The 43,640-nt window shown below is 57.8% G+C and carries 23 protein-coding genes, 11 pseudogenes and 1 riboswitch; of the genes and pseudogenes, 16 read left to right on the forward strand and 18 right to left on the reverse strand.

Annotation, left to right across the window (positions count from 1 at the left end; genetic code table 11):
- The 3 genes and pseudogenes from AOQ71_RS34235 to metE all read right to left on the reverse strand — a co-directional run.
- Nucleotides 1–343: helix-turn-helix domain-containing protein (locus AOQ71_RS34235; protein WP_057742297.1), on the reverse strand; the 343-nt coding region annotated here is incomplete at its 3' end.
- A gap of 534 nt (nt 344–877) precedes the next feature.
- On the reverse strand, nt 878–1,369 hold the full coding sequence (locus AOQ71_RS34240) for an avidin/streptavidin family protein (protein WP_245317318.1): 492 nt from the start codon (nt 1,367–1,369) through the stop codon (nt 878–880).
- A gap of 360 nt (nt 1,370–1,729) precedes the next feature.
- Nucleotides 1,730–4,057, reverse strand: a pseudogene (gene metE / locus AOQ71_RS34245) (5-methyltetrahydropteroyltriglutamate--homocysteine S-methyltransferase); the annotation flags it as partial.
- A gap of 106 nt (nt 4,058–4,163) precedes the next feature.
- Nucleotides 4,164–4,388: riboswitch (cobalamin riboswitch) on the reverse strand.
- A gap of 727 nt (nt 4,389–5,115) precedes the next feature.
- On the opposite strand from metE, the gene AOQ71_RS34250 reads away from it, so the two are divergent.
- The 3 genes from AOQ71_RS34250 (at nt 5,116) to AOQ71_RS34270 (ending at nt 12,389) form a co-directional block, all read left to right on the forward strand.
- Nucleotides 5,116–6,045 carry a TauD/TfdA dioxygenase family protein gene (locus AOQ71_RS34250; protein WP_057756791.1) on the forward strand — a complete coding sequence of 310 codons (930 nt, stop codon included), beginning with the start codon at nt 5,116–5,118 and terminating at the stop codon, nt 6,043–6,045.
- Between the two features lie 811 nt (nt 6,046–6,856).
- Complete coding sequence (locus AOQ71_RS34255; RefSeq protein WP_245317319.1) at nt 6,857–8,362, forward strand: carbohydrate porin; 1,506 nt, start codon at nt 6,857–6,859, stop codon at nt 8,360–8,362.
- A gap of 3,310 nt (nt 8,363–11,672) precedes the next feature.
- A complete protein-coding gene (locus AOQ71_RS34270) occupies nt 11,673–12,389 on the forward strand; it encodes a sulfite exporter TauE/SafE family protein (protein ID WP_057756797.1) in 717 nt (238 codons plus the stop codon).
- Between the two features lie 1,451 nt (nt 12,390–13,840).
- Here the strand turns inward: AOQ71_RS34270 and AOQ71_RS34275 are convergent.
- Entirely contained in the window at nt 13,841–14,101 is a 261-nt protein-coding gene (locus AOQ71_RS34275) for a hypothetical protein (RefSeq protein ID WP_057756799.1), read from the reverse strand.
- A 54-nt stretch (nt 14,102–14,155) separates the two neighbouring features.
- Nucleotides 14,156–15,391, reverse strand: a complete 1,236-nt coding sequence (locus AOQ71_RS34280) for a glycoside hydrolase family 18 protein (protein WP_162268442.1) — start codon at nt 15,389–15,391, stop codon at nt 14,156–14,158.
- 2,279 nt (nt 15,392–17,670) lie between these two features.
- On the opposite strand from AOQ71_RS34280, the pseudogene AOQ71_RS34285 reads away from it, so the two are divergent.
- Nucleotides 17,671–19,080, forward strand: a pseudogene (locus AOQ71_RS34285) (ISNCY family transposase); the annotation flags it as partial.
- 289 nt (nt 19,081–19,369) lie between these two features.
- On the opposite strand, the gene hemN reads toward AOQ71_RS34285, so the two are convergent.
- On the reverse strand, nt 19,370–20,704 hold the full coding sequence (hemN, locus tag AOQ71_RS34290; RefSeq protein WP_057756803.1) for an oxygen-independent coproporphyrinogen III oxidase: 1,335 nt from the start codon (nt 20,702–20,704) through the stop codon (nt 19,370–19,372).
- A gap of 728 nt (nt 20,705–21,432) precedes the next feature.
- Here hemN and AOQ71_RS45630 point away from each other — a divergent pair.
- Entirely contained in the window at nt 21,433–21,669 is a 237-nt protein-coding gene (locus AOQ71_RS45630; RefSeq protein WP_157083757.1) for a hypothetical protein, read from the forward strand.
- Nucleotides 21,670–22,296: 627 nt separating this feature from the next.
- Here the strand turns inward: AOQ71_RS45630 and AOQ71_RS50460 are convergent.
- Both AOQ71_RS50460 and AOQ71_RS45635 read right to left on the reverse strand, forming a co-directional pair.
- Nucleotides 22,297–22,638 carry a hypothetical protein gene (locus AOQ71_RS50460; protein ID WP_430648671.1) on the reverse strand — a complete coding sequence of 114 codons (342 nt, stop codon included), beginning with the start codon at nt 22,636–22,638 and terminating at the stop codon, nt 22,297–22,299.
- Nucleotides 22,639–23,002: 364 nt separating this feature from the next.
- Nucleotides 23,003–23,242, reverse strand: coding sequence for a hypothetical protein (locus tag AOQ71_RS45635; protein WP_157083758.1), 240 nt, complete (start codon nt 23,240–23,242; stop codon nt 23,003–23,005).
- A 2,027-nt stretch (nt 23,243–25,269) separates the two neighbouring features.
- Between AOQ71_RS45635 and AOQ71_RS34295 the strand changes: the two genes are divergently transcribed.
- Entirely contained in the window at nt 25,270–26,115 is an 846-nt protein-coding gene (locus AOQ71_RS34295) for a P-loop NTPase family protein (RefSeq protein ID WP_057756806.1), read from the forward strand.
- Between the two features lie 6 nt (nt 26,116–26,121).
- Nucleotides 26,122–27,021 carry a P-loop NTPase family protein gene (locus AOQ71_RS34300; RefSeq protein ID WP_157083759.1) on the forward strand — a complete coding sequence of 300 codons (900 nt, stop codon included), beginning with the start codon at nt 26,122–26,124 and terminating at the stop codon, nt 27,019–27,021.
- Between the two features lie 794 nt (nt 27,022–27,815).
- Here the strand turns inward: AOQ71_RS34300 and AOQ71_RS44215 are convergent.
- The 3 genes and pseudogenes from AOQ71_RS44215 to AOQ71_RS34315 form a co-directional block, all read right to left on the reverse strand.
- Nucleotides 27,816–28,088, reverse strand: a pseudogene (locus AOQ71_RS44215) (transposase zinc-binding domain-containing protein); the annotation flags it as partial.
- 11 nt (nt 28,089–28,099) lie between these two features.
- Nucleotides 28,100–28,537 carry a site-specific integrase gene (locus tag AOQ71_RS34310; protein ID WP_245317321.1) on the reverse strand — a complete coding sequence of 146 codons (438 nt, stop codon included), beginning with the start codon at nt 28,535–28,537 and terminating at the stop codon, nt 28,100–28,102.
- Nucleotides 28,534–28,713 (reverse strand): site-specific integrase, encoded by a 180-nt coding sequence (locus AOQ71_RS34315; protein ID WP_057756812.1) that lies wholly within the window; start codon nt 28,711–28,713, stop codon nt 28,534–28,536. The genes AOQ71_RS34310 and AOQ71_RS34315 overlap by 4 nt, the downstream gene beginning before the upstream one ends.
- A gap of 1 nt (nt 28,714) precedes the next feature.
- Between AOQ71_RS34315 and AOQ71_RS44220 the strand changes: the two genes are divergently transcribed.
- The 3 genes and pseudogenes from AOQ71_RS44220 to AOQ71_RS50465 form a co-directional block, all read left to right on the forward strand.
- Nucleotides 28,715–28,969 (forward strand): hypothetical protein, encoded by a 255-nt coding sequence (locus tag AOQ71_RS44220; RefSeq protein WP_245317322.1) that lies wholly within the window; start codon nt 28,715–28,717, stop codon nt 28,967–28,969.
- A gap of 472 nt (nt 28,970–29,441) precedes the next feature.
- Nucleotides 29,442–31,004, forward strand: coding sequence for a carboxylesterase/lipase family protein (locus AOQ71_RS34325; RefSeq protein ID WP_057756816.1), 1,563 nt, complete (start codon nt 29,442–29,444; stop codon nt 31,002–31,004).
- A gap of 236 nt (nt 31,005–31,240) precedes the next feature.
- A pseudogene (locus AOQ71_RS50465) lies at nt 31,241–31,553 on the forward strand (IS110 family transposase); the annotation flags it as partial.
- A gap of 62 nt (nt 31,554–31,615) precedes the next feature.
- Here the strand turns inward: AOQ71_RS50465 and AOQ71_RS34330 are convergent.
- From AOQ71_RS34330 to AOQ71_RS49075, 4 genes and pseudogenes are all read right to left on the reverse strand, one after another.
- A pseudogene (locus tag AOQ71_RS34330) lies at nt 31,616–32,087 on the reverse strand (transposase); the annotation flags it as partial.
- A gap of 171 nt (nt 32,088–32,258) precedes the next feature.
- Nucleotides 32,259–32,540: a group II intron maturase-specific domain-containing protein gene (locus AOQ71_RS34335; RefSeq protein WP_057756818.1), complete on the reverse strand. Its 282-nt coding sequence runs from the start codon at nt 32,538–32,540 to the stop codon at nt 32,259–32,261.
- A 153-nt stretch (nt 32,541–32,693) separates the two neighbouring features.
- Nucleotides 32,694–33,154, reverse strand: a pseudogene (locus AOQ71_RS44230) (ATP-binding protein); the annotation flags it as partial.
- A 306-nt stretch (nt 33,155–33,460) separates the two neighbouring features.
- Nucleotides 33,461–33,998, reverse strand: a pseudogene (locus AOQ71_RS49075) (helix-turn-helix domain-containing protein); the annotation flags it as partial.
- 186 nt (nt 33,999–34,184) lie between these two features.
- Here AOQ71_RS49075 and AOQ71_RS50050 point away from each other — a divergent pair.
- The 5 genes and pseudogenes from AOQ71_RS50050 to AOQ71_RS34370 all read left to right on the forward strand — a co-directional run.
- Nucleotides 34,185–34,283, forward strand: a complete 99-nt coding sequence (locus AOQ71_RS50050; protein ID WP_347336725.1) for a hypothetical protein — start codon at nt 34,185–34,187, stop codon at nt 34,281–34,283.
- 1,276 nt (nt 34,284–35,559) lie between these two features.
- Nucleotides 35,560–35,958 carry a phasin family protein gene (locus AOQ71_RS44245; RefSeq protein WP_083514709.1) on the forward strand — a complete coding sequence of 133 codons (399 nt, stop codon included), beginning with the start codon at nt 35,560–35,562 and terminating at the stop codon, nt 35,956–35,958.
- Nucleotides 35,959–36,129: 171 nt separating this feature from the next.
- Nucleotides 36,130–36,960 carry a hypothetical protein gene (locus AOQ71_RS34350; RefSeq protein WP_057756822.1) on the forward strand — a complete coding sequence of 277 codons (831 nt, stop codon included), beginning with the start codon at nt 36,130–36,132 and terminating at the stop codon, nt 36,958–36,960.
- A 1,565-nt stretch (nt 36,961–38,525) separates the two neighbouring features.
- The gene (locus AOQ71_RS44250) at nt 38,526–38,696 is read left to right on the forward strand and encodes a hypothetical protein (RefSeq protein WP_157083761.1); all 171 of its coding nucleotides are present in this window, start codon (nt 38,526–38,528) and stop codon (nt 38,694–38,696) included.
- Nucleotides 38,686–39,528, forward strand: a pseudogene (locus AOQ71_RS34370) (recombinase family protein); the annotation flags it as partial. The gene AOQ71_RS44250 and the pseudogene AOQ71_RS34370, both read left to right, overlap by 11 nt.
- Before the next feature lie 26 nt (nt 39,529–39,554).
- Here the strand turns inward: AOQ71_RS34370 and AOQ71_RS44255 are convergent.
- Nucleotides 39,555–40,374: pseudogene (locus tag AOQ71_RS44255) on the reverse strand (IS3 family transposase); the annotation flags it as partial.
- A 245-nt stretch (nt 40,375–40,619) separates the two neighbouring features.
- Nucleotides 40,620–41,592 (reverse strand): annotated as a pseudogene (locus AOQ71_RS34380) (IS110 family RNA-guided transposase).
- A gap of 610 nt (nt 41,593–42,202) precedes the next feature.
- Here AOQ71_RS34380 and AOQ71_RS44260 point away from each other — a divergent pair.
- Nucleotides 42,203–42,442 carry a hypothetical protein gene (locus tag AOQ71_RS44260; protein ID WP_245317323.1) on the forward strand — a complete coding sequence of 80 codons (240 nt, stop codon included), beginning with the start codon at nt 42,203–42,205 and terminating at the stop codon, nt 42,440–42,442.
- A gap of 193 nt (nt 42,443–42,635) precedes the next feature.
- Here AOQ71_RS44260 and AOQ71_RS44265 read toward each other — a convergent pair.
- Nucleotides 42,636–43,443, reverse strand: a pseudogene (locus AOQ71_RS44265) (IS630 family transposase); the annotation flags it as partial.
- Nucleotides 43,444–43,640: the final 197 nt, after the last annotated feature.

The following is a 43,640-nucleotide window of genomic DNA, read 5'->3' on the forward strand; positions in this document are numbered from 1 at the left end:
TTTTTTTGAAGCTGAGCCCCTCGGCGTGAACAAAAGTCCACACCGCCCGCACGTCTGTCTTGATCCCCCGTGCGGCCAGCTCCTGCGTCAGCTTGCGCAAGGTGAATGGCCCCGAGCGAATGCGTTTGCGCAGCCAGTCGGCGTTGGCATCCGACAGAACCCGCTTCTTGTGGCCGCCGATCTGGCCGGGCGCCAGGCCTCCGGTATCACGCCTTAGGTTCTTCCACTTCGTCACACACGAGGGGCTGATCTGTAGCGCCTTCGCGATCGAACGAACCGTCTCGCCCGCGTCAGCGCGAGCCAAGGCACGTTCACGGATGTCTTCCGAATAGGGGCGCGTCATCCATGCTGGCCTCCGCACTCCAGCATGGAGCTTGAATCAGAAATCGCCCGCTCTGGGAACCCCGATTCCAGTCAAAAACATCATGCTCTAGGTAGATCTCCGGGTAAGTATTCGCAAGGCGGCGCCGCCGGTAAAGGACCTGCTGAGTGTGACCGCGCGGGAAACCTGGATCTTCTACATCAGTAGGTCATAGCAAGAGGTGGCGTGCCGGCCACAAGCCGAGATCGAGACGTGCGGGCAAAAGTTCAGTCTATTTGGTCGCCCCCATTTTTGCCATGGCCGTCAAGGCGCAACTCGATCCTAGCGATTTGCGCAAAACAGACCGATTTTGAAGCCCAGGCCAACGATATGGTCAGCTGGCCCCGCCTGCAACGAGTAATACCGAGCCTGAACAGGTCAGGCGTTCGGGCTCGGCAAGACTCGATCTTCGATACCAAATCCGCTTTTGGACCAAAGTGGGCGTCTGGGTAGATTAAGGCAGGGACGAAAGCTCAGCGTGATAACGTTCCTTCCTTTGCCATGTGGCTGGTCATGTCACTTGCGCAACTTGGTATTCGAGAGCTTTTCGCCTGCACCACCGCTCTTGGCCGCCTCGCCGCTAGCGGATGGTAGTTTCGATTTGTCGCCGCTTGCGAAAGTGAAGGTGTCCGCGCCGGCGCTAATGCCGTTCCACGCCACCGGTTCCGCGAGTGAAAGGAGCCAAAGTCCCTGAAATCCAGATGCAGCGTTCAGCTGCCCGGTCCACACGGTTGTCGATCCGCAGCCAACAAAATTCACCGAAAAGCTGATCGCCGTGCCACTATTGGTCTGCGCGAGCCAGCCCGTCATTGTCTGTGGGGCACCTGCATCGCAGCTATTGCTCGCATTGTTTGTGTAGATGCCGGAAATAGCGCCCGTGTTTGGATTATAATTGTCGACCGCCAGGGTTGAGCCGTATTGGTTGGTCCAGGTCCAAATCGGTTGCGCGGCTGCAGGCGCCGCCAGGATGAGTGGGCCGAGGCAAGCCGCGCCGATCCGCTTCGTCAATTTCCATCTCGCTTGAAACATTTCCGACTCCATGTCGCTCCATTAGTGGAGCAGCCCACTTATAAAACGGGGCATTGACAATTTAAACGAGTATGACGTCGTGATAGCGCTAGCACGTTGAGATGTGATTGACATCCAAATTTCAGCTCTTTTGCCAGCGTGGGTCCCCGTCATAAGGACACGAGCAGCCGACTCGTGACCGGGCCGGACATGCTTGAGCTATCGACAGCTCTGCGCCATACTGCGGCGACGGTGGGCCCAGCTACCTCAATGAGTCATTGGGCCGCGATCGCGGGCCCGGTGTACAAAGCCAGCCTCACCGACGAACACGGCTTTGACCACCAGATCACGCTCGCATGAGGAAGACTTGCGCAGTTCGCGAGCTGCGGCGACCATGTTGACGAGCGCCGGACGAACTTCTGTCCATTTGCGAGTCTTTAGACCGCAATCCGGATTGATCCAGAGCTGTGAGTCCGACAGTCGTTGGCGGGCCAGCGTGATGAGATCCGCTATCTCAGAGGGGTCGGGAACGCGGGGCGAGTGGATGTCATAGACGCCAGGGCCGATGTCGTTCGGGTACTTGAAGGCAGTGAACGCATCGAGCAGCTCCATCCTAGAGCGGGAGGTTTCGATCGAGATGACATCTGCGTCCATCGCGGCAATTGCGTGGATGATGGCATTGAACTCCGAATAGCACATGTGGGTATGGATCTGCGTTGCATCGGCAACACCGGACGAGCACAGGCGGAAGCTTTCAACAGCCCAGTCGAGATAAGATCTCCAATCGGATCGACGGAGCGGCAAACCTTCGCGTAGCGCGGCCTCATCGATTTGGATCATGGTTGCGCCGGCCTTTTCCAGGTCCGCGACCTCGTCACGGATAGCGAGCGCGATCTGACGGCAGGCCTCGCTGCGCGGAATGTCGTCACGGACAAACGACCAAGTGAGGATTGTCACCGGTCCCGTAATCATTGCCTTCATCGGCTTTGTGGTCAGCGACTGCGCGTAGCGCCACCATTCGATAGTCATCGGCTTCGGGCGGGAGACATCGCCGAACAGTATAGGCGGACGAACGTAACGGGAGCCGTAGGACTGCACCCAGCCATGCCTAGTGAAGGCGAATCCGGAGAGCTGCTCGGCGAAATACTGGACCATATCATTGCGCTCGAACTCGCCGTGGACTAGCACGTCGAGCCCGATGTCTTCCTGCCAGAGGACCGCGCTGGCCGTTTCCTTCTTCAAGAATTGTTCATATTTCGCCTTTGTCAAGTTTCCCTTGGCATGCTCGGCGCGGGCGTTGCGTATCTCGCTCGTTTGCGGGAACGACCCGATCGTGGTTGTGGGGAACAGCGGCAGGCCGAAACGCTTGCGCTGAACCTCCGCACGTGTCGCAAAAGCACTGTTTCGGCGGCGCATTGCCTCGTGAATCGCCGCCGTTCGCCGGGCGACGGCCTTGTCATGGATTTTCGGCGATGCCTGGCGTGCCCTCGCTGCAAGGTCTGATTCGGAAAGTGCGGCAATGACATTTCCGTCGCCCGCAAGCGCCTTCGCCAAGGTCGTGAGCTCCTCGATCTTCTGGACCGAGAAGGCAAGCCATCTCTTCACGTCCCGATCGAGATCGGTTTCGAGCGCAAGGTCGATTGGCACATGCAAAAGCGAGCAGGAAGGCGCGAGCTGCACGCGCTCCTTGCCGAACTTTGCAATGACGGGCTTGTACTGCTCAAGCAGTGCCGACAGGTTGGAACGCCATACGTTGCGGCCGTCGATGACGCCGAGTGAAATTACGAGATCCGCGCGGGCGCCGTATTCAATCTGCCTCAATTGCTCCGGAGCGCGAACAAGATCGACGTGCAGTCCGGCCAACGGCAGCTTCAGAGCGGTCGCCAAATTGTCGCCGATTGCTCCGAAGTAAGTTGCAAGCATGACCTTGATGCCAGGCACCTCCTCGGCGAGACGCCCGTAGGCGCGCTGGAGTCCATTCCGCGTGGTTTCGTCCAGATCAAGCACCAGATAGGGCTCATCAAGCTGGACCCACTCGGCTCCACGTTTCGCCAGTTCTTTAAGAACTTCGACATAGACGGGCACGAGGCTATCGAGCAGCGAAATCGGATCAAACGCTGGATCGACGCTCTTGCCTAGTTTCAAGAAGGTGACTGGTCCCACCAAGACAGGACGCGTCTGATAGCCGAGGGCTTTCGCCTCCTCATATTCCTCGATCGGCTTGCGGGAAGAGAGCTTGAAGGTCTGTCCTTTATGGAATTCTGGCACCATGTAGTGGTAATTGGTATCGAACCACTTAGTCATCTCCTGCGCAGAGGCGCCAAGGCCTTGACCGGTGTGAGCCCAGCTCGCCTCTCGGTCCTGGTCTTGCGAGCCCCGCGCCATGGTGAAATAGGTCTTCAGCGAGACGGGACCACTCTCCCAGCCATACGCCTCAGGAATGGCGCCGACCGTGACGCTCGTGTCGAGAATCTGGTCATACAGTGAAAAGTCATTAGACGGGATGATAGTGACGCCCAACAGATTCTGACGTGCCCAATTGGCGACACGAAGACCGGCTGCAGCTTCAAGGAGCTGCTGGTCGCTGATCTTGCCAGCCCAGTAGCCTTCGAGCGCCAGCTTGAGCTCACGGCGTGGCCCAATACGCGGCATGCCGAGGGTCGCGACAGGAAGTGAGAGAAGAGACATAGCTTTATCCCCATTGTGTGGGGGCAAAGGCCATGGCGGAACGCAGGCAGGAAGGCCGCCAAAGCGAGGCCTGCTGCTAGGCGTACCACCGGACACCCCGCCCGTGGACGATTATGTTGTCGGGGCAGGTCTCCTGGCTCGCGGGTCATCGCCTGCATCCGGCCTTCCCGAAGCGTTTGCTTCAGTGACGCGTTTGGATACGGGCTCGCCGCTTACAGTTGCGGGGGCAGCGCCGGCATTGCTTTGATCCTGAACGAATCGAAAGCGCACCGGCTTCCCTCTTAGCTCCAGATCAAGCTAGATCTAGAGAACCTCGACGCCTGCGATTATCTGCAACGCAAGCGGTTCGTCAACCCGGAGATGCCAATAGACGCGTCGAGCTCCCCGGAGCAATCGTAGTATCAGGCTCGGGGCGCTTGCATGTGATCGACGAGGTTGGCCGTAATACCAACGCTTGCAATCGCGCTGTTGTTGGTCACACGACGCTCGTATCGGCTAGTGATTATCGAGTAGCCCGGGCCTGGGAAACGCCGCTGCTGTGAAACCACGCCACACAAAACGCACAACTCGACAAAGGGTTAAGAACCTTGACCAGCGTTTCCTTATCGCCGACCTTTTCTAGACATTGCGCATGGAGAGCAATGGAGTGCTTTTTGGTTAGTTCCGCTTCGGTGTCACCGCTGCGACTCTTTAGCGCGGCAATCTGGATCGCTTAGACCGCCCCTCTAAGTCGATCACAAAGCCGCTCTCATTGCCTTTTTCAAATTCACTCGGTAGTGGAGGAAATATCAATCCCTCAGCGAACTGCGGAGCTCTCACCTCGGTCAACTACCAATGCTGGCAATTGATCGAACTGACGTAATGGTCAATTTTAAATCAAGACCTTCGCGAACGCCGAACTAACCTACCCGAGATCGCGTGAAGAGCTCAAGCAAGGGCTCGCCGCTGCATCACGGGCTATGAAGGATCCCGCCATGCAGCCCCATTTGGCGTTCGTCGCTCTTTCGAGTTGAATAATGTGATCCCGTGGCAACCGCAAAATTGGAGGCGCCGGAGCCATGACTGCAACGGTCTTGTCGAACAATGTCATTCCTTGCGCGGATATCATCAAACGGGCAGCACGCATCGGCGCGGAAATCCGAAATATTAAGCTGTCGGGCGATTTGCCGGAGCAGACGATCGCCTCGATCAATGAGCTACTGTTGGAGCACAAGGTTATCTTCTTTCGCCAACAGGAGCACCTTGATGATGCGGAGCAGGAGCGCTTTGCCGTTCGTTTCGGAAAGCTGGCACGTCATCCGACGCTCGGTGCGATTAACGGAACGGCGTCGATCATCGAGCTTGATTCAGCTCGCGCCGGTAGCCGGGCCGACCTCTGGCACACTGATGGAACCTTCATCGATGCCTACCCCAAGATTGCGGTGCTGCGAGGCATTGTGATGCCACCATTCGGTGGCGATACGGTTTGGTCAAATACCGTCACGGCCTACCTCGACCTGGCTCCGCCTCTCCAACGGCTTGCAGACAGGCTCTGGGCCCTTCACAGTAACGCCTTCGATTACGCGATACTGGCCCGCGCCAGCGAGCTCGACAAAAGGCACTTAGACGAAGTTTTCACTAAAACAATCTATCAGACTGAGCATCCCGTTGTGCGCGTACACCCGGAGACCGGGGAACGCACGCTGGTGCTCGGTGCTCTAGTGCAAAACTTCATTGGTGTCCCGAAATACGACGGCCAGAAGCTTTTTGATTTGTTTCAGTCTCATATCACGGCGCTTGAAAACACCGTGCGCTGGAACTGGAAGGAAGGCGATGTAGCGATCTGGGACAATCGCGCCACACAACATTACGCCGTGAATGACTACGGCGACCAACACCGCCTCGTTCATCGTGCAACCATCGCCGGCGAAGTACCCGTTAGCATCGATGGTCGGAGCAGCGTGACACACGTAACGTCCCCCAAGCAGCCCGCGGCTGAGGTCGCTTAGACGGATCACAAGATTGGCCGCGACCCGGACCCGGACAACGGAAGCTATCGCACTCAACTATGAATCTGATGCTCGAGCTCGCAAATCGAAAAGCAGTAATTGTTCTTGAGAGGACAAATTGGATTCAGCAGCTACTTGGTAGCGGTACTATGATCGCGTGCTCATAAACCGGGTGTCGGGTCAGGTACCCCTGATGTTCGCTCGTCCGCCAATAGCGGCGGAATTGCAGACGTCGCCAGAGGTCGCAGAAGGGCCAAAAAGGAGATATCATTCGATCGCTTTGTGGATGCCTAGCAGAAGCTTACGGGCGCCAGGTGGTCGTGAGCAACGAGGCCATTTGAGCGCGATGGTTCCTGCCCGTTGCCGATAGCGTTCCGAACTAGGCAAAATGGCATGCTCGATGGCTTGCCGGATCTCCGGCGTCTGCGCGTCAATCAGCATGGGCGTTCGTACCGTACCTCGCGGCCCTGCGGCTGATATCACCTACCAACCTTAGCAATTGATGCAATGGTGACCACATGGCAATCGGACGGCAGCTAAGGTCTTGCCTCTCACGCTAAGGAAGTCGGGATGCAATATGGGTCTGCCTACGCCAGCAAGCGTGATGGATCTGCCGTCTCGTTAGCGTCAGCTGTGAGGTCTACAGCGATCGTATTCGTTTCATGCAAACCGCTCGCAAACTTTCTCGCGCGATCATCGAGGATCCGGCCCTCAAAGGTTTTAGTGCTCCGTAGCCCTCGATTGCTTCGTCTCGTGGGCGTTGCGAACGAAAATTCATGAAACAAACGCGCAGAGTTGGATTACTATCGCAGTGTTCCTCGCGGCGAATCTCATCGTGGATGCGGCGTTGGCTCAAGCTGCCACCGTGCCTAGCTCACAAAGTGACACTCCTGGTGAGGTCGCCGACGGAGGAATTAAAAAGAAGAACCGCCTGGCGACGTCCTACCGAAGGTATCGGTCGCAACAAGCTGCGCATCTCACCGGTAGCGCGGCGCTTGAACAGACCGAAAACGCGTTTGCAGCAAAGCGCGAAGCTGCGGGTGTGGTTGCAAAGAATAAAATTCCGGAGAATGCCGGCCCATTTGCAAAGTACGAGGACCTGCGCGAAAAAGGTATGTGGCTCAATATTCCCGGTCCGGCCGATACAGTAGATCAGGATTACGGCGGCGTTAGATCTGCGCTGGGAGAAGTCGGAATCGGCTATGTTGGCGGGACAGTAAACACCTTCGTGGACAATCAGCTGCCGAATGCAGCGAAGAGCGCCATTCGTGATCAGCTATATGCAGGTCAGAACCCGACATTCAATACCCTAAATTTCATGATCGTGACCTATGATCTCAGCCGATTTGGGATTCCCGATGGTCAGATCATCGTAGGAGCCCAGCAGCAGTACTGGACATGGAAGCCCGGCGGGCCAGATAGAGTTGGGATCAATACGATCGGCTACTATCAAACGTTTTTTGACGGGAAACTCGAACTCAAAATGGGCTATCTCAGGAACATAAATGAGTTCGTAGGCACGGTGGTCGGAGGAAACGCAGCAGTAAACGTTTTTGGAGCGTCATCCCACATTTTGTACCAAGCAGGCATGAGCAACAATGCCGCGCCGACGCCAGCGTTCAATCTAAAGTACAATTTTGATGATCGGTTCTACAACAGGATTTCAGTACAGCGTTCACTCAGTCCAGACGGTCAATTTGCGCAAATTCGCGAAAATCCGACTGGCTTAAACTGGAGCACGACGAACGCGGGCGTTCTCTTGCTCGACGAAGCCGGCTACAAGAACAAAGCTGCTCCAGGTTTACCTGAGACTTGGTTGCGGGCAGGTGCCGGTTTCAACAATAGTAGCTACACCGACTTGCAGGATCCGAAGCAACCGAGGGCCGACGGGAACAGCATCTATTACGCGGCAGCGGACAGGCAACTCTGGCAGTCGGATGTCCTAGGCTCACCAACTCGCGGCATCTATGCAGGATTTTCCGTGATGTACGCGCCGCCCGACTCAAACAGGGTGAGTAAGTATTTCGAGCTCCGTCTCTACGCGAAAGGGTTGTTTGACAGCCGTCCAAGTGACCAGATTGCGATTGTTGCCACCAACACTGCGTGGAGCAACGTTGCAGTAGAAGCTGCCGTGGCCAAGGGCCATCTTGTGCATCGCGACAGTACGGCGCTTTCCGCAACCTACACGGCACATCTGTCGTCCGGGGTATATTCAAGCTTAGGACTGACATACGTCAATAACCCTACGAGCATCACTTACACGCCGCGAACGGGACATGCGTTGAACGTGTTAGTGTCTACGTCGATATTCTTCTAAGCCTTCAAAGATAGGGAGAAATTCACAAGCACGCCAATGCGGATATTGGTATCCGCGATGCTTGGCGAGGGGCACGAAGCTGTCGACACACAGCGGCCACGCAGCGTGATGCCCGCCACATTGATGGCCATTGGATTGGCCAGCTAACGCGGCTTCTTGGATCTATGCAGTTCAGCGCCTCTCGCGAATTGTGCCAGAGGGGAGGGGCATTTGCCCCGAACTGTTCTATCTTCCTCTACCGTCTATAGGAAAGCCGAATAAGCGATGTATCGGCAAAGCTCGCAGCATCTCGCACCTCGACAGTCGCCCGCTCAGGTAAGGGGGAAGTCAGAACGGTGCTCACCAGGACAGCTGCATGATCTGACCTTGTCAGATCGCGGCCGCACTTTGCAGGAGATAATCTCTCGCTAGAGGAGATCTGCTTTGGAGAAGTCCAGTCGGGATATCGATGGGTCACCCTAGAATTGCAAGAATACAATGTTAAGGGCGAAATGCGAACCGCAGAAGACGTTCTTGGGGAGAGGCAAGACGCGCTCTACGGTATCAACACTCTCCGGGCTTTGGAGAATTTTTCACTCACGCGCCGCACAAATCGGGATGCCGTCATTGTGAGCAACCATGTCGTCGATCCTCTCCGATCCCAATTGTGAAGGCTTGGAATCAACGACTACCTCAGCGAGGTGATTGCTTTTGAAAGCCGCGCCACACAGTTCAAATCGATGAGCAAGGGGGAGCGGCTTCGTCTGTACATGCAGAAAAACGCCCCGAAACCGCCGGCGACCTTCATTATCGGCGATATACCCAGAATATTGCACGCGACCTGGGGGCTTATGAGTGTCTCGATGACCGGCGGATTTGTTTCCAATTCGCGATTGCAGGCAACAGAACCGGACTACATCTTCCGCGGCCATCATGAGCTATTGCCGATCTTGCAGAGGCACGGCTTATTCCGGGACGCATAAAATCATCGTCGAAGAATAATGACCCGATGTCGCCCTATAGCGACAAAAGCCACCCTCATGCGTATCCGTGCCGCCCGCAGTAAGGAGCTGACGTTGCCTCAATCGGCGTACCCGTGGACCCTTCCGCTTATTGTGGCGGCCGTGAAAAGTATCTGATTCTTCTGCCCTTTTTTTCGCTGAGCGGCAGAGGCCCGTGTTCGCGTCCGTGGACCATTCGGGCTGAAGATACCAGGTGTCGTTTTGCAAACGGATCGTTAGGCTGACGATCCGGCATCGGCACGGCTAGAGTGTGTTTTAGGGTTAGGGATGCAGGACATAATTCTCGACTCATTCTCAGATTGCTCAAATCCGATCGAACCTGGTCTTGATAAGCCGCTTGTGGCGCAAGAAGGGCGGCTAAGCCTCCGCGCTGCTGCGGCCTCTGTAAGATGGGGGCGCGTGGTTCTCGGGCCAAAGAGCCCACAAAAACGCTTTTTGGAGAAGTTCGTATCCGCGTGGTGATGTCGAAGTGAACCTCCAGTCTAGGTTATGATCGCGAATCCAGCGCGAGAACGGTGAATATAGCGTTCAACCTCCGTCGCTAGACGGGCATAACCGCATCGCACCTCTACCGCCGAGTGCTACCGTTGTGCTTCATACGCTACTATCTTGCGATCGCTCTTCCAAAGCTCAATCGCGTAATCATTTGCAACGCGCCGTACCCGCTCCTTTGCTACGTCCTCATCAGAACAGATAAATTCGACGAAACTCACAGCATGTCCATCTGGCCCGACTAGGTAGGCCGTGTACCGCTCCATCGAAGCTACCTCTAGCCGACGGCTCGTGACCATAGCGGCCCCGGTCGCTGCACTGACCGAAAACGCGCAACCCGGATTACGGCGCAAACCTGCGCGGAGTAAAGTCCCAAGATTGTTCTTCAACGATTCACTCCGTGATTGGAGTGCGGCTCCCCGACCAGATCGTGTACGTGAAGTCCGCGCCTTCCCGGTGATCGAACAGCCTTGCGTGCTTGCTGGTGACCTTTACGGAAAAGAAAGATGAAGTGTCGTGATCAAAGCCGCTGTACGCTCCCAGGGGGCGCGGCCTCAGCCGCCAACGTGATCTCACGCCCTGGTGAAACATATACGGCAGTGAGCCGCCGACTTTGCACTGATTGTCGGAGTCGTATCCGCTCGCCCAATTTGCGTTTACCCACACCCTGATCCTATTGTATCCACGGGTTTCGTGTTCGTACAAGCTGAGGACCTCGCGGCGGAGCGCGTGAGCAAAGGCGACCGCAGCCACAGCCGCCCGCATATGCTGTTTCATGGCACCTCACCGCAAATCGGTCGGGGCGGACACAACACGCCGTGACACGTCCGGTCCGCCCCTGCATCACCCAGCCGGGAGGCGAGACGGTGATGGTGTGCTGGGCGAAGCAAGCTGCGTGCCGAAGGCGAAATTACGAAGTCTACAGGCGCCTTGCGATGGTGTGCACAGCGTCAGCCTAGGAAAATCGGCTCAAACCCGACAAGCTCGCAGAGCTCTTGTCCGATTGCTCGCAAAGGCTGTGGTGCGGAGCCTCGGCTTTGCTGGATTTGCCTTGACGGCCACCGGCACGCCGCCATTTGCCAGAGGTGCGGCTATGCCGACACCTGGCGCTTCCTCGCTTCCTCCTCCGCCGATCCATCGCGAAGGATCAGTTCGCATCAAACTCCAGGAGCAATGAGCTGGAGCCGCGATGCTCGCCAGCAGTCCACGGAAGCCTCACTTGTCCCATCTCTTCGGGCGATACGCGCTGGCCGTTCAAGCGAAAAGCGCGCGGTTAACAGCATACCTTTTCAATTCTGCCTTGTCGGCCAGCACATCGGCCGATGCCTTTAGACGCGTAGCTAGTGCAAGTATACATCGGCCGCCTCGGTGACAGCTTCAAGGTTATGCAGACCGTTGTTCAGAGCCTGGTGATACGGTCAACTACTAACATTGGCAATTGATGAAGATGACGCACACGTGGCAATCCTACTCAATCAAGCCAGAAGAAAATCAGGATGAATATAGACGTGGCCACCCGATGAACCTGAATGATATGCTGCTCGCTCGTTGCCTACGGCCGCACTCTCGATCTCGGAAGCCGATGTACGAGCTGAGACGCAATCGGCCCGGCGTCGCCGAAGTCCATGAACTTCACGTCCGTCAGCATGACGGAGCCTATCGGGTGCGACCTACTTGCCGGTTGTCGTGACGGAGGCCTGCCTGATCATGCGCCCGGAGTACGCAGCAAAGGTGCAGAGGCAGTCTCTTGCCTCGCGATGCAGTCGTTGACCGATTAATCCTGCGAAGGCGGAAGAGTTCGCCAAAGTCGGTGCAGCATGTTTCCTCTGGGTTTAGCCGTCATCTCAATGCTCTACGCGACGGTCGGGCAGGCGGGCGGGACCGCGTTTCTCGGGCTGATGGTGTTCGCCGCTCTTCCGCCAACAGAGATGCGCCCGACAGCGCTCGCTCTCAACGTCGCTGTCGCGACTTATTCAACCTGGGTCCTTAATCGCAACAGAGTCGTTGACTGGACAATGCTGCGTCCGCTTTTGTTTTCATCAACGCCAATGGCACTCGGCGGCGGCCTTATCGTGCTTAGGGATTACATTTACAGGCCAATGACTGGCAGCCTCCTTCTGCTGGCAGGCGCCGTGATGGCCTTACGGCGCGATCGCGCCACCGATCACGATCGCCAAATGCCGCTCTGGGGTACCGCAAGTGTTGGAGCGATCGTCGGCCTGGTTTCTGGCCTGACCGGTGTTGGCGGCGGAGTGTTCTTGGCTCCGACGCTCATTGCATTGAATTGGGCGTCTCCTAAGCAGGCCACTGCGCTGTCGAGCCCATTCATCCTGGTGAACTCCGCAGTCGGGTTAGCCGGAGTTCTTCTCGCCGGCCAAGTGCCGTCTTTGCATTTCGGGTCGTATGCTATCGCCGCGCTGGGAGGCTCCATCACAGGAACGGCAATCGGCCTCAAATGGCTGGGTCAAACAGCCACCAGGGTCATACTCGCAGGAGTTTTGTTCGCCGCCGGGATCCAAATGGTTCTTGTGTGAAGGCTGAGGTCGCTGGAGCGGCGCTCGGGTGATCGTCGCGAGCCGGATAATGAGCGAGTAAACATTCGGCTCGCGCCTCTCAATGGGGGCGAGGTGGATATCGGATGCACGTCTAAGCGGGATGAGCAATATACTGATCCAAGCTCGGTCGTGGACGATGCGTTCAACCGAGTACGGAGCCACCTGCAGTAGCACGAGCATCTGATTGGCAGCGGTCGGTCAGCGTCCGAAGTAGGGACGGTTGGCACCGTGGTGCGGACCAGGCTGCCAGTTCGGTTTTCTCAAGGGACCCCTAATTGGGAGATTTACTTCAGTTGCATCGGTGTTCTGGAAGCTGGCGCGGAGATCGGTGTCGGAGCGCGCGTGAGCTCGGTCGAGGAACTCGGCGAAGACGGTCTGCAATCCATCGCAGTCAAAGCTTTGGGCAAGTGCGCCTAAGCTTGTCGTCGCACCCGACAATACATAGCGATGCGAGCTGTAATGGCCGCGCCAGATCTGCGCGGCGGAGCAGCTAAGTCATTGAGAGAGGCTCTCGCGTCGTCTGATGAGAGAGCCTCCGTCCTTCTACCGGCGTGTCGCCGCTTCCCGCAGACGCGATAGATGATCGCATGTTCTCTGGGAGGGTGGCTCCGGTTCCGACGGCGCTATATCGGCGACCCGGAGGGGTTTTTCGCGTTGGCGAACCGAGTCTGAGCCAGCTTATCATGTCCGGGCGATGCCAGCGCGCCGAGTTTCTATTTATACATCACCAAATGCGTATAGATCATGCAACCACCCAGCCGCGAGATTGATGGGGGGCGAGTTCACCCTTCTCGTGGTTCCTCCGCTCTGGTAGACGACGTAGAAAATCTTACTCGTGGGGCCCGGTCCGGGCGGCGTTTATTCCGCCCGGCATGTTTTCACCTCTGAAGGGGGCCGGTATCGATCAGCGTGCCCCATGCCGCTCTCACCCGACGGCGGTGTGCCTTTCTTGCGAGAATGTCGGCACCAGTTCTGTGCATGTCGGCCGAGTCGATCTCCAGGAGGGCTCTGCCAGATTTCCTCAGCGATGCCCGGGTGCTAATAAGCTCATGTTGCCTCTATTCAGTAGCCGTTTGCCTTTTGAACGCGTCTGCGGGCGCTTTTCCAGAGAACTGAGAGTCTTAGGAGACGACTACATGAAGTCCGTGCGGATCACGCCTGAGGAATAATTTGCAAGACGGCCAAGTAATCACTTTCCTACTGCTATCGGCGCTAAGCGGAAACTGTGCCAACTTCAGACGACATTCAGGACTCCCGACCAGGCTTCCAGCTATCTTCACAAGCACCGAAAAGAGTTGGAGCATGCAACCCGCGAAAGATTCGCCCGTGGCGAGTTGGAAGACGGGGTGTCGTCAAACCGACAACGCTTTCAGAGTTAGCATCCGCTTTAAATTGCTGACGGCAGTCCAGGGATGAGAGCAAAAGCCCGTCTATTTGAGCGGGTATTTGATCTTTGGCAGCTGCCCGGTTAGCGAATGAAGGAATGCGACAATATCATCCACCTCCTTTTTGGCTGGCTTGGCGCCGAGCTGCGCTTCGCTCATCACGCCCACCGCCTGCTTGAGACTCAAGACCTGCCCCGAATGGAAGATCGATGCCCGTAAGGCGACGTTGCCCAGCGGCGCGGATAAATATCCATCGTTTGCGATCTTGGCAACCGCAAAGCCGCCCCCTTGTCGGCGACTGGTCAAACAACAGTGCTGCCCGACTTCTCGATTACGCCGAGCAGGACAGTAGCTACGCTCCTATTCGGACCTTCGTACAGGTGGGGGGCGGAGTGCTGCGAGCAGCGAACCGTCATCGGCGAATAAGTCCCAGACCACGACTCCGGCGAGCGCATGGGTGCGAGCGTACGTCGCCTTGCATGCGATGGAGAGTGGGTCGTCGTAGCTGATCCACAAGCGCCGTTCGGCGCTGTAGAGCCACGGCACCTGGGCCTCGTCGCTCCAATAACGGCGAAACCCCTGCTCCTCCGGTCGCCGGGCAACGAGATCTCGATAATCGATGCCGTCGCTTCCTCCCCACTCCTCGCTCGCTGTAGCCCCCGGTTGGAAAAGCCCGCCCTTTTCTTGCGGCACGCCCGCAACGGCTCGGCTATAGAAGGCCATCCCGAGCGTCACCTTGGCTGGCGGCACGCCGGAACGGATCAAGGCGGTCACGCTCGCATCGACATTCAGGTCGGGATTTGGATCTCCGGCGCCGGCGAACAGTGGGGCATTGAAGCCGGCAAAGGCCGAGCCCGCATGATAGTCGTAGGCCATCACATTGATTCGGTCGACCAGGCGAGCGAGAGCGGCCGCCTCTAGATTGATAATTTTGTCAGGCGTCGACGACACCGCGATGGTGAGCTCCAGGCTCCGGCGCTCCAACGCGGAAAAGCCCGCGAGCTTTCGGCGGAGCTCCGCAATCAGGAGCGTAAAATTGCCACGGTCCTCGATGTGCGCAAGATTTCCGGGACGTCCTCCTGAGACAGGAAATTCCCAATCGACATCGACGCCATCGAACAGACCTGGATACGGCCGAAAGAACGCCTCGACGACGGATTGTGCAAACCGCGCGCGCGAGAGCGGCGTGGCAGCTGCGGCCGAGAAATATTTCGATCCGTTCCAACCGCCTAACGAAATCAGGATCCGAAGCTGCGGATTGCTCCGCTTCAATTCGGCGAGTTGGGCGAAGTTGCCGCCGAACGGACCGGGCGCCGTCCCATCGCAGGCTCCGGCGTCGAGGCAACTGTCCGTAAGTTCAGCCAGTCCTTCTGCCGAGACGGTACCGAATGCGTACATCAAGTGGGTCAGCTCGCGAGCCGGGATCGTCCTGATGCTCGGGCCGCCTGGCCGAGCCTTCCAAGGGGCCAGATAGCCGGCGACCACGGGGCTCCCGACTTGTGCGGCCCACCCCTGCTGCATCAAAGTTTGTCCGCACACGAGGGTAAACAACCCGGCCGCGGCGAATGTTCGACGATTAGCAAGACTCAAGACCATAGGCTCTCTGCTGGATTGCGCGTTTGCGCCAACGGATGACGACGACCTCCAGGATATCGCTCGGCACGACTGCCGCGAACCTATCGACATCAAACTGATCACTCGTTCTCAACCAAACGCCTCAAAGCGGCTCCGGCGCGACACCGGATTCAGGTGCGATATACTTGGGGTCGATATAGCGGTTGTCCATACCTAACAGCGGGCGCCGGCAGTGCGCCCTGCGCGGTGGCGTAGTGCTCGCGAATAGGGCGGCCGGTGAAGTGCCAGTCCGGTGAGACCCAGCGATCTTCTGATCAGCCAATCTGCGCGACAGCGATCTCGTCAGCTTCTCGAAAGGCAGCTCTGCTATCTAAGGGTTCGGAACGGCTGTGGCGGTTCTCAATTGGAGACTAGGTATGCGCGTTAACACTACCGACCGGTTGCCACCAATCCCCGAAGAGAGGACGAGCCGGCAAGACGGTCCAACGGACTTTCAGCAGCAGCTCAGCGCGCTAAGGACGCCGGCGATGCTCAACAGGGCGGGCAATTCGCAGGGCGGGGCGCAGACGCGTCTTCCGCGGTCTCGCTTGAACCTTCCATATCGTGAGTCCGCGCTGCACGACAGTCCTGACCTCTTGCGAAGGGGCGCTCCGTCGGCGGAAGTCGTCGCGACGCTTGCAGGAGCGCAGGCGCGTCTTCCCCGGTCTCGCATGAACCTTCCGTATAGTGAGTCTTCCCGGTTGCGCGATGGTCCTGACTTTGTCCGCGATCCGTCGCAGGATAACCCGTCGCTGGACTTCAGCACGTCTCCCGGCGCGTTGCTGTCCGGGATAGAGACAGATCACCCGGAGGCTCGAATGAATCGTCCGTATAAAGAGTCCGTGCTCCTTGCCGATGCTCGCTTTGCGCCGCCTGATGAAACGACTAACAGAGCGGTTCAGGAGGAGGTTGGGGCGTCTTCGCCGGCAATCTCATCCGAGCGATACTCAAAACACCACTGGCGAAATATATAATCGCTAAGTCCCGCATCTGAGGCAGCTAGACTGCCTCAGTATAATCCGAGCGATCTGACGATACAATCTCCCAGGCCCCGCCCGCCGATATATCCTGCGACGGCGAATGGCCAGTCGATTCCGAATTGCTTTCAGTCATGGGCGAGCACAGGTACTGAAAGGAATGCCGCTCATATAGCGACAGCCAAAGCTTGCCGCACATTTGTCAGCGTGATTACACCAATCTAAGATTCTTCCTCAACTCCACGTGCGCGATGGAGGCCGCTGACGCGCAGCTGGTCTCGCAAAGCGAAGAAGAATAAGGTCGTGCCCGGCCACACGACGGCTTCCGACCGGCCATCCACTATTGAAAGCCAGCTACGTATTCGAGCGTCCGTTTCGCGGGTGCGTCGACTTGCTTTAATCGGCGATAGTGGTCTTCCTAATGTTTACCGAAATCGCTTGCCTTTCGCACGTAATAACCTTGCTTCTGAATAGCTAGCCTGATCTCGTGACTGACGCCGATACCGGCGTCTTCTTCTTTCGCCTCTTCGTGAGCGAACCCGTGGCTGGCAGCGGAGCTCCCCGTGAACAACCCGCAGATCATCTCTATCGTTTAGATACACATCGAACATGTCCGACCTTTGGCTGAAATCGAGGCTATCCTGGCTGTCTCGTGTACGTGAACAAGCGGGGTCATTGGACTTTCGCTCAAACTCGCCAACGACACGTGTCGCCAGCGACCGAATGCGACCAGATTCAGTCGCGAGAAGTGTGTACTGCCGAAGTCCGGCTTTCACCGGACGTCGCTTGTCACACTATTTTGGCTTATAGTCAGCGTAGACGATCAACGCCACCGGATCGAACCTTTGTGAAGGGGTGTGCGCGTGATGTCCTAGCGGTGGCAACACGTTGCAGCTGAAATGCCGATCTCGCGATGACAGCCCATGCACCGGTAAATTCCAGCGTTGGGAGCTGCGGCTCCTGGCCCGTAATCCCGATCAAAAGCTTCGCTGGAAGACTGTTGCAGATAGTTCGCGCCTTTGTAGATGGCCATTTCACTTTTCTTGACCGACTAATCTATGAATCAAATGAAATTCATTTTCGGCGGCAAAGCTGCTTAAATTACTTCTCCACGTTGCATGCGCGCCATCACTGCCACTGGGCGGCCGCGATCAAGATGAGAACTCACATTGCGCCGCCTGAAATGTTCCTGAATGCTAGGCCGTTGCCTCACGCAATTTGTCCCCCAGTGGGTTGGGACTGCGGGGGCGACAATGAGGCACTGAGCATGCGACTCGAAGAGAACTGACCGCCGCTGTGGGGCAGCGCTACAGAGAGGCGAGCCGCGCGGAGAAGGCACGAATTCCTGACGAGTTTGTGGTTGTGACGGGCTTCCACCGAAAGCATGCGATGCGCCTGCTCCGAGGCGATATCGGGCAATCCTCGGTTCGGCGCACCCGTCGCCAGATTACGAGCAAGCTGAATGAAATGCGCTGGCAGTTCTTTGGGACATCGGACCGGATTTGCGGCAAGAGATTGAAAGCGCTGCTGCCGCTCCTGATCGAGTCGATCGAACGGAACGGCCACATGCCCTGGCGCCCGAAATCCGCGCGAAGCTGCTAGTGATGAGCGCGTCGACGATCGACCGGGCGCTGGGCAAGGTCCGACAGGAGGGTGGGCGCCAGCGCCGTCGGCCGGTGGCGAGCGCATTGCGACGGAGCATCCCCGTACAGACGTCCGCCGACTGGAAGGATCCGGCGCCCGGCTTTGTCGAAGCCGATCTGGTCGCCCACAGCGGACCCTCGGCGCGCGGCAGTTTTGTCCAGACGCTGCTGCTCACGGATATTGTGACCGGTTGGACGGAGTGTGCGCCGTTGCTCGTGCGTGAGCAAACGCTCCTGAACACCGTGTTGACAGAACTTCGCCGACAGCTGCCGTTTTCCCTCCAGGGCATCGATGCCGATAATGATACCGTGTTCATAAACGAGACGCTAAAAGCATATTGTGAGCAGGCGAACATTGTCCTCACTCGGTGCCGACCTTACCGCAAGAACGACCAGGCATTTGTCGAACAGAAGAACGGAGCCGTGGCCCGACGGACGGTTGGTTATCGGCGGTTTGAGGGGCTCGAGGCGGCTGCGTTGCTTGGACAACTCTATCGCTCAGTGCGTCTATTCGTGAACTTCTTCCAGCCGTCGTTCAAGCTGATCGGAAAACAGCGCGATGGCGCACGCGTCAGAAAATCTTACAGTGCACCGACGATGCCGCATCAACGCCTGGCAGGCGACCCACATACTCCGATGCGGTTCGGGCCCGACTGCAGGAAATCTGCGTCAGTTTGGACCCGGTCGAGCTGCTGCGTGACATTCGGTCCGCGCAGCAACGTCTGGCCAACTTTGCCGACGTGAAGTCGCCGGACGATGCGATTGCTGTGGCCCCGCCGATCGACTTGTTCCTCGCCAGCTTGCGAACGGCTTGGAAAGAGGGCTCATCTCGACCGATGGACCGGCCAATCTCAAAGCGAAGTGAGGTCGTCGTCGGCCTGATCCGCTCCTTCAGGCGATCCCAAAGCTGCAGGAGTGGTTCAAGGCCGAGCCGTGGCGAACCGGCGCCGAACTCCTGACGAGGATACCGGCGGAATATCCGGGCGCATACCCGGACAAGCTGCTGCGAACGCTACAGCGCCGCCTGAAATCCTGGCGCAGCGAGCAGGCAGCGCGCTGCTGTTTGGATCGGCGGTTCCTGCGGCGCGGATGGGTTGGGCGGGGACATCGCCCGCTTCCGGTACGGGGAGGCCGGTCGTTGCGCAACCCGCCCAGCTCCACGACCGGCCTCCCCCGTACCGACCGTCCGTCTTCTTGGGAGCAAAATAAATGAGGCAACGATCGCGTCGTCGGGAACATTCCTCCATGAGCAATACGCGCTCTCATCCTGCTTGTCGCGCCCTAACCGGAATGAGTTCCGGAATGGCGGCAAATAGTGCGGCCTGTCGAGGGACGCTATGCTAGCTGGGTGCGCGGTAAGGATAAGCGTCGAAGGCGGCAGCAACAGATCGAATCAGAAAACGATGTTCATGCCTTACGCGGATCAAACCGTCTTCGAAGTCCGCTATCCCGTCTTCAACGAGGAGCGCCAAGCGTTCAGCTGAATCGAGGAAAGAAATTGGATCAAATCCGTGGGCGGCACAGATTGCCGGCACGTCGGCCTCCAGATCACACATCAGCCGTTCGATGATTGCGCCTCGGACGCGATCTTCCGAAGTGAGGTAGCAGCCCTTCAATGTCGCCAGACGGCCAGCTCTGATCTGCCCGCTGTAAGAGCCCTCGGTAACTTCGTTCTGGACGTAGCCGTCCCCCAATCGCCCAACAGCTGACGGCCCGAAGCCGATCAGGGTCCTACAGGTATCTGCCGAGTAGCCCAATGAGTTCCGCCGCAGACGACCAGCCTTCTGCGCCAGTGCGAGCTCGTCCTCAGGCAAGGCGAAATGGTCGAGCCCAACTTGGCGATAGCCGGCGGCGACTAGTGTATCGGCCACGGCCGCGGCCTGTTCCGCGCGGGCGCCGTTATCTGGTAACTTCGCCTCGTCGATGAGGCGCTGATTCTTCTTGAATGAAGGAATGTGCGAGTAGCTGAAGACCGCTAGCCGGTCTGGACGCATGGTCGCAGCTAGTGTCGCAGTCCGTACGCAAGACTGCACCGTCTGCCTTGGAAGACCGTAGATGAGATCGAAGTTAATACCGCTTATTCCGTGCTCGCGTAGATTTTTGACTGCAGCCGCCGTCTGCGCCTTAGTCTGAACCCGGTTGATGGCCCTTTGAACAATGGGATCAAAAGTCTGCACGCCAAGGCTCGCGCGGCTCACTCCGGCTGCGCCTAAGGCCTCTGCCATCTCTGTCGTGAATGCACGCGGATCTATCTCAATGGCGATGGTCGCAGATCTGCTGAATGCGAAGCGGAGACGTAAAAGTCTCATCAAATCCAGGAACTGCGCTGGCTTGATAAGGGTAGGCGTTCCTCCGCCGAAATGTACGTCGCTCACAGGTAATTCTTTGGGTACTTTCTCCGCGATCAAACGGATCTCTTCACGCAGCACAGTCAAATAATCGAGAATAGGTGCGTCCTGCAGGGTCACGGCGGTTGGAAAGCCGCAATACCAGCAATTCGACCGGCAGAACGGAATGTGAAAGTAGAGCGACACAGGCTCGCAAGGCGCCAGGCGCCTCAGCCACTCCTCATAAGCCTTGGCACCGACGTCAGCGGAGAACTGGGATACCGTTGGATAGATCGTGTACCAAGGCGGCTGGGAGTCACCAAACCGTTTTAAGATTGGCGACTGCAAAGGTTGCTACCCCGTGCCTGCAATCGCGTGGCCTTAGCTGCAATCGCTCTAGATTCAGCACACTGCAATGACGCGAAAATCGTCGTTCGCGTGCCATGCTCTATTCTCGCTCCCTTGCTGGAGGAATGCTCGCCAGCGTCTAACCGACGAAAGTCCGTTTGTGCCTGATCCTGACTAACCTTACATCCAGTGTCCTCGCCCAATTTCGGTGCCCCGGATCCTTCGCCCGGTCTTAAGCGCTGCTTACGATGAGTGAGCGTTAAAAGGGATGATGAACTATTGAGCTCTGGCCTCGATGCATTCGCTGTCGAGTCGGAGCCGAATTTACACGAAGCGGGCAAGCGCGTTTGGAAAGAGGGGCATAAGCTGCTCGATGGCGACGACAGATCAGCCACTATTGTTGATCCAAAAATTGAACGCGTGGTCTCGAGGGCGCTAACTGGCGAGTAGCCGCGCTTGCGGGAGGCCTCCTCAGGCGCTCGGACGAGATTTTCAACAAAAGAATAATCCGATCTGCCCAAGTTGTCGATGAAGTGAACTTTCGTCTTTACGCGCAATCGATCACGTTCTCCAAGCGTCAAGATTGTGGATCGAACTAAGGACTTAGAGTGCCATTCAACCTGTAGGATTCCATAGTAGGCCTCGAAACTCTCCGTCCGCGCAGTGCCCCAATCGCAGTCGGTCGGAAGGCATCTGCTCCACGCGCGAACAAGGATTTTGTCGAACTGATGGTCGACAAGTATCTGCGTGATGATACCGGTGCTCTCCTCATTGTACCATTTTCCAGCAAACTCGGTCATTGTCGCGCCGCCGAGATTGCGTGGTGTCAGTGGGTTGTTCTGCTCGCCAAATGCTGGCCGGACAAGCAGGAGCGCGGCGAGCGGCAAGATCGCGGACAATTGCAACATCCTCGTTTTCCTGGTTTGACCTTCGAAATGTTGGCAACAACCGTGCCAACCAGCTAAACCATAAAATGGGGTTTGAAGTGGATTTCGTGTCTGCAGCTCACAGATGCTTCGTCGTAAATCCGACAATCCACACCGCCAACAGACAGCGCGTGCTATGTCTTCTTACTTTATTGACGTGATCTGATAGCTGCCCAAGTGCTTACTTATGGCATGACTGGATCGTGTGACGAACTGCCGAAGCTGCGCCTACGCAGGCCAGAAGGTTTCTGAAGGCCGCGGCATCACTAGATCCCTTGAATCAGAGCGGAGGTATCGCGACCACTTGCGCATCGTCGCGGCGCGAGGCTGGCACGTAGAGAGCCTCAGCGTCCATTCTTCCGTGTGTCCGCAAATTCGCTGATGGGGTTTAGCCACTTGCCGATCACCTACTTACGAGAGGCGCAACCGCGGCATACCTCTTCGCCTAAGCTTGCTTTGCGGCCATTGGCCTTGCCAGCGCTGCTCGACGTTTATTCGGAAGGACAGCATGACGCCCTTCACCGAATCCAGTGATCCGGAAAGGCAGAAACGGCTATTCGAGAGGCTGAAATCGTAGGGTAAACGAAGCGAGCTTAGCTACTCCTCACGCTGGCTTCGTGCTCCAGCCACCGAATTTAGCAGCTCCCAAATCCGAGCGGCTTTGGTTTAGTTCATTTGAAACAGGTGGGCCGCTTGAGCATCGCAGCGACAAACAGCTTCAACGGCTGCACTTCCCCAGTTAGGGTGCGGCGTTCGACGACGCGCAGAAGCGTGCCCTTGCTCACTGGCAGCATTAGCCGTCTTGCGAAGCCGCCTGCGGCGGACCGCCGAGCGCCTGACCAAGGTGATGGACGATAGAGTCCAGCCTCGCCGTACGTCGCGCTGATGGAGCCCATCGGCGAAACGCTCAGTGAGGATCGGGCGTCCGCACAGGACGGCGTCGCAGCGGAAGCGGCGGGCGATCACCAAGAGCTCTACGACCCGCCCGCATAGCGGCAGAGCGGTCACGCGTCGCCGATACTGGCTATGGATATACCGAGAAACGGTCCCGCATGATGGTCACAGGCCGACACCTCCGGACGTCCGGACCATGATGACGGCCGTATCGCCCTCGTAGCACGCACTCTCTACAACAAGCCCATGCGGCACCAGACGGGAGCGGTGGAGTGCTTACTGCATGGCGCTGGTTCTCCCCAATCAATGCGCAAGAGATCCCTCGAACTGCATCAAAAGCGAGTCAATGCCAATTTTGCATGCCGAATAACACGAAATCGTCGAAGCCCGCAAAGCGGGCCCGGCAGTACAAGTGCTTTGAAACGCAGCTTGGTATCCAGCCGATGGATGACCAAACGATCGAAAATATCGAGAAGGACTAGAAAATATCGAGGAGGACTATAAGCAAGCAATCGGCAAATTCGGCGCGGCGTTTGGAAACAGCTATGGTTGGGTCGCCGAAGCCCTGGGCAAGGAGAACCCGACGATCGCCGACATTCGAAAAACAGGGACTTGAGGTGATTGCAGCGCTGCCGCCCGCAATTGCTGCTACTCTAGTTGATGTCGCCGCCGATGGCTCGATCCCGATAACGCCAATTTTTGTCACACGGCGCCGCATGAGCTCATCAAGCGGTCTGCCGAGGGTGGATATCCGACAGAAGCGCTTTCTATGACAATAGCCGTATTCCAAGTGTTGGACCACGGCGGCAGTGTGGCCTGTCTACATCCTGAGATTGCTCTGGCGTTGTGCGCGCAAACGCCCTCGCAGGCAAACGCCGCCGAGGAGCGGCTCCTCACGCTCACGCCAAAGCTGTTTAAATGGATTGCGTTGCATGTCCCATCGCGACCGTGTCCCTCGTGAAATCGGGGTTGCGTCAGGGCGCAGCGGGCGTAGGTTTTCCTCCTCAAAGTGGTCGATTTTCTGCGGGGAAATGTCCGTCTCCGGAGGAGATCGACAGGGCGTCAGCGCCATGCACCGTACATTGAGCGAGGACATCAAGAAGCGCGGCGATCGGCGTCTTTCCGATGCGGAAGCCCGTCAGCGACTTTCTTGGGATCCCTGCGGCGATTTTGGCGTCGGCGCTTTAACGCAAGCTTCTCGAAGCAAGTGGCATCGATCTATCCGATATCGACGAAAACACAACAGTCGGCGAAGTGGGTGCGCGCGGCGCGTTTCGCGGCAAATTGCGGGTGGTTAACCGCGTGACGCAATTGCCGTGGGACAAACTTAAAGCCACGGTGTCTGCAAGGCGATTCCCGTCTCAATCGTCCAACCCAGTGTCGATAAATTTAGGGCGGATGCCAATGAATGGAAGGGTAGCGATTTGAACGACGCGCATTTCAGTTGTTGGCGGCCTATGCGGATATGACGTATGTCGACAAGCGGACGCATCAAGCGATGCGTATTGCGAAAGAAAAAAAGGTCGGAATTTGCAGTGCTGGTGCGGCGGGTACTCTATTCCGATATTCCTGCGCAACTCACTGCGATGGCGCCTGACGCGGAATTTGCTACTGCTAGCTGCTGTATTTTGATGCCGCCCGGACGCCTACACTCCATGCGTATGGCAGAGCGTCGGTGTTCGATTTCATAGCGGCCGATTGCGGGAAGCTTGAAGTTCACCGCACTTTACAAGATGGAGCTTGCGGCCTCAAACGACGATGGGTTGCTCTGTCTGCAAGCGGCTCACCAAATGTCGGGCGCCCATCGGACGCACGGGCAGGTAGAGTTTGAAGTATTTCATAGCAAACTATCAAGCGCAGGCTTTATGCGTAAATTTAATTTCAATCGCGCTAATTAATCGCGACGGTTTTCTACGATGCAGCCCTTCGGGAGCTACCTTGAGCGTGTCTTTTGCGACCGATTATTCGACTCCAAGCCATTCCTATCGCCTCCGAGCGGTAAATTTTGCCGAAGCATTGTTTTGAGGCAGCACGTGCGAGACGGGGCAAATCCTCGGAACTCAGTTAAACCTGATGAGGGACGGCAACGGACTAGCTGTCCCGGCACCGGCCTCTCTTGGTGTGCCAGCCAATTCGGCATGCACCGGATAGGCCCGAGAGCTCGCTTGCGTCTCGCGTGTTCACCCATATCCCAGTCAAGGCGCCCTTGCCTGTTGTGATGGATGGGGCGTTTCCGGAAAACAGAAAAATCAGTCAAAAGAGGCGTCGGCAGAGCCGGGACCGGTACTTGCACAGCCGCAAACTTCATGGGCTGATCAGGAAGAGTCGGCAAAAAGCCCTTTCCTCGGCACAGGCATCGGGTAAACTTGCGACCCTACGTTGTTGATGGGCGGCCGGCTGAAGGACGGTCGGATGGGCGATGCGGTCGGCCGGCAGTTTATCTGCCGATTGGGCGGCAAATTTTTCTGGGAGCGTCGTTTCGCGGCCAGCAGCTTCGGTCCTCGGCGGCGAGCTGCACAATACAGTTCGAGATCGGCCTGAATGTTGACGAGTGATGAAATCGACTACGTTCGCTCGCAGCTGAACGCAAGGCATGGGGCTTAGGGCGCGATCCGCTCGATACTTACCTCCGCTCTTCCTCAGAGACTTTGGTCGCAGGTCCCTGACGGCGGGGCCGTCGATCCGCTTTACACTGCAGCCATCAATGCATGTATCCTGGACGGCTTTTACAAAAAGCCTCCCATCATGGCCCGGTTTCTCGAGAGGCTCGTTCCGGGCGACGCCAAGATCGAGCAGATGATCCAAAAGATCACCGCCGCATCGGCAGTGGATCCGGCCATTCCCGACCTGTTCGGCTCGAAGCTGCTTTTCAAGAGACTTCCCTTTCTTGGTCGGGCGGCTGTGCGCGACCACTTCAAGGCTCTCATGGAAGATGTCCCCGAGCAGCCCATCGTGGTCATCAATGGGCCGTCCGATAGCGGAAAGACCTACACCGCCGAGTTTGTCAGGCACATACGCTCTCGTTATCCGCAGATCATTTCCTGCCACATACGGCTTCAGAAGGGACAGGGCGAGACCATCGGGGCCGGCGAACTGGCAAGGGATATCGCCACCCAGCTAGGTGGCGACCTGGGTCTGCTGCCCAAAAAAGGAGATACGAACGCCATCAGGTGGCCCCAAGAGCTTGCCAACACGCTTGTCACGTTCGCAGCGGCAACCCACAAGAAGTGCTGGATCATCCTGGATGGCTTCAACGATAAGGAGCTCGCCTCTTCGCCGGACACGCGACAGCTGATTGTCACCTTGTCGCACGTGATCACTAACGGAGCAGCGCAAACCCTTCATCGTTTGATTTTGCTGGATTTTTCTGCAGGGCATCTCCTGAACCCTGTCGGCACGATCGCCATTGAGAATATTCCGGGACTTCCCATTTCAAAGGTCGAGGAATTCGTCAGGGAGTTTGCAGCCGCAAGACCGCCTGAGGAAGTCCAGGCATTGATCGAGAAGGTGAAGTCCGGCCTACCGGATCCTGTCTTAAACCTGTCCGAGGTCGGTCGACGGCTGGCCGACCTGGTGCAGCTGGTCGGATAACACACCATGCAAAGCAAAAGGCTATCAACCGCGAAAGTTTTGGCCGAGCTCGATCGCAGAATGACGGCGCGCGCAACCGAGCAGATCGGCGAGGCCATCTTCCACGTTCTGTTTTCCGCTGCTGTCCTTCATGTCTTCGATCCCGCGACGCTGGTCCCATGGAATGGACTTTCCGTGCGGGTCGATCCCGTCGAGGCGGTTTTCGACTACTCGATGCCTGCTATCGGTTTCAGCCATCTCCGCTTGCGCAGCCTCAAGCCCGAGGTCAGAAGGCGGGCGCTTTCCTGGCTCTGGCAGTACGGCGGTCGACCGGCCATGCGGGGGGTTCTGGAAGCGAACGATGCTTATCCGACGGATGTGCAGGTGATGTTCGCAAAATGGCTCAGGGAAGAAAGTCCCGAGCTCTCCGCCCTGTCATTCGATGAGCTTCGCGCGCTGGGTCAATTGTATGATTGGGGTCTATCCGAATTCGGCGGGCTGCCTGAGCGGAGCGTGTTCGACAGGGTTGTGCGACGCCGGTCATCGGTGTCCCTCTTTGAGCACCTCGTGGATGAAACGTTTGTTGGGCGCGAGACTGAGCTCCAGGCTCTTCGCAATTTCGTTGGTGTGGTTGCACCTTCCATCTGGGAGAGGCTGCGTTCGTTTGTGGGACTGGAGTCTCAGCCGCCAATGGTGCTCTGGGGCCCAGGCGGAATCGGGAAAACGGCTCTTATCGGCAAGTTTCTTCTCGAGCACGTGAATGCGCCGCAATCGGGCTGGTTTCCGTTCTCATATCTGACGTTCGATTCCGAGACGGTCGACATCCGCGAGCCTTTCACGCTTCTGGTGGCGGTCACCAGTCAGCTCGAATTTCAAGTCCCGGATGGCTCGGCTGGCGATTCAGAGTTTCCGAAGCCGCGTAAATGAATACAGAACGGGGCGGGACAGGCTGCGGCGAAGAGCAAGCGTCACCCGCAACCGTTCCGCGGATCTATCCAACGCCGAGGAGACTTTATACCGTTCGTTCGGTTCGATGCTTGGGGAGATTTCCCAGGCGGCGGGTGAAGAGCAGGGGGCCTCGCAGGTACCCGTACTTCTGGTCTTCGACACATTCGAAGAAGTCTTCTACCGAGCCCAGGAAGAATTCCTCGGATTGTGGCGGATGCTGGAGAATGCGCAATCGGCATTCCCACGCATTCGGATCATCATCTCAGGACGGATACAGCCCCGCGCTTCCTGGAGCTCGAGCGTCAAAGCCGTGGAGCTTCCACTTGCGACGTTGAGTGCACCGGATGCGCAGAGACTGCTTCTGAATTTGGGTGTCACCGATCCCACCGTTGCCCAGGCGCTTGTCCGTCAGCTCGGGGGAAGCCCATTGACGCTGAGGCTCGCAGCACGCGTTGCCGAATCAGAGGACGTTACCGCCGGAATAAAGGGAGTGGAGACGCGCCGCTTCTGGATATTCAGTGTCGCACAGAGCGTTGTGCAGGGCCAGCTGTACAGGCGGATACTCGACCACATCCATGAACCCGAGGTCCGCGCTCTCGCCCATCCGGGTATGGTCCTCCGGCGTGTCAACGTCGCGATCATCCGGATGTCCTTGCACCGATATGTGGCCTTGGCAAAATCGATCAGGATCGGGAGGTCGCCGCGCACTACACAACTCCAGCACTCCATGCGGGCCTGCAAGAAGACGCCATCGGCCCAGACGTACACGTATCGAGAAACTCCTCCCGCCGAGCCTCGATCCATTCCGCTCGGGCGAGCCACTGACACTTGGGGCAACTGCGGGAACGGCAGCTGTTGTAAGCGATCCGTCGTTCACCACAGCGGTCGCACTGTTCGACATGGCCTCCGAGCGCTGAAGTTCGGAAGCGCTCGATGGCAGTCATAGCTGCGCCTCGTTCGGTCGATAGCGAGGTCCAGTGCTGCTCTCGCCAGGCAGCACCGTAGCGACGGAATATATCCGCGACCTCCGGACCTGATCGGCCCATGAGGCTGGCCGTCAGAAATGTTCGGGCGTTGGTGGCGAGGAAGCCTTGGGGATTGGACGCGGCAGCAGTTCAAGCGGGCTCGTCGCTACGCAAACCTTGTTGGTGGCGATCGTCAGAACCCGTTGGGAGACGCCGACCGAGGCGGGATCGGCGGCAGCGACGTGATGGAAGAAGGATCGGATCGCGGCTAGTCGGGCGTTGCGCGTTGCGACGGAGTTGTTCCGCTTCTCCTCAAGCTCGTCAAGAAAGGCGAGAACGAGGTCCCGATCGAGATCCTCAAGGGCCAGCGCCGCCGGCTTCTTCCCCAAACGGGCGGCGGCAAAGAGGATCAGCATGCGCAAGGCATCGCGATAGCGGGCCAGGGTCGCGGAGGTGGCGTTGCGCTGCTTTGTCAATCGACGACGAAAGTACGACTCCAGGAGCGGCGCCGGCAGGAGGTGTTCGTTCATGCCGCGCCTCCGGCGAGGAAGGCGCGCTCAGCCGCGATGGCGAGGAGATCCGACGAGCCGGTGAGGTAGTAGGCTGTGTCGCTATAGTTGGCGTGGCCGAGGTAGGTGGCGAGTAAGGGCAGCAGCGCTTGGACGTCTGCGCGCTGTTGGTGCCACAGCTTGAGCCCGGGAAACACGGTGTCGCGCTCACGGGCGTATCTGGTCGATCAAGAGACTATCTATGCGCCAAGGCACGGCAACGACCTCCTGCTGCTCGGGCTCAAAGGCAGCCTCAACGAGTACGAGCTGGATCTGTTGCGCCAGCGCTCGCTCTCGGCCCGCTACGAGAAGGCGCGGCGGGGCGAGTTGGTTGTGACAGCGCCCGTCGGCTTCGTGAAGGCCGGCGGAGGCCGGCAAACTGGACCATTTTTGGCTAGAGTTTGCGCTGCGTAAATCTCCTCGGCTGGGAGGAGCGGACGACGATGAAGGCCTCGAACTTTTCGTGCGATGGGCGGATTTGCGACCAGAACCACCGAATGCATCCATGAGCTTGCTGCCATTTTCCGCCGCCGACCCTCGGCTCGCTGAGCCGACGCGTGCCTACGTCGTTGGGCGTGGTGCAAGTCGCACCTCTGATTGCTGTGCTTGGCGCGCAGTTCACTCGGCGCAGCAAGTTTGTACCATCGCTTGACGGCTGTGCCGCCGGATCTGTTGCCGCGCCGGCCAAATAGGACTTGGCATTGTAAATGCTTCAACAACACACTGTAGCTAGGCCGCATTATATAGGCCGTCTCTATGCAGGAGTGTTTCGGTGCGAACCAAGTCAATCATAATGATCTTATTGAGATTTGTGATGTTCTCGACAAGTGCCGTGGCAGCGGCATCGGACGAAACATGTCCCGGATGCGTAACACTTGAGGGAGGAATGGCAAAAGGGGTGATCGAGGATGGGATCCTGAGCCTCAAAGGAATTCCCTACGCGGCTCCGCCGGTGAGCGATTTGCGATTCCGCCCGCCATCTTTGCCTAATCATTGGCAAGGAATTCTTGAGGCAGCGAACTATCGGACGATATGTCCACAAATTGAGGATCCGCTCGAAAACTATCCCAAAGCGGCCATAGCGCATGAAGTTGTCGTAGGCGGCGTCAACACTCGTTTGTTCGAGGATGAAGATTGTCTATACCTGAATGTCTGGAAGCCTGCGAAGCAGGTCAGGAATCTGCCAATCATGATCTATCTTCCGGGCGGTGGCTTCATCGTCGGTGGCGCGTCGGACATTTATAACGGGGCAGCACTTGCTCGAAAGGATGTGGTCGTCGTCACGATCAACTACCGTATCGGCTTCCTGGGATTTGCGGAGCTGGGGGCACTCGATTCGTCCTATTCCGGTAGCGGCAACAACGGCCTGCGCGACCAGATCGCCGCGCTGGATTGGGTCCGCCGCAACGCGTCGGCGCTCGGCGGGGACTCTGATAATGTCACGGTATTCGGTGAATCGGCCGGTTCGATCTCAATCGCCGCACTCCTCGTGTCTCCCTCGCTAAAAAAAACATTTCAACGGGCGATCCTGCAGAGCGGGGCCTACAATCTAATTCGCACCAGGAGATCCGCGGAAGCGGCGGCGAAAAAGATCATGGACGTCGGATCCTTAAAGACCATGGCCCACATCAAAGCGGCGCCCGTTCGAGATCTATTGCTGCAGGCCCAGGCTACCGGTGAGCCGGATGGTGTCTTCGCCCCCATCTCAGATGGTTCGTTGGTCGCCCTCGATCCTGCCGAAGCATTCGCCTCCGGAACGTCGAGACATGTTGAGATCATGATTGGCGCGAATGCAAACGAAATGAACTACTGGGCAATGTATGACAGCAAGTTCCGCAATCCGTACGTGGAAGACACCGATCTGGGCGCAAAGATCGATGTCTTCTCTATGTTACCCTCCATACGGGACACCTCAGAGGAGGAACGGGAGAAAGCAAAAGGCAAGCTCAGGCGCACCTATGAGAAGGTCCTTGGGATAACGGATCAAAGAACAATCGAAGCGGCGCTGGTTGATGACGTGGTAATGACGCAACCGGCAACACACCTGGCTGAGCGCCAATCGGCCTCGGGTGGCAAGGTGTGGCTCTATCGCTTCACTTGGCATGTGCCACCAAAGTATCTCGATCCTGCGCTGCCCGCTTTGGGCGCGTTTCATGCGATTGAACTTCCATTCATGTTCGGAACCGCCGATTTTAGCCAAATTCCAGGTGGTCCTGCCCTGTCGAAGGCCCCAGGCCCGGAAATCCTTCGGCTGACTAATCAGATGTTGACCGCGTGGACGAACTTCGCAAAAAAGGGAGACCCCAATGGCGATGGCGTGCCGAAATGGCCTTCCTATGATACAAACACACACATTCTGATGGTGTGGTCAGCGGATTCTAAGGCGGTTGCGGATCCCGACCGGTCACGCCGTGAAATCTGGGAGAACTGGCACTTCAATCCTTATTAGTTCACAACCCGACCGCCACAGCAATCTACCGCGGTCGCGCTTCCGGGCCATGCTCGCGCGACATCCGCTGCCGACAGCCAAGATCGTCCACCAATACGCCGTACCGTGGGCGAAGCTTGCGTAGGCGCCTCGGAGATGGGCGACGCCGCTTGGCGGCGGCGTCACCATTAATGGTGATGGTCCGCCCCGTCCTCCTCCTTCACCATAGGAAGGTCAGATCAAAAGAGGAGAGAATCATGGCGCATCGCAATTTGCCGCGACCGGCGGCTGTCTATGGAATCGACATGGCAAGAACCTGTTCCACGTCGTTGGCCTGAGCTGCGACGGCACACCCATTCAGAAAGTTCGCTTTCGACAGGACATCCTTCTTCAGTTCTTTGCGCGCACAACCAAGCATAGTTGGCATGGAATCCTGCGCCGGTTCACAGTGGCTCGCCCGGAACATACAGGCACTTGGTCACAAGGTGCGCCTGGTCCCCGCGCAATTCGATTAAGTCAAACAAGAACGATACCATCGACGCCGAGGCGATCGATGAGGCCGCGACGCGACTGAGCTGGTCCCGATTGTCTGAACAGAATCTCCGCATCGATAAGTGGAGCGTCTGCCGTGGTTAGGCTGCCATGCGGAGTGGCAGTGGGTTGAAATAGGCTTGATCCGGCGTGCTGCCGTCAAGGATCGAGTGGGGACGTCTGGTGTTATAAAAGTCGAGATATCGGCCGATCGAGTTGCGCGCCTCGCTGACGCTGTCATAGGCCCGCAGGTACACCTCCTCGTATTTGACGCTGCGCCATAGCCGTTCGACGAACACGTTGTCCCACCAGGCTCCCTTGCCGTCCATGCTGATCGCAATGCCGTTGTCGGCGAGCACGCCGCTATAAAAGGCCTGTCCGGTGAACAGGCTGCCCTGATCGGTGTTTGAAGACGTCCGGCTTGCCGTGACGCGCCAGGGCATCCTGAAGCGTCTCGACACAGAACGTCGCCTCCATGGTGATCGATACGCGCCACGACAGCACGCGGCGGCTGAACCAGTCGAGCACCACCGCCAGATAGACGAAGCCGCGCGCCATCGGGAGTGGAGTAAGAAGCGCGAACGCGCTTCTCCTCCCCGAACCGTACGTGCACCTTTCAGCGCATACGGCTCTCCGTTCAAGCTTGGCCCATGGCCATAGCAACATCATGATAGTGCGAGATGACAGTGCTGCGGGCTTCTTTTCGGAAATGTAGGGATTTTCCTCCGGATTGCGCCACCGGAATTACGCCTTCGGACTTGAGACAGGCCTGTAGAGTGCTTTTCCGTGCGGTCCGCCCCGTTCATTCCAACCAAACACGAGCCAGGTTTTCGCCTTGCCCGGTTCCGGGGCTCGATACCATTTCCGCATTAAAGGTTTGATGCGAGATCGGTATTTGTGCCCCAGCCAGTGCGCCATTTTCCAGAATACGACATGGTCGATGCGCCGGAATACGTGCGCGGTGAAGTCGGTGAACTTGTAGAACGCTGCCCATCCCGCCAGTTGGCGGTTCAGGCCAGCGATCATGTCGACCGTACTGACACTATGATGCGCATTCCGACGAAGTCGGCCGTGTATTCCGAGCGAAGCCGGCCGCCTATACCGATTGAAGCCGGCCGGGGATTCTGATGATCCCGGCCACCTGATGACGACGTCGTCGCGAGAGCCCGCCTCACCAGGTCAGTTGGTGGGCTCGTCGTCAAGCTTCTGCCGCTTGGCTTCGGCTTTGCGCAGGCTCTCGCCCTTGAGTGTGAGCCTGTGGGCGTTGTGCACGAGGCGATCGAGGATGGCGTCAGCGATGGTTGGATTGCCGATGATCTCGTGCCAATGCTCGACCGGGAGCTGGCTTGTCACCACGGTTGAGCGCGGCCATGGCGATCCTCCATCATCTCCAGCCGGTCACGTCGCTGCTCGGCGGTCATCGGGGCAAGTCCCCAGTCATCAAGGATCAGGAGCTCGACGCGGGCCAGGGTCCTGAGGAGTCGAGCATGGCGGCCGTCGCCCCGCGCGAGGATAAGCGCCTCGAACAGCCGCGGCAGCCTCTGATAGAGGACGAAGCGGCTGTCCCGGCAGGCCTTGTGGCCGAGCGCGCAAGCAATCCAGCTTTTGCCGACGCCGGTTGGGCCGATGATGAGCAGGTTCTGATGCCGGTCGATCCACTTTGGCGAAATCCAAAGCTAGATTGCGATCGTTCGCCTCTGACGCACCAGGCGTAGTCGATCCGGTTAAATTTCGTTCAATCATTCGCTGCTGCAGCTTTGCTCCATGAAGATCATCCGACCGATCATCGTGGAGGAAATTGCCATCGAGAGGCTACGCTCCGATAGCTGGCTGGCCACCAATGTTCAATTATATGGAGGTGGGTGATCAGTATAAAGAAAGGGGGAACGAGCTATACGAGGGCGTGCCGATTCAAGTCCACCTCGCTACGATCGGCTTGCAGATCGAGCGGTGCCGTTGCGGCGGTACTCATAATCGTAGCGCTCGCACCTTCCCCGTTCGGGCGGAATCGGTGCACCTCGCCGATGAGCTGGACGGGGCCTCGTCGAAGCGGACGAGCGGTCGCCCGGAATCAGGCGCTTCAGCATATAGAGATCAAGTACATCTTTCATGCGGGCGACGCACTCGCCATCGACATAGAGAATGCACCACATATCCCGTGCGCCACGGCTTGAGGTCATTCTCGGCAAGCCGGCGACGCTCGGTCGTGCCCGACAACCCGTCATGATCAGAGAGCTTGACCATCGCGTCGGCTGGCAGCGCGTCCCGCGCCTCCGGCCGGCGGGCGCTTGGTCCGGTTGACGGTGGAGACGCTTACTCTGACGGTCCGGGCAATCTGCTCGTCGCGGCCGCCAATATCGGCTGCTAGTCTAGCAAAATCTGCGCCCGCTCGATCTTACGGCGGTATGTTTGCCGCCACTCAGCATCCAGGTCAGGTTGTCCCGCTCGGCTTGGCTTAATTCGATCCGGGTACCGTACATTCATTCGTTTCCTCCCTGTCGGACGCCATGGACGAATCAATCGATGAGTCAAAAATCAGACGCGCGCTTTACCGAGAAGTAGGGCCACTACCTGGCTTTCATCTATACCTACTCGTGCATGTTCTGACGCCCCCCCGCCGAAACCGACATGCAGCGCCACTTCTGCGCCAGCCCGCCTTCAGTCCACCAGATGATTGCGACCCTCGAACGAAATGGACTCATTTGCCGTCGAGCCGGTGCCCCAGAAGCATCGAAATCCTCGTGCCCCCAGACAACTTGCCGATCCTAACCTAGCTCGGGATCAAACCGTCAAAATCACTGTGACGAGCTACTAGGAGTATCAGCCTCATTGAGCTTGCCGAGTTATAATAGTGACTTTCGGTATCGTGCCCGCGCAGATCAGCATCGGAGATCGCACGATTTTTCGGCCGTTCTTTTAATCCTTTTATTCAATGGGATCGGCCTCTATTTTGGCTACATATTCTCATCATCAGTGTTGGATCTGCAGAAGTGGCCGGTTGCTTTGTATTGCATCCTCTGGTTTTGGTCTCTTGTTCAAATAGCGCGCCGACCGAGATGGGCTTGGACCGCCCTCCAGCCCTTGGAAAGTGCATTGATGAGGGACGCCAAATAACGCCATGGCGTCCCTAAGAGGGTTGTCTCTACATCGCTCAACGTGCAATTAAGCTCCGTAGGGTGACCAGAGAGAACATTATGATGGCTAATACTCCGATGAGCGATCCGAGCCCCTCGACAATCACGATCATGACAGCTGGAGCCGGCTGCTGCTTACTACCGATCGCAGAATGAATGAGTAGCGATGGTGCAGTGACTAGAAAGGCGGCGCACGTCACGCAAAATAACCGCCATGACGCTTTCAACATTCTCTGAGATTTCCCGAGGACAACGCCGTTAGCTGGGATAGTCATTGTGTTTCTCCTCTGCCGATCTGCCCGCTACGAGCACGATTGCTCGCATGCCACACGCGACAGAGGAGTTCAGCTAACTAGCGCTACCATACCACAGGTTGTAAAACGTGTCCAAAAGGCTCGGTGACGAGCGATGGCCCGCAGTCTCGCTTGAGAAACGAGCACCGCCATCAACGCGTCAACTCCTTCCAATGCGCTTTCACCACAAGGTTTGTTGCTTGAGCGGCTTACGCGCTACGCTTCTTATTAGCGTTTGCGTCATCAATCGATTTCTTCAAATCGAGCAGCATATTCTTGACCCATTCCATTGACGTTTCGAGCGCTCAACCGGCACGCCGGACTGCAAGGCAAGAAGGGCAAACCGGTCTTTCTCCGGTCGCGCTGGGAGGCGGTCAGACGCGTCGGTATGTGCGCGAGAAGTGGCCTGGCCTTCAACTGCTTTCCAGAATCGTTAGCGAACTTCACATTGTTCCTTGAGGACTGAGGCTTAAGGAAGGTCTGCTTCTCCCTCACGATCGAACGCTACCAGATAAGGCAGGTGTGACATGTTGAGGGTGGTGGTACCCTCGGAAGCTGCTGATTGAAACTGAGCAGCGAGCCACTGAGCACGCAGAAATCCTTTCCGGGAGAGATCGGATGACCGCGACTATACACGAAGATGAGAAACGCCAACGGCGAGCACGTGAGCCCGAACTGGCCGAGGCGTCACCCCCTGTAGCAGGTGGCGCGACTGATCGTCTTGGAGAAAAGGACGCAGCTGCAGCGCGCCTTTCATTTACGTTTCCGGAATGGCAAAAATCAATCGAAGCGACAACGAACTTGTTCGCCGCGGCACTGAATGACACGTTAAGATTGGCTGCTTCCTCTCTGCACGACCAGGCTGCTTTTCTGAGAGCTCTTGCCGACTCGAAAACCCCGGCTGAGCTACTGAAGTGCCACCTGGATTTTGCGGAGCAATCTTGGTCGAAATCGTTCAGCGAAGGCTCAAAGATATTGGATCGTTTGAAACATGTCCGTCGGCCTGCGGTAAGTTAAGCAATCGGCCACGCGTGAAATAGGGCCGACGGCGCGCTATTCCCTCCGGACTCCGATCCCGAACTGAACGATCCCGACACGGTCTCGTGGGAATTATCGCCATGCTCCATAAGTCGCCGCCGCCCCCCAAACAACAACGGATATAAGAACCACCTGCTCGGGGAAGCGAAAATGATCGATAGGCGCGTGCTTTTGTTTTGTCTCGGGCTTGGTCTCTCTGTCGGCTTTGTCGTATGGTTCATTTTTCCGGGCGGGCTGGCCGGTAAGAGCGATGGTGTTCGTACGAGCGACAATCCGCTTATCGACAAGGTCAAATCAACTTGGCGAGCGCAGGATGATGAGACAGCGGAGCAAATCTTCACTAAGGTCTCAAAGGTAGCACACTTCATCCCCAGGGGATGGGAGGTTGGTCAAAAGACCGACTCGGGCGAGCCAGTTATCTTTTCGTGGGCCAAACACCGGGCCGATAAAACAAACGAACAATATACTGTGACCTGGGTGGTGGCGCCCGATGGCACTGTGAAAATTGTGGCACCTTACGCAAAGCCGATGGAACTCGGCTGGCAGGCGTTCGCGCTCTCGCTCATTACGGACGAAGTCACAAACGAGGAAAGCGGCGTGAACCGTCACTTTCTGCATAGTCCCGCTAACTTCAACTTCGTAACCACTGCGCAGGGCAAGTTGGGCGATCTTCTGCGGCGTGGCCGCTGTTCTATCGGCGAGCCGGTTGGAGTGCATTACTCGCCAATGATAGATGAGCAGCAAACCGCGAAGGGCGGCCTCTGGCGCGTCGAGCTTTCGGTCGACTGCAATGTTCCCGGACCTAGTTATTTCACCCGCGACGGAGTCGTCATTTTCGAGAAGCGCGAAGGCCAAGATTGGGAGCCCCAATCGTTCTTTGCCAAGCTTATCGCCACGTATGCACCCGGCTCATGGTTTGAGCTTGCCGGCCCGAAAGATCAGGAAGCGTTCGAGGCAGACAGGAAAGTGTTGTCAAAATGACGTTCGCTGTCGATACGTCGATCGTCGACGATGATAAATCGTTCAGGGCTCACTTCCTAGGTCGCCAGCTTGGTCTCTTCGACGCAGAAGCCGCCATATGGCGGCTTTTACGTTATGATTCTGCCGTATCGTCTTTGCTAATAATACTGCGTGGTCGCCCACGCGTTGCCCAAAAGTGATAAAGTCTGACTAATCCCGGCTAACTTGAGTACGATTGAAAGCCTCCGATTTTGGCTCTACTTCTGATCTTTTCCCTCTTTTGGGTCCATTTCCAAGCTCAAATCACAGCTCGCAGATCTGGGTTCGATCCCCTATGCGGCTCTACCGCAAAGCAGGCTTCGTATTCGGTTCCACGAGGGCTGAATATAGGCCCGTGTCTTGGAACGCCAGCCCGATGAAGTCTCCCTGTCGCCAGATGAGGCGACAAGGAGAGCTGGTGCGAAACCCATCGAAAGAAAGCGAAAACTCCGTCGGCAAAAGCGTGAGTCCGTTAAGCTGAATGCCAGCGCCTCTACTGGATAGATCACGCACCAGGCATGGCTCGGAGGTGATGTGTCCTGGAATTGAGAGAAGAACCTCTCGCCACACCGACTGCCTTTCGAGGGACCGCCGGGACCAATCCTTCCCTTCCCGTTGACGGACCTTTTCTTGCAAATCCTTTAGCTCTCGGTACTGTCGCTCCAGGCTCATGTCCTTCATTCTCCGTTATTCTTGTTGGCGCTTCCCACATGATTCCGAACTCAACAACCATCGCGATAACTTTTGTAGAGCGATCCTCAGGTTGAGGGAATTCCGGACGACTACCGTTTGTGGCCAATCGTTATTTCGCGGTTGGGCCCGTAGTTTTCCGGGCATTGGATGGCACTGCTGGCCTCACCTGTGGAGAGAGAGACGACAATGGTGCAACGACCATGGCTGGCCTGTGGCCGCTCGCCGTGGTCTGAGCCCCTCGCTTCATCCAGCAATGGAAAGAGTCCCGGTTGAATGTGAGCCCAAGGGGCTCGGTGAAGCAACGGGGCGGGCGCGGAGCCATCGGCATAGCGCAGCGTCCCGTCCCGTTGCGGCCCAAGAGCGTTGCGTTTGGCGTATTCGGTCGGCGTGAGGTTGCCCAGGGCGCTGTGCGGCCGGGCGTTGTTGTACAACAAGGCTCAAGAACGCCCACAGGACCGTTCTTCGCGAGGTTCTTTATCGACATCATCCCTGGTTTGGTCGCCGAGTTTGCGTTCATGGAAGCGTCGAGAAGGCTGATGATGTCGCTTTATGCTGCTCTCTTGATGGATCACAAGCGGATCGATGGTTGGAGGTTCCAGCATGGATGTTCGATCGGGCGGCATGCCCTGACGCTGAGCCTTTGACAGCTCAGCCGTTTGTCAGCATTGACGCACTTGCGGCGCTCTCTGCGCTTCTCGATCTGGCGCTGAAGGATCGAACGCCATCAGCTGCCCTGCTTGCTGGCGCATCCAGAGCCTCTCACGACCAGAATCGGCGAGAGACTCATGTCACGGCAGACAGCAGTGCCGGCGGGCGGATACCGACACAATCGACTACCGCGGCCGCAGCAGCAGATGGATCTGTTCGGGAGTGGCCCGTCGAACGGCGCCATCGGCGCGCCCACATGGCTGGATCTGCCCGCAGAAGCGCGGGCAGCGCTCACGAGCCTGATGACGCAGTTGATCCTCGACCATGCTGCGATGACAGCGACGCCGCGCGCGAAGGAGGTCGATCATGATCTCTGACAAGGTCAGGCCTCATCATCTGGAGCGCAAGGCGATTCTTTACGTGCGTCAATCTTCGGCCCATCAGGTGTTGCACAATCGCGAGAGCAGTGCGCTGCAATACGCCATGCGAGACCGGCTGACGGCACTCGGGTGGTCAGAAATTGAAGTGTTCGATGATGATCTCGGTCGTTCAGCCGCCGGCGGCACACAACGCGCCGGATTCGAGCGAATGGTGGCGGAGGTTTGCCTCGGCAAGGTTGGTGCGGTTTGCGCCCGCGAGGTCTCGTGCTTCGCCCGCAACAGCCGGGATTGGCAGCAACTCATCGAGATGTGCCGCGTGGTCGATACCGTTCTGGTCGATCAAGAGACTATCTATGCGCCAAGGCACGGCAACGACCGCCTGCTGCTCGGGCTCAAAGGTAGCCTCAATGAGTACGAGCTGGATCTGTTGCGCCAGCGCTCGCTCTCGGCCCGATACGAGAAGGCGCGCCGGGGCGAGCTGGTTGTGACAGCGCCCGTCGGCTTCGTGAAGGCCGGCGACCGTTATGAGAAAGACCCGGATCAGCGTGTCCAGGAAGCGATCAAGCTGGTGTTCGACAAGGTCGAGGAACTGGGAAGCGCGCGACAGGCGCTCTGCTGGCTCCACGAGTACAATCTCGATCTGCCGGTGAAGCAGACCAACGGCGACACGGCCTGGCGGCGACCAAACTACTCTGCCATCCACCGGATCATTGAGAACCCGGTCTACGGCGGCGCCTATGCCTATGGTAAGACAGCTGTGGCGGCGGGATACAGCACCGCGGGCGTGAGCGTGAACATCCGCCGCAAGGCGCGGAACGAATGGCTGACGCTGAAGCCCAACACTCATGAAGGGTATGTGAGCTGGGAGAAGTTCGAGGCGATCGCTGGCCGGCCGCGCCAGGCAATGATGACATCGAGCTCGCGTGTGACCCGCAGGCCCGGCAGCGAAGTATCGGCGACGAGCGCCAGGCATTCGCGGTGAAGTCGTCGACCACAGCCAGAATCCGGAACCGTCGGCCATCGGCGAACGCATCCGACAGAAAGTCGAGACTCCAGCGCTGGTTGGCGCCTTGCGGGATCGCCATTGGCGCCCTGGTGCCGAGCGCCCGTTTACGGCCGCCACGCCGGCGGACTTGCAGCCGTTCCTCGCGATACAGACGTCGAAACTTCTTTTGGTTCATGACCAGCCCCTCGCGGCGCATCAGCACCAGCAGACGACGGTAGCCGAACCGGCGGCGGATCGCCGCCAGCTCGCGCAGGCGGGTGCGTACGGCCGCATCATCGGCTCGCCCACTGCGATAGCGCACCGATGCGCGGTCTGCCCCCAAGGCTTTGCACGCCCGCCGTTCGCTCATCTCGAAGGTGGTCCGCAGACGAGCGACGGCCTCTCGCCTCGCGGCGGGCGTCACCATTTTTTTGACGCAACGTCCTTGAGCATGGCGTTGTCGAGCATCGCCTCGGCCAGGAGCTTCTTCAGCTTGGCGTTCTCGTCCTCCAATGCCTTCAGCCGCTTGGCATCGGATACCTCCAGGCCACCGTACTTGGCCTTCCATTTGTAGAAGGTTGCGCTCGAGATCCCGTGTTTGCGGCAGACATCAGCCGTCGCCACACCCGCCTCCTGTTCCCGCAAAATCCCGATGATCTGCTTCTGTATTTTCGGTCTGCTTCTGTCAATCCCTTAAGAGCGCGTGCCGCGGGTACCTTGCTTCTGTTCGTGGTCGGCAAAGCCGCCACACGATGGAATTCGGTTGAATGGTCGGTTCAAGCTCTTCGGCGTAGTCACCCGACCTGGAGGGCGGACGCCACGACAGATCATACGAACTCGACCATCCCCACGCCCCGCGACGGGCGTCTCTTGGGATGACGATGGCGTCCTTACGCCACCGCCGTCCATCGGAATTCGGTTCCATCAACCCACATTCAGTGAAGGACGACAGCCATCTTTCTGGCCAGCGCGACCTTCGCACGCTTGCTTCCTTGGCGGGGGGCAACACGCACCGCCCAAGCCTTCATCGGAGACCATCGGGTTGATGGCCTGAGAACGACGTTGGCAGCTTCGAACAGGGCTGTGCGCGTCTCTCCATCTCCGACTTTTGTGATCCGTCCCACCCGATCAACCTCGCCAGATTGGTATCGCCGGGGCGTCAACCCGTATAGGCGCCGACGGATTGGGAATGCAGGAATCGCCTGGGATCGTCCACAGTGGAGCGGAAGGTCAACGCAGAGACCGGGCCGATCCCTGGCATCTCATCAAGAGCCGACAAGCCGGGTCACTGCGCACGGCCTTCAGAACCAGACGATGCAGTCGGGCGTACTCCCGCATCAGCGCTTCGCGTCCGGCAAGCAGTGGATTCATGATCGCCTCCAGCAAGGCGTCATCGCCGACCAACTCACGAACTCGCGTCGCGAACAGAGTCCGCGAGACGATTCCGACTTTGAGACCGAGCGGACGCAGAAGTCCGCGGATGACTTGCTCTGTGGCAGCGATGGAGCGGACGATATGCTTGCGAGCCGCGGCCAGCGTCCGCGCCCCTTGGCTGCCGATGCTCTTGACGTGAACAGGCTTGAACCATCCCGTTCTCACCACCTGCGCGATCCCACGGGCGTCATTCCGATCGGTCTTCACCGGCATGGCCGAAAGCGCCGCCTTAACTTGGCGGGGTTCCAAACTGACGGCCGGCAGCCCCAGTTCGATTAGATTTGCGGTCAGCCATTCTGACGTCGGTCCTGCCTCAAGGCCCACCCGTTCAACTTGACCAGCCCATGGTTCGAGGTACTGCACAATCGATGGCGCGTCCGCCAACGTCGTTCCCTCCCGGATAAGCTTTCCGGTCTCGTCCACCGCACATACCGCAACGGAATTCAGCGAAACATCGAGGCCGACGTAGATCATGACGTTTCTCCTTCGGATAGAGTTGATCCATGATCGTCAGTCAAAACGTGCCGCGCAGCAAATAGGTCAGGCGATCGGGACCGAATACCCCATCTCTTCTGTGAACCGACTTGGCTTCATGGTCCATCTCCTCAGAGGTGACGGACTCTACCCATTCTTGGAGGAGTTTGCGGGGCTCAGACCAGCCGCAGAAAGCATTGTCAGTGGCTGGGTGGAGGCGTTGTCTAAAGACGATCGTGTAAGGACAAAAGTCCTGCCAGTGTGGTCCTTCAGTTTGTCAAAAAGCAGGATTGAGCCGAATGGTAATTGCCACAGCAAGGCCGGTAAATCTTCATGAGACCCCACCATCCTGGTAGGTGCGCCGCAGTTCGCCTTCGGGGATAATGCCTTATAGGGACCGTCGCTCGTAAGGGAGGAAGCATGTGAAACTGCCCACCAAGATCGCTAGCCTCAAATCAACGGCAGGAGACCGCCATCCAACCCGCTAGAATAGTTTCCGCGATAGCCATGACGGCAGTGGCAGCCGCGGGCGCGTTCTTTGCTATCCGCCTTTTGATTCGATTCTACGGATAGGGTCCCGCCGCTCCAGCTCCAGTCGAACCGATCATAAATGGGCCGTATCGTGATGGCGAATGAACAGGATGTTGTCATTGGACGTATTGCCGAGATCGAGATCGACAAGTCGGCTGCCATCATAGTTGAGCAGATGGATGATGAAATCTCCATTGCCATTGCGGGCGTCGTCGGCGTTCACCTCCAAGTGACGCCGGGGCAGGCACGTGAGTTATCTCGATCCTTAGCTGTGGCCGCGGAGCATGCTGAAAAATTTCGCGCGTCAGCCAAGACGTAGTGGTGCGCGCCCCACTATCACTGTGGGATTTCGGTTCAACTTGCAGTCAAGGCAATCTTATATCCGCGGCCGTTCGGCCACGGTGTCGCGTTGCTCTGCCCGGGTCGAAGGTCACTGATGCTGCCCTTCGACGAATATCATAGTTTAATCCAAATCTTAACCGAAAGGTAGTTTTTGTCTCTAGTACCCGGAATCAGAGCTGAGTGATACGTCGGCCTTTGAAGCGACGTTGACGGACCTTTTTCTTGGTCCAGACGAAGGGCTCGGCTCTTTCGTTGTATGCGTTGACGTAGGCATCGATGTGATCCTGAAGTTGCTTGAGGCTTGTGAAGGAGGTGCCGCTGAGCGACTGCCCCTGCAGGATCGAAAACCATACCTCGACCTGATTGAGCCAGGACGCACTTGTCGGCGTGAAATGAAATTGCACGTTGGGATGGGCCTCAAGCCAGTCCTCGTTCTTTTTGTGGGTGTTGAGATTGTCGAGAATGACATGAAGCTTTTCGGCCCGGATAGGCCTCGGTGACGCTGTTTATGAAGTCGAGAAACTCGACCCGGCGACGGCGCTTCGAATGCGTCGCGACGATCTTTCCGGTGGCCACCTCAAGCGCCGCAAACAGCGTTGTCGTGCCATGCCGCTTGTAGTCGTGGCTCTGGCCCGTCAAGGCGCGGCCGTTGGGCAGCTTCAGATAGCCCTGCGCTCGTTCCAAAGCCTGGATCGAGGGCTTCTCGTCCACGCATAGCACAATCGCCTTCGCGGGCGGGGCGACGTAGAGGCCGACAACATCGGCGGCTTTAGCCGTAAAGTTCGGATCGTTGCTCTCGCACAAGGACTTGCGAGCCACCAGGTCCATCTTGTGGCTGCGCAGGAACCGCCAGACATATTGGACGTCAACATCACCCAGCGCCTCGGCCAACAGAGGGCCGGTCCAGCGCGCGAACCCTTGCGGGGGCGGCTTGTCCAAGAGCTTCAGAATCCGCTTGTCGGTGGTCTTGGTGCGTATTCCAGGGATGGCGATCAGCGATTCCAGGCGATCGTGATCACGGTTTCCAGACGATGGTGATCACTTGCGGAGGCGAACACGACTGACGTGTTTATGCGTGCTGGAAATGGTCTTCCTGGTCAAGACGGGCGGGATGGCCTGGAGATCGGTCCAGCGGTCCATAGTAGGGACCCGCGTGCGGCGCGGAGTGGCCCCCA

The sequence above is a fragment of the Bradyrhizobium manausense genome, from assembly GCF_001440035.1.
Classification (GTDB): Bacteria; Pseudomonadota; Alphaproteobacteria; order Rhizobiales; family Xanthobacteraceae; genus Bradyrhizobium; species Bradyrhizobium manausense.

Coding starts and splice junctions, on each gene's coding strand:
- AOQ71_RS34250 (WP_057756791.1), top strand. CDS start 5,116: ATGACTGCAACGGTCTTGTCGAACAATGTCATTCCTTGCGCGGATATC.
- AOQ71_RS34270 (WP_057756797.1), top strand. CDS start 11,673: ATGTTTCCTCTGGGTTTAGCCGTCATCTCAATGCTCTACGCGACGGTC.
- AOQ71_RS34280 (WP_162268442.1), bottom strand. CDS start 15,391: ATGGTCTTGAGTCTTGCTAATCGTCGAACATTCGCCGCGGCCGGGTTG.
- AOQ71_RS45630 (WP_157083757.1), top strand. CDS start 21,433: ATGGTCGACAAGTATCTGCGTGATGATACCGGTGCTCTCCTCATTGTA.
- AOQ71_RS45635 (WP_157083758.1), bottom strand. CDS start 23,242: ATGCGGCGCCGTGTGACAAAAATTGGCGTTATCGGGATCGAGCCATCG.
- AOQ71_RS34295 (WP_057756806.1), top strand. CDS start 25,270: ATGGCCCGGTTTCTCGAGAGGCTCGTTCCGGGCGACGCCAAGATCGAG.
- AOQ71_RS34300 (WP_157083759.1), top strand. CDS start 26,122: ATGCAAAGCAAAAGGCTATCAACCGCGAAAGTTTTGGCCGAGCTCGAT.
- AOQ71_RS34310 (WP_245317321.1), bottom strand. CDS start 28,537: ATGAACGAACACCTCCTGCCGGCGCCGCTCCTGGAGTCGTACTTTCGT.
- AOQ71_RS34325 (WP_057756816.1), top strand. CDS start 29,442: ATGGCAAAAGGGGTGATCGAGGATGGGATCCTGAGCCTCAAAGGAATT.
- AOQ71_RS34335 (WP_057756818.1), bottom strand. CDS start 32,540: ATGATCGCTGGCCTGAACCGCCAACTGGCGGGATGGGCAGCGTTCTAC.
- AOQ71_RS50050 (WP_347336725.1), top strand. CDS start 34,185: ATGATTGCGACCCTCGAACGAAATGGACTCATTTGCCGTCGAGCCGGT.
- AOQ71_RS44245 (WP_083514709.1), top strand. CDS start 35,560: ATGACCGCGACTATACACGAAGATGAGAAACGCCAACGGCGAGCACGT.
- AOQ71_RS34350 (WP_057756822.1), top strand. CDS start 36,130: ATGATCGATAGGCGCGTGCTTTTGTTTTGTCTCGGGCTTGGTCTCTCT.
- AOQ71_RS44250 (WP_157083761.1), top strand. CDS start 38,526: ATGGATCTGTTCGGGAGTGGCCCGTCGAACGGCGCCATCGGCGCGCCC.
- AOQ71_RS44260 (WP_245317323.1), top strand. CDS start 42,203: ATGGGCCGTATCGTGATGGCGAATGAACAGGATGTTGTCATTGGACGT.